Annotated in this window: 49 protein-coding genes and 1 tRNA gene (1 of these 50 running past the window's edge); 41 read left to right on the plus strand and 9 right to left on the minus strand. The window is 66.3% G+C overall.

What is annotated here, in order from left to right; all coding sequences use genetic code 11:
* The first annotated feature begins 92 nt into the window (after positions 1-92).
* The 4 genes from IE243_RS12880 to IE243_RS12895 all read left to right on the plus strand — a co-directional run bounded on the left by IE243_RS12880 (position 93) and on the right by IE243_RS12895 (position 3957).
* The gene (locus IE243_RS12880) at positions 93-1247 is read left to right on the plus strand and encodes a sensor histidine kinase (protein ID WP_191319805.1); all 1155 of its coding nucleotides are present in this window, start codon (positions 93-95) and stop codon (positions 1245-1247) included.
* A 303-nt stretch (positions 1248-1550) separates the two neighbouring features.
* Entirely contained in the window at positions 1551-1820 is a 270-nt protein-coding gene (locus IE243_RS12885) for a hypothetical protein (protein ID WP_191319806.1), read from the plus strand.
* Between the two features lie 10 nt (positions 1821-1830).
* A complete protein-coding gene (locus IE243_RS12890; protein ID WP_191319807.1) occupies positions 1831-3153 on the plus strand; it encodes an acetamidase/formamidase family protein in 1323 nt (440 codons plus the stop codon).
* A gap of 108 nt (positions 3154-3261) precedes the next feature.
* Positions 3262-3957: a VIT1/CCC1 transporter family protein gene (locus tag IE243_RS12895; protein ID WP_191319808.1), complete on the plus strand. Its 696-nt coding sequence runs from the start codon at positions 3262-3264 to the stop codon at positions 3955-3957.
* Between the two features lie 232 nt (positions 3958-4189).
* Here IE243_RS12895 and IE243_RS12900 read toward each other — a convergent pair.
* Positions 4190-4276 (minus strand) — tRNA-Leu (locus IE243_RS12900).
* A 311-nt stretch (positions 4277-4587) separates the two neighbouring features.
* Positions 4588-4911 carry a DUF1476 domain-containing protein gene (locus tag IE243_RS12905; RefSeq protein WP_191319809.1) on the minus strand — a complete coding sequence of 108 codons (324 nt, stop codon included), beginning with the start codon at positions 4909-4911 and terminating at the stop codon, positions 4588-4590.
* A 422-nt stretch (positions 4912-5333) separates the two neighbouring features.
* Between IE243_RS12905 and purC the strand changes: the two genes are divergently transcribed.
* The 10 genes from purC to grxD all read left to right on the plus strand — a co-directional run bounded on the left by purC (position 5334) and on the right by grxD (position 14527).
* A complete protein-coding gene (purC, locus tag IE243_RS12910; RefSeq protein ID WP_191319810.1) occupies positions 5334-6131 on the plus strand; it encodes a phosphoribosylaminoimidazolesuccinocarboxamide synthase in 798 nt (265 codons plus the stop codon).
* A 285-nt stretch (positions 6132-6416) separates the two neighbouring features.
* Complete coding sequence (locus IE243_RS12915) at positions 6417-6998, plus strand: YqaA family protein (protein WP_191319811.1); 582 nt, start codon at positions 6417-6419, stop codon at positions 6996-6998.
* A 10-nt stretch (positions 6999-7008) separates the two neighbouring features.
* On the plus strand, positions 7009-7542 hold the full coding sequence (locus IE243_RS12920; RefSeq protein WP_191319812.1) for a disulfide bond formation protein B: 534 nt from the start codon (positions 7009-7011) through the stop codon (positions 7540-7542).
* The gene (locus IE243_RS12925) at positions 7539-8903 is read left to right on the plus strand and encodes a multidrug effflux MFS transporter (RefSeq protein WP_244643142.1); all 1365 of its coding nucleotides are present in this window, start codon (positions 7539-7541) and stop codon (positions 8901-8903) included. The genes IE243_RS12920 and IE243_RS12925 overlap by 4 nt, the downstream gene beginning before the upstream one ends.
* Before the next feature lie 479 nt (positions 8904-9382).
* Positions 9383-9625, plus strand: a complete 243-nt coding sequence (gene purS / locus IE243_RS12930; RefSeq protein WP_132001518.1) for a phosphoribosylformylglycinamidine synthase subunit PurS — start codon at positions 9383-9385, stop codon at positions 9623-9625.
* A gap of 15 nt (positions 9626-9640) precedes the next feature.
* A complete protein-coding gene (lipP1, locus tag IE243_RS12935; protein WP_191319813.1) occupies positions 9641-10603 on the plus strand; it encodes a LipP1 family hormone-sensitive lipase in 963 nt (320 codons plus the stop codon).
* Positions 10600-11295, plus strand: a complete 696-nt coding sequence (purQ, locus tag IE243_RS12940; protein WP_191319814.1) for a phosphoribosylformylglycinamidine synthase subunit PurQ — start codon at positions 10600-10602, stop codon at positions 11293-11295. Before lipP1 ends, purQ begins: the two co-directional genes overlap by 4 nt.
* 53 nt (positions 11296-11348) lie before the next feature.
* Positions 11349-13568: a phosphoribosylformylglycinamidine synthase subunit PurL gene (gene purL / locus IE243_RS12945; RefSeq protein WP_191319815.1), complete on the plus strand. Its 2220-nt coding sequence runs from the start codon at positions 11349-11351 to the stop codon at positions 13566-13568.
* Positions 13569-13715: 147 nt separating this feature from the next.
* Positions 13716-13955 carry a BolA family protein gene (locus IE243_RS12950; RefSeq protein ID WP_191319816.1) on the plus strand — a complete coding sequence of 80 codons (240 nt, stop codon included), beginning with the start codon at positions 13716-13718 and terminating at the stop codon, positions 13953-13955.
* 236 nt (positions 13956-14191) lie between these two features.
* The gene (gene grxD, locus IE243_RS12955) at positions 14192-14527 is read left to right on the plus strand and encodes a Grx4 family monothiol glutaredoxin (RefSeq protein ID WP_191319817.1); all 336 of its coding nucleotides are present in this window, start codon (positions 14192-14194) and stop codon (positions 14525-14527) included.
* Between the two features lie 137 nt (positions 14528-14664).
* Here the strand turns inward: grxD and IE243_RS12960 are convergent, their stop codons facing one another.
* Together IE243_RS12960 and tlpA are read right to left on the minus strand one after the other, a co-directional pair.
* Positions 14665-15639 carry an MBL fold metallo-hydrolase gene (locus IE243_RS12960; protein ID WP_191319818.1) on the minus strand — a complete coding sequence of 325 codons (975 nt, stop codon included), beginning with the start codon at positions 15637-15639 and terminating at the stop codon, positions 14665-14667.
* A gap of 176 nt (positions 15640-15815) precedes the next feature.
* A complete protein-coding gene (gene tlpA, locus IE243_RS12965) occupies positions 15816-16454 on the minus strand; it encodes a thiol:disulfide interchange protein TlpA (protein WP_244643143.1) in 639 nt (212 codons plus the stop codon).
* 27 nt (positions 16455-16481) lie between these two features.
* Between tlpA and argH the strand changes: the two genes are divergently transcribed.
* From argH to IE243_RS13030, 13 genes are all read left to right on the plus strand, one after another.
* Positions 16482-17882: an argininosuccinate lyase gene (argH, locus tag IE243_RS12970; RefSeq protein ID WP_191319820.1), complete on the plus strand. Its 1401-nt coding sequence runs from the start codon at positions 16482-16484 to the stop codon at positions 17880-17882.
* Positions 17883-18213: 331 nt separating this feature from the next.
* Positions 18214-18513 (plus strand): LPS translocon maturation chaperone LptM, encoded by a 300-nt coding sequence (lptM, locus tag IE243_RS12975; protein ID WP_244643144.1) that lies wholly within the window; start codon positions 18214-18216, stop codon positions 18511-18513.
* A gap of 211 nt (positions 18514-18724) precedes the next feature.
* Positions 18725-19993, plus strand: a complete 1269-nt coding sequence (gene lysA, locus IE243_RS12980; RefSeq protein WP_191319821.1) for a diaminopimelate decarboxylase — start codon at positions 18725-18727, stop codon at positions 19991-19993.
* Positions 19994-20156: 163 nt separating this feature from the next.
* Positions 20157-22904, plus strand: coding sequence for a TIGR02302 family protein (locus IE243_RS12985; RefSeq protein WP_191319822.1), 2748 nt, complete (start codon positions 20157-20159; stop codon positions 22902-22904).
* Between the two features lie 140 nt (positions 22905-23044).
* Positions 23045-23233, plus strand: coding sequence for a twin transmembrane helix small protein (locus tag IE243_RS12990; RefSeq protein WP_191319823.1), 189 nt, complete (start codon positions 23045-23047; stop codon positions 23231-23233).
* Between the two features lie 314 nt (positions 23234-23547).
* Positions 23548-24129, plus strand: coding sequence for a cob(I)yrinic acid a,c-diamide adenosyltransferase (locus tag IE243_RS12995; protein ID WP_191319824.1), 582 nt, complete (start codon positions 23548-23550; stop codon positions 24127-24129).
* A 338-nt stretch (positions 24130-24467) separates the two neighbouring features.
* Positions 24468-25217, plus strand: a complete 750-nt coding sequence (locus tag IE243_RS13000) for an electron transfer flavoprotein subunit beta/FixA family protein (RefSeq protein ID WP_191319825.1) — start codon at positions 24468-24470, stop codon at positions 25215-25217.
* Position 25218: 1 nt separating this feature from the next.
* Positions 25219-26154, plus strand: coding sequence for an electron transfer flavoprotein subunit alpha/FixB family protein (locus tag IE243_RS13005; RefSeq protein ID WP_191319826.1), 936 nt, complete (start codon positions 25219-25221; stop codon positions 26152-26154).
* A gap of 452 nt (positions 26155-26606) precedes the next feature.
* Complete coding sequence (locus IE243_RS13010) at positions 26607-27488, plus strand: 3-hydroxybutyryl-CoA dehydrogenase (protein WP_191319827.1); 882 nt, start codon at positions 26607-26609, stop codon at positions 27486-27488.
* A gap of 621 nt (positions 27489-28109) precedes the next feature.
* Complete coding sequence (locus IE243_RS13015) at positions 28110-28691, plus strand: HNH endonuclease (RefSeq protein WP_191319828.1); 582 nt, start codon at positions 28110-28112, stop codon at positions 28689-28691.
* A 142-nt stretch (positions 28692-28833) separates the two neighbouring features.
* Complete coding sequence (locus IE243_RS13020) at positions 28834-29778, plus strand: ring-cleaving dioxygenase (RefSeq protein ID WP_191319829.1); 945 nt, start codon at positions 28834-28836, stop codon at positions 29776-29778.
* Between the two features lie 472 nt (positions 29779-30250).
* Entirely contained in the window at positions 30251-33046 is a 2796-nt protein-coding gene (secA, locus tag IE243_RS13025) for a preprotein translocase subunit SecA (protein ID WP_191319830.1), read from the plus strand.
* 128 nt (positions 33047-33174) lie between these two features.
* Positions 33175-33606, plus strand: coding sequence for a MaoC family dehydratase (locus IE243_RS13030; RefSeq protein ID WP_191319831.1), 432 nt, complete (start codon positions 33175-33177; stop codon positions 33604-33606).
* A 261-nt stretch (positions 33607-33867) separates the two neighbouring features.
* On the opposite strand, the gene gloB is transcribed toward IE243_RS13030, so the two are convergent.
* Entirely contained in the window at positions 33868-34635 is a 768-nt protein-coding gene (gloB, locus tag IE243_RS13035) for a hydroxyacylglutathione hydrolase (protein ID WP_191319832.1), read from the minus strand.
* Positions 34636-34972: 337 nt separating this feature from the next.
* Between gloB and IE243_RS13040 the strand changes: the two genes are divergently transcribed.
* On the plus strand, positions 34973-35731 hold the full coding sequence (locus IE243_RS13040; RefSeq protein ID WP_191319833.1) for a class I SAM-dependent methyltransferase: 759 nt from the start codon (positions 34973-34975) through the stop codon (positions 35729-35731).
* A gap of 139 nt (positions 35732-35870) precedes the next feature.
* On the opposite strand, the gene IE243_RS13045 is transcribed toward IE243_RS13040, so the two are convergent.
* Positions 35871-37430, minus strand: coding sequence for an acyltransferase family protein (locus IE243_RS13045; RefSeq protein ID WP_191319834.1), 1560 nt, complete (start codon positions 37428-37430; stop codon positions 35871-35873).
* A gap of 447 nt (positions 37431-37877) precedes the next feature.
* On the opposite strand from IE243_RS13045, the gene IE243_RS13050 reads away from it, so the two are divergent.
* The 4 genes from IE243_RS13050 (at position 37878) to IE243_RS13065 (ending at position 42876) form a co-directional block, all read left to right on the plus strand.
* The gene (locus IE243_RS13050) at positions 37878-38828 is read left to right on the plus strand and encodes an acetyl-CoA carboxylase carboxyltransferase subunit alpha (RefSeq protein WP_191319920.1); all 951 of its coding nucleotides are present in this window, start codon (positions 37878-37880) and stop codon (positions 38826-38828) included.
* Between the two features lie 346 nt (positions 38829-39174).
* Positions 39175-40407, plus strand: a complete 1233-nt coding sequence (locus IE243_RS13055) for a L,D-transpeptidase family protein (protein ID WP_191319835.1) — start codon at positions 39175-39177, stop codon at positions 40405-40407.
* A 622-nt stretch (positions 40408-41029) separates the two neighbouring features.
* Positions 41030-41566 (plus strand): lytic transglycosylase domain-containing protein, encoded by a 537-nt coding sequence (locus tag IE243_RS13060; protein WP_191319836.1) that lies wholly within the window; start codon positions 41030-41032, stop codon positions 41564-41566.
* A 356-nt stretch (positions 41567-41922) separates the two neighbouring features.
* Positions 41923-42876, plus strand: a complete 954-nt coding sequence (locus tag IE243_RS13065; RefSeq protein WP_191319837.1) for a TorF family putative porin — start codon at positions 41923-41925, stop codon at positions 42874-42876.
* 123 nt (positions 42877-42999) lie between these two features.
* Here the strand turns inward: IE243_RS13065 and phbB are convergent, their stop codons facing one another.
* A complete protein-coding gene (gene phbB, locus IE243_RS13070) occupies positions 43000-43728 on the minus strand; it encodes an acetoacetyl-CoA reductase (protein ID WP_191319838.1) in 729 nt (242 codons plus the stop codon).
* A gap of 821 nt (positions 43729-44549) precedes the next feature.
* Here phbB and IE243_RS13075 point away from each other — a divergent pair.
* Positions 44550-48065: an autotransporter outer membrane beta-barrel domain-containing protein gene (locus IE243_RS13075; protein ID WP_191319839.1), complete on the plus strand. Its 3516-nt coding sequence runs from the start codon at positions 44550-44552 to the stop codon at positions 48063-48065.
* A gap of 139 nt (positions 48066-48204) precedes the next feature.
* Here the strand turns inward: IE243_RS13075 and IE243_RS13080 are convergent, their stop codons facing one another.
* A complete protein-coding gene (locus IE243_RS13080) occupies positions 48205-49383 on the minus strand; it encodes an acetyl-CoA C-acetyltransferase (RefSeq protein WP_191319840.1) in 1179 nt (392 codons plus the stop codon).
* A gap of 377 nt (positions 49384-49760) precedes the next feature.
* Here IE243_RS13080 and rplU point away from each other — a divergent pair, with 377 nt between their 5' ends.
* The 3 genes from rplU to IE243_RS13095 all read left to right on the plus strand — a co-directional run bounded on the left by rplU (position 49761) and on the right by IE243_RS13095 (position 51318).
* On the plus strand, positions 49761-50066 hold the full coding sequence (gene rplU, locus IE243_RS13085) for a 50S ribosomal protein L21 (protein ID WP_191319841.1): 306 nt from the start codon (positions 49761-49763) through the stop codon (positions 50064-50066).
* A 33-nt stretch (positions 50067-50099) separates the two neighbouring features.
* Positions 50100-50384, plus strand: coding sequence for a 50S ribosomal protein L27 (rpmA, locus tag IE243_RS13090; RefSeq protein ID WP_191319842.1), 285 nt, complete (start codon positions 50100-50102; stop codon positions 50382-50384).
* Positions 50385-50664: 280 nt separating this feature from the next.
* Positions 50665-51318: a GNAT family N-acetyltransferase gene (locus tag IE243_RS13095; protein ID WP_191319843.1), complete on the plus strand. Its 654-nt coding sequence runs from the start codon at positions 50665-50667 to the stop codon at positions 51316-51318.
* A gap of 126 nt (positions 51319-51444) precedes the next feature.
* Here IE243_RS13095 and IE243_RS13100 read toward each other — a convergent pair whose 3' ends face one another.
* On the minus strand, positions 51445-52356 hold the full coding sequence (locus tag IE243_RS13100; RefSeq protein ID WP_191319844.1) for a DMT family transporter: 912 nt from the start codon (positions 52354-52356) through the stop codon (positions 51445-51447).
* Between the two features lie 251 nt (positions 52357-52607).
* Between IE243_RS13100 and obgE the strand changes: the two genes are divergently transcribed.
* The 5 genes from obgE to IE243_RS13125 form a co-directional block, all read left to right on the plus strand.
* Entirely contained in the window at positions 52608-53642 is a 1035-nt protein-coding gene (obgE, locus tag IE243_RS13105) for a GTPase ObgE (RefSeq protein WP_191319845.1), read from the plus strand.
* 130 nt (positions 53643-53772) lie between these two features.
* Positions 53773-54894, plus strand: a complete 1122-nt coding sequence (locus tag IE243_RS13110; RefSeq protein WP_244643145.1) for a peptidylprolyl isomerase — start codon at positions 53773-53775, stop codon at positions 54892-54894.
* Between the two features lie 576 nt (positions 54895-55470).
* Positions 55471-56712 (plus strand): bifunctional glutamate N-acetyltransferase/amino-acid acetyltransferase ArgJ, encoded by a 1242-nt coding sequence (argJ, locus tag IE243_RS13115; RefSeq protein ID WP_191319846.1) that lies wholly within the window; start codon positions 55471-55473, stop codon positions 56710-56712.
* Positions 56709-57470 (plus strand): SIMPL domain-containing protein, encoded by a 762-nt coding sequence (locus tag IE243_RS13120; RefSeq protein WP_191319847.1) that lies wholly within the window; start codon positions 56709-56711, stop codon positions 57468-57470. Before argJ ends, IE243_RS13120 begins: the two co-directional genes overlap by 4 nt.
* A 78-nt stretch (positions 57471-57548) precedes the next feature.
* A protein-coding gene (locus IE243_RS13125) for a (deoxy)nucleoside triphosphate pyrophosphohydrolase (protein ID WP_191319922.1) crosses the window boundary here: on the plus strand, positions 57549-57671 show its 5' portion. Its footprint extends 279 nt past the window's final position; 123 of the gene's 402 nt are visible here — the first part of the coding sequence; the start codon lies at positions 57549-57551; its stop codon lies beyond the right edge, outside the window.

Raw genomic sequence — 57671 nt, forward strand, 5'->3', positions numbered from 1 at the left:
ACATCGACAGCCTCCTGCCGTGGAGCCATCAACGCAAGGTGTGAGCGGCACAGCGCTTACTGTTAACTCACACGGCTGATGGTCATGTCGCTTTGACGCAGCGACTCAGCGATCCACGCTTCGCGCAGCCTGGTGCCGGCTATTATTGGCAGGTGAGCGGTCGCGATGGCGTCGTGCTGCAATCGGCGTCCCTCGAACCGCAACAGCATTTTCCGCCCCCGGCGCCAGGTGCGGATCGGGAGCTTATCCGCTCGATCGAAGCCGGCCCGACCGGGGGGCCGATGATCGCATACGAGCGACCATGGGACACCGCTGCAAGCGGCTACGTGCTTCAGATCGGAGCCGACCAACGTATCGTCGATGATGTGCTGACGCATTTCAATCGGGCGCTGATCCTGTCGCTCGGCACGCTGGCGTTCGCCCTGATCGGGGCCGGTGCATTACAGGCTTGGTTTGGCCTGCGTCCCATGCGCCGCCTGCGCGATGCATTGAGCGACATTCGCGTGGGCAAGGCAGAAACCCTGCCCGGCGACTTTCCGTCCGAGGTTCGGCCGCTGGTCGACGATCTCAACGCTCTGATCGATGCCAATACCCAAATGGTCCGCCGCGCGCGTACGCAGGCGGGCAACCTTGCGCATGGCCTCAAGACGCCCCTTGCGGTGCTCACAGACGAAGTGCGCCGGCTGCTCGCGAGAGGCGATACGGAGAGCGCCGCGGTCCTGACCCAGCAGACAGGGCTAATGCAACGTCAGATCGATTTCCAGCTTGCCCGCGCCCGCGCCGCCGCCAATGCCGGTCTGCCCGGCGTCATCACACCGGTCGAACCCGCCTTTGCCTCGATCGTTGCGGCGATGCGGCGGCTATATGCGGATCGTGCGCTTACAATCACTCATTCGGCTGAGTCGGGCCTCGTGACCGCCGTCGATCCCAACGACCTCGATGAGGTGGTCGCCAATCTGGTCGACAATGCCTGCAAGTGGGCACTTAGCACTGTCACGATCACGGCCACACGCGAGGCGTCAGCGGGACAACTTCTTGTCACAATCGTCGATGACGGACCCGGCATCCCCCCCGACGCACTTAGCCGCGCTTTCGCGCCCGGAGAGCGCCTCGACGAAGCCAAGCCGGGCAGCGGGCTCGGCCTTGCGATCGTCCGTGATCTCGCCACGCTACATGGTGGCGCCATTGAGCTGTCCAATGGCAGCAACGGTGGCCTCCACGCGACATTGCGTCTTCCCGCCGCCTGACAAATGGACAAGAACATCGAACATGCGCCGAAGCACTCCGTTCCGAAGGGCGAACTGATGCCACGGGGTCGTCAACGCATGCGGGCCTGCGAGAATGTCTTTCAGTGTCTGAAAGACAGTCGCCACGCATCGGCCTGCTGGGTGCGGCGCTTATTCTCGCCGCTATGTCAGGAACGGTCCAGTTCAGCTCGGCGGTGAGATATGATTGCTGCGAGCCACCACATTGATCCAGAGCAATGTGTAAATACAAAGATCGATCAGGTTGGAGCTGAAATCTGATAGTATCGGAGTCCCGTCCTGACGATGCGCAGTCTGGAATTCGCAGTTCGTCCCAGATTGCTTGCCGTCTTCGGCGCATCGGCGAGCGAAGGCACTGTCGGCCCGATGATGCCACCGGCAAAACTCAACACGGGCTTTGCGCATATGGTGGCCGCACCGCTTCTGTTGCAATCCGGCGCGATTGCGACCGCACTGATCGCAGGAAAACAGATGGTGGCTATTTTAAATGAAGCAAACGTTGTCGATGCGCCTACGATCCGACTTCTCGGAGCTGGCATAAAAGAAGGCAAATGAGGAGAATATCATGACTGATAATTCCGGCCTGTCGAATGCACCGATGCGCAGTGTGGTTGTCGATGGCTTCACCAACAGCGTGCTGGACCCTGCCGCACCAATGCTTGGCCCCGTGGAGAACGGTGGAACGATTATCGCCAACACTGCACCGGGCTGCTGGGGTCCAATGATCACGCCTCGTTTGCGTGGCGGTCACGAAGTAACCCAGCCGGTTTACGTCGCTGGCGCCGAACCCGGTGATGGGATTGCAATTCGAATCCGCGATATTACCGTCACGTCTACAGCGACGGCGTCGGGCCACGATTCCTCGCCCGCCGGTTTCTGTCTCGGCGATCCCTACGTCGCTGCGCGGTGTCCGGTCTGCGACGAGATCTGGCCGGAAACACATATTGAAGGCATTGGGCAGGATGCGGTGAAGTGCAATCGCTGCGGCAAGGCGGTGAAGCCGTTCGAGATCGTCCATGGCTACACGGTCGTCTTCGATGACACCCGCCACGTCGGCGTGACCGTGTCACGGGATGCCGCCGAGAAAATCGCACGAAACGCCAAGCACTTTGCAGCGCTGCCCGACAAATCCGTGCAGCATTCGATTTTGACCTTCGCCCCTTCGGATATGGTCGGCGTCATGGTACGAATGCGACCGTTCCTCGGTCAGCTCGGAACGACCCCCTCTCATGCCATCCCGGATTCCCACAATGCCGGTGATTTCGGCGCATTCCTGGTCGGGGCGCCGCATGCCTACGCCATGACGGCCGAGCAGCTTGCCGAGCACAAGACCGACGGCCACATGGACATTGACGCCGTGCGCCCTGGTGCCATCCTGATCGCGCCCGTCAAGGTCAAGGGGGCGGGCGTCTATATGGGGGACATGCACGCCGCCCAGGGTGATGGCGAGATCGCCGGGCACACCATGGACGTGGCCGGCAGCGTGACGCTGCAAGTCGAGGTGGTGAAGAACTATCCGATCGATGGACCGGTCCTGTTTCCTCTGCTGGAAGACTTGCCGCTCCTGGCGCGTCCCTTCGATGCGCAGGAGCGGGCGCGGGCGGAGCGCCTGGCAAGGACGTGGGGCATGGATGAAGTCGAGGCGCTCGCGCCGATCTCGGTGGTCGGGACAGCCGCCAACATGAACGCCGCCATCGACAACGGCCTGGAGCGAGCCGCCAAATTGCTTGGGATGACGGTTCCGGAGGTCCGCAACAGGGCCACAGTGAACGGCGCGATCGAAATCGGTCGTGCACCAGGCGTCATCCAGGTGACGTTCCTTGCGCCGCTGAGCAAGCTCGACGCTGTTGGACTTGGTGACTACGCGCGGGAGCAGTATAATTTATAGATCGCTCCATCGGTCCTGCGCCGGCTGACGCATCATCAAATGAAATCGCGGGTTCGTTGGGACAGGCTCTGATTCAGAGCCTGTCGTTCGCTTTCTGGAGCATTGTCGATGCGCGCCTTACACAAGGAAAATCATCTTATCGAGCGTATTGGCTGGCTTCGCGCTGCGGTGCTAGGGGCCAATGACGGTCTAATCTCGACGTCGAGCCTTATCGTCGGCGTAGCGGCCGCATCCACGACCTCTCACGAGATTCTCGTGGCAGGTGTTGCAGGGCTGGTAGCCGGAGCAATGTCGATGGCGGCTGGCGAATATGTGTCGGTCAGCTCCCAGGCCGACACGGAAGAAGCCGATATGGCCCGGGAAAAGCATGAGTTGGCCACCCAGCCGGAAGCAGAGTTGGCCGAACTCGCCGCGATCTATGAGCAGCGCGGTGTGGCGCCGGATCTTGCACGCCAGGTCGCCGAGCAGATGATGGCGAAGGATGCGTTCGAAGCGCACGCCCGCGACGAACTCGGATTGGCCAGCCATGTGATGGCAAGGCCTGTCCAGGCGGCCTTCACATCGGCGGTGACCTTCGCCACGGGTGCTGCCTTGCCGCTGATCGTTGCGCTGATCGCGCCGGCTGGAACGGCCGCCTGGGCGGTATCTGTCGCTTGTCTGATTGGGCTCGCAGCGCTGGGATCGGTCGGCGCGCTCGCCGGCGGTGCGAGTGTCTGGAAGCCGACGATCCGGGTGGTGTTCTGGGGCGCCGTCGCCATGGCATCGACGGCTGTCATCGGCTCTCTTATTGGTCGGGCGATTTGATCGTGAATCGCCTGCCGCTCGACACGCCGATGCTGTAGGATGGCCTTCATCTGGAACCAGGCTTTCCGTTCGATAAACGATAGGCGCCTGCTTGAGTTCATTGCGACCCAATTTTTGCTTCTGAGCATGTCCGCTTACGAAGGCGGGACGACGAGTGTTCGCATGTCCATTCTGAATAGTGGATGTTTTGGCGCACCCGACACGATCGCTCAGTGAGTCATCGGGAAAAGATTGGTGCGGGCGGTCGGACTCGAACCGACATATCCGTGAAGATGGTGGATTTTGAATCCACTGCGTCTACCAGTTCCGCCACGCCCGCACATTGCCGCCGATTCTAGCCTAGGCTCTCAGCTCCTATGCTGCACCTAGCGCCAATTCGACGGTTTGACCACTCTTCGCTCCTGCCTCGCCAGCCCCTTGAAAATACGACACTTTCAACTCGCCGCGATTTTCTGTGGATTGATAGACAAACCCCTTTTTGAGTCGAGCGCGTCTACCAATTCCACCACAGGGGCGTTGGGCGCGGATCATACCGACGCGCCATCTCAGGTCAACGCCCTGGTGGGGCGGTCTCCCGGCTCTGTCCACTGCCAAGCGTCGTGCGCCGTCGCCTGGCGGGGCGCCAGCGCGTCAGGAACCGGCCTGCACCTCTTCCACAGCCGCCGCCAGCAGGCGCTCCATGGTCTCACGGATCTCCGTCTCGCTGGTGGTCACGCCGCCAGCAGCAAGGTCGCCGCTCACCTTGCGGAACACGTCCTCCTCGCCGGCCTCCTCAAAGTCCGCCAGAATCACCGACCTGGCGTAATCGGCCGCCTCCTGGCCTGATTTGCCCAGCTTGCCGGCGGCCCATTCGCCCAACAGGCGGTTCCGACGCGCCATCGCCTTGAAACGCAGATCTTCATCAAGAACAAATTTGCGCTCAAAGGCTTCTTCGCGCTTGCTAAAGGACGTCATGTAGAGAGCCCCGATTGGTGTTTCACACAAATTGAGCCTTTTATGTAGGAAGCGCGCCCAACGTTTGCCAGTGCCGCCCGGCGAAAGGCCGGCCTGCCCTCCCGGGGCCGCCTCCCATGACCTGCTTTCCGGCTCCGCCTCCCAGGGCGACGCCTCAGCCGCCATCCTTGATATTCCGCAACGGCGCCCCAAATAGGTGATCGTAAAAACTGTATGCAAACCAGATATTTCTGGACAATGCCTTGAAATAGCCGGAAGTGTCTGCCTTGAGCTCACCGGCAGGACAATGCGCCCGGCCAGCGCGTTAACTCACTCATTGTGCTTCCGCCCCCAATCGGCTAGGTTGCCCCGGCGGGTCGGATACCCAGAAAGCCCGCTGGCCGCGGACTTCATCCCTTCTCAAGGAGCGACGGCGGTCCCCTATGGATTTTCTTAAGACACGGTATACGCCGATGAATCGTCGCCGTCGTATTTACGAAGGCAAGGCGAAGGTCCTCTATGAGGGTCCTGAACCTGGAACGCTTATCCAGCATTTCAAGGATGACGCCACAGCCTTCAACGCCAAAAAACATGAGGTGATTGACGGCAAGGGCGTGCTGAACAATCGCATCTCGGAATATATATTCCAGAACCTCAACGACATCGGCGTCCCGACCCACTTCATCAGGCGGCTCAACATGCGTGAGCAGCTGATCCGTGAGGTCGAGATCATTCCGCTCGAAGTCGTGGTGCGTAATGTTGCGGCAGGCTCCCTTGCCAAGCGCCTTGGCCTTGAGGAAGGCACCCAGCTGCCACGCTCGATCATCGAGTTCTATTACAAGAACGATGCGCTCGATGATCCGATGGTCTCCGAGGAGCACATCACGGCGTTCGGCTGGGCCAATCCTCAGGAAATCGACGACATCATGGCCCTGGCCATCCGCGTCAACGACTTCCTGTCCGGCCTGTTCCTCGGCGCCGGCATCCGCCTGATCGACTTCAAGATGGAGACGGGCCGGATCTGGGAAGGCGACATGATGCGCATCGTCGTCGCTGACGAGATCTCGCCGGACTCCTGCCGTCTGTGGGACGTCAAGTCCGCCGACAAGCTCGACAAGGACCGGTTCCGCCGCGATATGGGCGGGCTGGTTGAGGCCTATCAGGAAGTGGCGCGTCGCCTTGGCATCCTCGGCGAGTCCGAGAACGCCCTGGCTGGCGGCCCGCGCCTGGTCCAGCCCTGAAGCTTTCGTGAGGATTGGGGGGACTTCGCCCCAATCTGAACAGAAATAGCGTTGAAACGGGTCCGGTTCGCCGGGCCCGTTTTGCGTTTGGGGACGGAAAACGCCGGACGTGGCGCCGCGCCGGACCATGGCCGTCATTCATCATCCGGAAACCACGCGCTGGCACAGTGGATGGGCCGGGAATCGCAGTAAAAACCGGGGCCATGCAAAAAACGCCGGGCCAGATATCCGCGATCTCCAACAGGGCATTAGACCTCCGGCCAGCTGCTCAATAAGAAGGGCTCCATGTTCAAACGGCTCTATGACTGGACCCTGAGCCTGGCCAACCGGCCAGGGGCAACCTGGGCGCTGGCCCTCGTGGCTTTCGCCGAGAGCTCGTTCTTTCCGATTCCGCCCGACGTCATGCTGGCCCCCATGGCCCTAGCGCGTCCGCGCAAGGCCTGGTTCTACGCCTTTGTCTGCACCGTCGCCTCGGTGTCCGGCGCCCTCCTCGGCTATGCAATCGGCTACCTGCTGTTCGATTCCCTTGGTCAGTGGGTCATCAATTTCTACGGCATGCAGGACGGCGTGGCGAAGTTCCGCGAATCCTACGCCGAGTATGGCCACTGGATCATCCTGCTGAAGGGCCTGACGCCGATCCCCTTCAAGCTTGTGACCATCATGTCCGGCTTCGCCGAATACAATCTGCTGTGGTTCGTGGTCCTGTGCATCATCACCCGCGGCCTGCGCTTCGCGCTGGTCGCAGGCGCCATGCGGCTTTTCGCCGAGCCGATCCGCCGCCTCATGGACCGCCACGCCGGCGTCATCGGCTTCGCCATCGTTTTCTTCATCATCGCCGGCTTCGCCGCCGCCAAGTTCCTGGTCTGAGGAGGCCGTCATGCTGGCCCGCATGTCCATATCCCGATGCGCGGCCCTCATCGTCATGGCGGTCGCCCTGGCGGTCATCGCCACCTTCCTCTTCTTCGAGCACATCCTCGGCTACCTGCCTTGCCCGCTTTGCCTGCAGCAACGCCTGCCCTGGTATTTCGGCGCGCCGCTGGCGGCGCTGATCGCCGCTACGCCGGAGCCGCAGAAACGGCTTCGCGGCGTCGGCCTGCTGCTGCTCGCGCTCGTGTTCCTCATCAGCGCCGGGCTCGGGGCCTATCACGCCGGCGTGGAGTGGAAATTCTGGCCCGGCCCTCCGGGTTGCAGCGGCCAGGGCTCGCCGACGGACGCCGCCAACCTGTTGAACCAGTTGCAGTCAATCCGGATTGTCAGCTGCACCGACGCGGCCTGGCGCCTGTTCGGCCTGTCGATGGCTGGCTGGAACGTCCTGGTCTCGCTGGCTCTGACAGCAGTCGCCGGCGCCGGCGCCATGCGCGTCGCCCAGAGCCCTGGCGGGCGCCGCCATGCGCCGGAGACCGCGCCGTGAAGCTGCGCCTGCGGGCCCCCGTCTCCCAGGATCCGGACGCCCGGATGAGCGAGATGCGCACGGCCGTGATCGGCGCGCTCGTCGTCATGCTCGGCCCGATCAGCATGTCGCTGTACACGCCGGCCATGCCGGCGATGGTGCACGCCTTCGACACCACGCCGGCGGCAATCAAGCTCACCCTCACCGTCTATTTCGTCGGCTTCGCCCTGGCCCAGCTGGTTTGCGGCCCCATGTCCGACGCCTATGGCCGCCGGCCGGTCGGCATCAGCTTTTTCACCATTTATCTCGCTGGCAGCGTGATCGCGGCGGCGGCGCCTTCCCTGTCCTGGCTGCTGGCCGGCCGCATTCTTCAGGGCATTGGCGCGGCGGCGGGCATTTCCATGTCCCGCGCCATGGTGCGCGACCAGTACAGCGGCCAGCAGGCGGCCCGCATCCTCAACCTCATCGGGGTGATGCTGGCCATCGGCCCGGCGGTGTCGCCGACGCTTGGCGGCGTCATCCTGTCGACCATCGGCTGGCAGGCGATCTTCTTCGTCATGGTGCTCTATGGCTCGATCGCCATCTGGCTGATCGCTTTCGTCGCGCCCGAAACCAACCGCAACCGCGACCGGGCGCTGGCAAAGCCCGCCGCCGTGCTCGCCAGCTACCGCACCCTGTTCGCCAACCGCACCTTCGTCGCCACGTCGCTGCTCATCGCCATGTCGCCAGGCGGCCTCTACACCCTGGCGGCGATTCTGCCCTTCGTCATGATCGAGAAGGTGGGGTTGACGCCGACGCAGTTCGGCATGGGCATGCTGGCCCAGACCGGATCATTCATGACCGGCGCGGCTCTGGCCGGCGTGCTGCTCCGCCGCATGGACGCCACCCGCCTCGTGCCGATCGGCCTGTCGCTGGTGGCGCTGTCCGGCCTCGGCTTCTGCATCGGCCTGCGCATCTGGCCGCCCTCGTTCATCTCGGTGATGGCCCCCACCGCGCTCTGGGCCTTTGGCAACGCCTTCATCATGCCAGGGGCGACCACGGCCGCGCTCGCGCCGTTCCCGCGCATCGCCGGCGCCGCCTCGGCCGTCACCGGCTTCATGCAGATCGGCGGCGGCCTTGCCGGCACGGCGGTGGCGGCGCTGCTGTTCCACGAGCCATTCAATTCGCTGCGGGTCATCATGCCCGTGATGTCGGTGATCGCCATCTGCAGCTACGCTTGGCTGGTCTGGCGCGGCGGCGGCCTCGTCACCACGACGCCGACCGGCGAACCGCCGCGCAAGACGGAAATCGCGCCCGCCCGCACCGCCAGCGCGCGCCCGGACGACGCTGGCGATAATCACGGCGACGCCAACGACGGCCATGCCCGCAAGACGCTGCGTTGACGTCTGGCGCGCCACGTCGCGCCGGCGAACGTCTTGCGCCAGGAAGCAGGGCAAAGCTCTGGCCCGCCTGAACGGATATGGTTCCGGGGCGCCAGGAGCGCTGACCGGGAAGGTTGGCCCGGAACGCTGATTCTGGAGCGGTCCGTACAACCAGACGCGTTTTGTCTGGCCGGAAACTGGTCGGAGGGCGCCCTGGCGCGGCTTCGGCCCCCAATCCAGCGCCCTGCGGCGATCGGACAAGCCTGTGTTTCCGCTGTGCGATTGCCTGAACGGGCAAGAACGGCTAAGCCCCCCTTGAGCCATTTGGAAATTCGTCGGCCGTGAGCCAGCGCGGTTTTTCGGGCCCGGGACAAAGATCGCCGCCGGCATTTGTGACGCCAGGCAACGTCTTCGACCTGGCGGACGCGAAAACAACCGCTGGATTCAACCGCCCGACATTTCCAGACGGGCTCCCATACACCAGAGAGTGCGGAGCATCCATGAAGGCCCGAGTCACCGTAACCCTCAAAACCGGCGTGCTCGACCCGCAAGGGAAAGCAATCGAAGGCGCGCTTTCGTCGCTCGGCGTTGAAGGCGTCACTGGCGTCCGCCAGGGCAAGGTCTTTGACATTGAACTCGCCCACACCCAACCTGAAGCGGCGCAAGCGGCCCTGAAGGATGCGTGCGAGCGTCTTCTCGCGAACACCGTCATCGAGAACTACAGGGTCGAGATTCTCTCCTGACGCTGGAGCAAGGCGATGCTGGACCCTGACGCCCGGACCGTCCTCGACCTGATGAAGGCCGCCGGACGGCCCGCCATGACGGCGCTGTCGCCCCTTGAGGCGCGCGAGGCCTACCGCAGCTCGCGGCGGGCCCTGGGTCCTGACGCGCCTGACGTGGCGCTGGTCGAGAACTTTTCCGCGCCAGGTCCTAGCGGCGTTGTTCCGCTGCGTTACTATCGCCCGGCCGGCCCGGACGAGCTCGCCCCCCTGCCCTGTCTCATCTATTTCCACGGCGGCGGCTGGGTCATCGGCGATCTGGAAACCCATGACTATGTCTGCCGCCGGTTGGCCAACGCCGCCGGCTGCGCCGTGGTCGCGGTGGACTACCGGCTGGCGCCGGAGCATGTCTTCCCCGCCGCGGTGGACGATTGCGCCGCCGCCGTGCGCTTCGTCGTCGACAACGCCCGCCGCCTGCATGTCGACCCTGCGCGCATCGCTGTGGGCGGCGACAGCGCCGGCGGCAACCTGGCGGCGGTGATGGCGTTGATGGCCCGCGACGGCGACCTGCCGCCGCTGGTCTACCAGTTGCTGATCTATCCGGCGGTGGACATGCGCGACGCCTGGCCGTCGTATGCGATGAACCTGGACGGCTTTCCCCTCACCGGCGAAACCATGCGCTGGTTCATCGACCACTACGGCGTGTCCCGGCAGGACCGCGCCGACTGGCGCGCCTCGCCGCTGCACGCGCCCTCCCACGCCGGCCTCGCTCCGGCCTTCATTCTCACCGCTGGCCACGATCCGCTGGCGGATGAGGGCGCCGCCTACGCCCGCGCCCTTGAGAAAGCCGGCGTAAGGGCCACCTATCTGCATATGAGCGACCAGATGCATGGCTTCATCACCATGTCGAAGGTCGTGAGGGTGGCGGAAGCCGCCCTCGACATCATGGGCGGCGCGCTCAGCCGGGCCCTCGCCCCCCAACCGTCACGGGACGCATCATGAAAGCCGCCGTCGTCACTTTCCCTGGCTCCAACCGTGAGCGCGACATCGCCCGGGCGCTGAAGCACGCCTCCGGCGTCGCGCCCGCCATGGTCTGGCACGCTGAAACCGACCTGCCCGCCGGCACGGATCTGGTGGTCCTGCCCGGCGGCTTCAGCTACGGCGACTATCTGCGCTGCGGCGCCATCGCCGCCCGCTCCAACATCATGGCCGCGGTGCAGGCGCACGCGGCGCGCGGCGGCCTCGTGCTCGGCGTCTGCAACGGCTTCCAGATCCTGTGCGAGGCGCAGTTGCTGCCGGGCGTGCTGATGCGCAACGATCGCCTGCGCTTCATGTGCAAGCGCCAGAACCTTCGCGTCGAACGCACCGACACCGCCTTCACCCACCGTTATGCGCAAGGCCAGGTCATCGACGTCTGCATCGCCCACGGCGAGGGCAACTGGACTGCGGACGCCGACGCGGTGGCGCGCATCGAGGACAAAGGCCTGGTGGCCTTCCGCTACTGCGACGCCAACGGCGTGGTCTCGCCGGAAACCAATTGCAACGGCTCGGTCAATTCGATCGCCGGCATCTATTCGGAGAAGCGCAACGTGCTCGGCATGATGCCGCATCCGGAAAACCTGATCGACGCGCTGGTGGGCGGAACCGACGGGCGCGGCCTGTTCGAGAGCCTCGCCTCCCGCATGGCTGCGTGAACGCGCCACCGAACCCGGCCCGCCGCCCCCACTGACAGAGCACTGACCGACCGATGACCGCCACTGCCCCCAGGATCACCCCGGAACTCGTCGCCGAACACGGCCTGAAGCCCGATGAATACGCGCGCTTCCTTGAGCTGATCGGCCGCGAGCCGACCATCACCGAGCTTGGCATCGTCTCGGCCATGTGGAACGAGCACTGCTCGTACAAATCCTCGCGCCTGCACCTGAAGGGCCTGCCGACCAGCGCCCCCTGGGTGATCCAGGGGCCGGGCGAGAACGCCGGCGTCATCGACATCGGCGACGGCGACGCCATCGCCTTCAAGATGGAGAGCCACAACCACCCGTCCTACATCGAGCCCTACCAGGGCGCGACCACGGGCGTCGGCGGCATCCTGCGCGACGTGTTCACCATGGGCGCCCGGCCGATCGCGGCCCTGAACGCCCTGCGCTTCGGTTCGCCGGATCATCCGAAGACCCGCCACCTGGTCTCCGGCGTCGTCGCCGGCATCGGCGGCTACGGCAATTCGTTCGGCGTGCCGACGGTCGGCGGCTCGGTCGGCTTCCACACCCGCTATGACGGCAACATCCTCGTCAACGCCATGGCTGTCGGCCTGGCCAAGACCGACGGCATTTTCTATGCGGCCGCCGCCGGCGTCGGCAATCCGATCGTCTATCTCGGCTCCAAGACCGGCCGCGACGGCATCCACGGCGCCACCATGGCCTCGGCCGAGTTCGACGCCAATTCGGACGAGAAGCGCCCCACGGTGCAGGTCGGCGACCCCTTCGCCGAGAAGCTGCTGCTGGAAGCCTGCCTGGAGCTGATGCAGACCGATTCGGTCATCGCCATCCAGGACATGGGCGCCGCCGGCCTCACCTGCTCCGCCGTGGAAATGGGCGCCAAGGGCAATCTTGGCGTCGAGTTGATCCTCGACAACGTGCCGTGCCGCGAAGAGGGCATGAGCGCCTATGAGATGATGCTCTCGGAGAGCCAGGAGCGCATGCTCATGGTGCTGAAGCCCGAGAAGCGCGAAGAGGCCGAGGCGATCTTCCGCAAATGGGGCCTCGACTTCGCCGTCGTCGGCTACACCACCGACACCCTGCGCTTCGTGGTCAAGCATCACGGCGAGACCGTCGCCGACCTGCCGATCAAGGAACTGGGCGACGAGGCGCCGCTGTACGACCGCCCGCACATCTCCAACGCCTTCCAGCCGACCATCGACCCCGCCTCCGTGGCCGCTCCGGTGGACAACGCCACGGCGCTCGCCCGCCTGCTGGCGACGCCGGACATGTGCTCGAAGCGCTGGGTGTGGGAGCAGTACGACCACCTGATCCTCGGCAACACGGTGCAGAAGCCCGGCGGTGACGCCGCCATCGTCCGCATTGAGGACGGCCCCAAGGGCGTCGCTCTCACGACAGACGTGACGCCGCGCTATTGCGAGGCCGACCCGGTGCAGGGCGGCCGCCAGGCCGTGGCCGAAGCATGGCGCAACATCACCGCAGTCGGCGGCCTGCCGCTGGCCATCACCGATAACCTGAACTTCGGCAACCCGGAAAAGCCCGACGTCATGGGCCAGTTCGTCGGCTGCCTGAAGGGCATTGGCGAGGCCTGCCTGGCGCTGGATTTCCCGGTCGTCTCCGGCAACGTCTCGCTCTACAACGAAACCCAGGGCCGCTCGATCCTGCCGACCCCGACCATCGGCGGCGTTGGCCTGCTCGACGACGTCACCCTGCACGCCACCGTGGCGCTGCGCCAGGCCGGCGACGTGCTGGCGGTGATCGGCGACACCACCGGGTGGATCGGCCAGTCCGTTTATCTGCGCGACATCTGCGGTCGTGAGGAAGGCGCGCCGCCGCCGGTCGATCTGGCGGTCGAGCGCCGCAACGGCGACTTCGTGCGCGGCCTGATCCGTTCCGGCAAGGTGACGACGGTGCACGACTGCTCCGACGGCGGCCTCGCCGTGGCGGTGGCGGAAATGGCCATGGCCGGCGACATCGGCGTCTCGTTTGATACGCTGCCCGCCGACATTCCGGCCCACGCCTTCCTGTTCGGCGAGGACCAGGCCCGTTACGTCATCGCCGCCGACGCCGCGACCATCGACGCTGTGGCGGCCGAGGCGAAAGCGGCCGGCGTTCCGTTCCGCAAGCTCGGCGTGGCCGGCGGCGACGCCGTCAACATCCCGGGCGAGACGCCGGCAAAGGTCGCCGACCTGCGCAACGGTCACGACAACTGGCTGCCAAATTACATGGCCGGCGAAATCGATCATCCCTGATATCCGGAACCTGCGCCCCTCCCCGGCCGGGCGCAGCGTTGCCGGAAATCATTCCGCATTCTGGATTCACGCGTTTTGGGTTCACGCGTTTTCTTGACGCAAAGTGGGGTTCACTTTGCTGGAAAACGCTTCCAGGAGACATGCGCCATGGCCATGCAGGCCCGTGAAATTGAAGAGATGATCCGCAAGGCGCTGCCGGACGCCATCGTCCGCATCCAGGATCTGGCCGGCGACGGCGACCACTACGCCGCCACGGTGATTTCGGAGGCGTTTCGCGGCAAGAGCCGCGTCGCCCAGCATCAGATGGTCTACGCCGCCCTGCAGGGCAACATGGGCGGCGTGCTACACGCCCTGGCCCTGACCACGGTGACGCCGACGCAGGACTGAGGCGCAGGACTGATGTTGCCGGGGCCGGCGAAATGCACGCCCCGCGCTTGTCTTCCTGGCCCGCGTCCCACACATGAGGGGAGAGCCCGCCGGCGATGTTCCGTCGGGGACAAACGCCCTATAATGCGGACGAAACGGGCCGTGACAGCATAGCTGGCGCCGTCCGGCATGGATCACACGGACCAGGACGCGGCGGCGGGCAACCCGCCCGGCCAGGCCATACCAGGAAACGTGAGATGACCGACATCAACGCCCAGATCGACAACACCGTGAAGTCCAACGACGTCGTGCTGTTCATGAAAGGCACGCCGGATTTCCCGCAGTGCGGCTTCTCCGGCCAAGTCGCCCAGATCCTCGGCTACCTCGGCGTGGCCTACAAGGGCGTCAACGTGCTGGCCGACGACGCCGTGCGCGAGGGCATCAAGGTTTACAGCAACTGGCCGACCATTCCGCAGCTCTACGTCAAGGGTGAGTTCATCGGCGGCTGCGACATCGTCCGCGAGATGTTCCAGGCCGGCGAGTTGCAGGAACTGTTCAACGGCAAGGGCATCGCGGTGAAGCAGGAGGCGTGAGGCCTGCCTGACGCGAACAGGCGGACGGCGGCGAAGCCGCCCGCCCACCGCCGACATGACGCAAACTGCATGCGACGCCCGCGCCCTGCGCGGGCGTTTTGCTTTGCGCGCCTCATCCGCGGGACGCGGCGGGCGTCTCAGAACCTGAAGACATCGCCTGGCTTCGCCGCCACGAAGCGCTCCGCGTCGACTCCCTCGCGCCGCAGCGCCTCCTCCAGCGCCTCGCGCGGCCGCTCGCGCCCCTCGTCGGTCAGCTGGAACGTGCCCCAGTGCATGCCCAGCGCCCGCCGTGCGCCGATATCCCGGAACACCTGCACGGCCTCGTCCGGGTTCACATGCTGCGGAGCCATGAACCAGCGCGGTTCATAGGCGCCGATCGGGATCAGCGCCACGTCGGGCGCGCCGAACGCCGCGCGGATGTCGCGAAAGACGCCGCCATCGCCATAGCCGGTATCGCCGGCGAACCAGATGCGCCCCGCCGGCGTATCGATCATGAAGCCGCTCCACAGCGCCTTGCGCGTGTCGCGCAAGGCCCGCCGCGACCAGTGATTGGCGGGCGTGAAGCGGGTCGCGACGCCTCGCGGCAACGCCACCGCATCGCCCCAGTCGCCAGTCAGCACCCGTGCGCCGGGCGCAACCTTCTGCAACAGGCGCTCGTTGCCAACGGGCGTGACAAACGTTGGCTGATGGCGCTCCTGCAGGCGGCGCAACGTCTGTGCATCGAAATGATCGTAATGATTGTGACTGACCAGCACGGCGTCGATGCGCGGCAGATCATCAAAGCAAACCGCCGGGACGGTGACGCGCCTTGGCCCCAGCAGCGACAGCGGTCCGGCGCGCGCGCCCCAAACCGGATCGGTGAGAATGTTGCTGCCGCCCGCCTGGATCAGCAGCGTGGCGTGGCCGACCATGGTGATGCAGACGCCATCCGCATCGGGCTCCGGCGCAACCTGGGTCACGGCCACCTGTCGCGGCCATTTCTCCCGCTGACCGGAGCGCCACCAGCGCCACAGATCGGCAAACTTCCTGTCCGTCGACGGATGCCCCGGATTGGAGAACCGCCGGCCGTCGAAATGGTCTGTGACCGGGCCGTGGTGGTAATTTCTGGGCATCAGCCTGTGTTCCCGCACCCGGCGCGACCGTGACAGGCGCGACGGTCGCCAGCCGCAGCTCCCAACAGCGAATTTTCCATGCGAAACAAAAATAACCCGTTGAAAACCCTGTCGATATCCAACACCTGTTCGCCTGACGGGACCCTGGAGAACCACATTACCGGGCACGGCTCGCCCTATCCGCCAACCGCCCCCTTCACCAACGCCTTCGCATCGTCCGAGTGCCACTCGGCCGCACCGTCGAGCTGGCCGACCAGGCAGCCGTCGCGGTTGACCAGCAGCGTCACCGGCAGGCCGGAGGCGCGGCCGGCGCCGCGCAGGGCCTGAAAAATCTTGCCGGGCGTATCGGCGTAATAGGCCAGATGGTCGATCTTGTTGTCCTTCAGCCATTCGCGCGGCTTGCCGGCGTCGCGGCTGTCCATGTTGATGGCCAGCACCTCGAAGTCCTTGCCGCCCATCGCGCCTTGCAGGGCGTTGAGGGCCGGCATTTCCAGCTTGCACGGCGCGCACCAGGTGGCCCACAGGTTGAGCAGCGTCACCTTGCCCTTGAAGTCGGCCATGGTCTTCACCGCGCCGGCGCCGTCCACGAATGTGAATTCCGGCAGCTTCTCCGGCCGTGACAGAATGCGCATGCCGGCCATGTCGCCCTTCGCGAGGCCCGCCAGCGGCGCCATGTCCCGGGCCGGGCATTGCCCGCCAGGGCCACCAGAAACATTGCGATCTTGCGCAAGCCAATATACCCCTGCGCCCAGGAGCGCGACGGCGAGAACGGCGACAGCCGCGATACGCGGGGCGCGCGATTTGTTATCTGACACGTTCATGAATCCAGGATCGGGCGGACAATGAGCAACAAGATGTGGGGCGGCCGGTTCTCTTCCGCGCCAGCCGCTATCATGGAAGAGATCAACGCCTCGATCGAGTTCGACAAGAGGCTCGGCCCCCAGGACGTGCGCGGCTCGTTGGCGCATGTGGCCATGCTGGCCGAGGCCGGCATCGTCGAAAAGCCTGACGCGGCAAAGATCGCCGAGGGCCTGCGCCAGATCGCCGGCGAGATCGAAAACGGCGCATTCCAGTTCTCCCGCGCGCTGGAAGACATCCACATGAACGTGGAGTCGCGCCTCGCCGACCTGATCGGCCCCACCGCCGGTCGCCTGCACACCGCCCGCTCGCGCAACGACCAGGTCGCCACCGACATGCGCCTGTGGGTGCGCGACGCGGTTGACGATCTCGATGGCCAGCTCGCCGCCCTGCAACACGCCCTGGCGACCCGGGCGCTGGAGTTCGCCGGCGCGGTGATGCCCGGCTTCACCCATCTGCAATCGGCCCAGCCGGTCACCTTCGGCCACCATCTGCTGGCCTATGTGGAGATGTTCGGTCGCGACCGCAGCCGCTTCGTCGACGCCCGCCGCCGCATGAACGAGTGCCCGCTGGGCGCAGCTGCGCTGGCCGGCACCTCCTTCCCCATCGACCGTCACCAGACGGCGGCGGCGCTGGGCTTCGACCGGCCCACCGCCAATTCGCTGGATTCGGTGTCTGACCGCGATTTCGTGCTGGAGACCCTGTCAGGCGCCGCCATCTGCGCCGTGCACCTGTCGCGCTTCGCTGAGGAGATCGTGCTGTGGGCGACGCCGCAGTTCGGTTTCGTGCGCCTGTCGGACGCCTTCTCCACCGGCTCATCGATCATGCCGCAGAAGCGCAATCCGGACGCGGCCGAGCTGGTGCGCGGCAAGGCCGGGCGCGTCATCGGCGCGCTGAACGGCCTGCTGATCGTCATGAAGGGCCTGCCGCTGACCTATTCCAAGGACATGCAGGAAGACAAGGAAGGCGCCTTCGACGCCATCCAGACCCTGTCCCTGTGCCTCGCCGCCATGACCGGGATGGTGCAGGACCTGACGCCGAACCTGCCGGCGATGCGCAAGGCCGCCGGCAGCGGCTACGCCACCGCCACCGATCTGGCCGACTGGCTGGTGCGGGTGCTCGGCCTGCCGTTCCGCGAGGCGCACCATGTCACTGGCCGCATCGTCGGCCTCGCCTCGGAGAGGGGCGTGGGGCTGGAGAAGCTGTCGCTGGAAGCGATGCAATCGGTCGAGCCGCGCATCACCCAGGAAATCTTCACCGTTCTGGGCGTGGAAAAATCCGTGCGCAGCCGCGTCAGCTTCGGCGGCACGGCGCCGGCCAATGTGCGCCGCGAGGCGCGCCGCTGGCTGCGCAAGCTGGAGCGCAACGACAGGGCTGGCGCCTGAACGCGCCGCCCCTGAGGGGTTTCCGGTAAGCCCGGTTTGCTGGAAACGCGCTATTTTTCTGATGTGGCGCATTTTCTTTACGAAGCGTGCGTCCACTCTTCTCAAAAATTCGCGCGTGTCAAAATTCGCGCGCGGCGGCGCCCATCAGGCCCTCTGACGCGTCGTTTTCGCAAATGCAAGATTTCGTGGCATAGAGCATTTGCCGATCCGCATGGGTCGACGCATGCTCCTGTTTCCTTTGTTTTGGGCGACCCCGATCAGGCGATTCCGCCTGACCGGAAAGCGCTCCAGACTGAGCCGCCATCAGTCAATACCTGTGGGGACCCAGCCCTTGGCTCGCAATACGGCAATCCCTGGCCTGTCGGCCTCCGGCGCCACGCGCTCCGCCCTCATCGTCCTGGCCATGGCCCTGGCGCTGGCCGGCTGTGGCCGCCGCGGCGCGCTCCAGGCGCCGCCCAACGCCGCGCAGCAGACCCAGACTGACGGCCAGCGCACCGGCGCGGTGGTTGGCGATGACGAGGACGACGGCAATGATTCGGTCGTGGCCTCGCCGATCCCCGGCGGCCAGAAGAAAAGCCCGAAGGGAATCACCATTCCCAAGCGGCCGTTCATACTCGATCCGCTGCTGTGACGCCGGCCTCCGCCGCCGCGATGCCAGTCGATTGAATTGATGTGTGCTGGCGCAAGGACGCCAGCTGGTTGAATGAACGCGGTTCCAGCCGGAAAGCGCCGCGCGCCGGAATTGCCCTGGAGCCGATGCTCCGCCCCTTCGGCCGGTTACCCACGATCTTGCGTCGCCGGGAGCTGGCGTCGCCGGGAACTTGCCAACGCCTGGACCTGTCATGCGTCACTTTGAATACCGCGATGGCGTGCTGCACGCCGAGGACGTCGATCTCCGCCATGTAGCCCAGGAGGTTGGCACGCCCTTCTACTGCTACGCCTCCGCCACCATCGAACGGCACTACCGCGTCTTCGCGGAAGCCTTCAGCGACGGGCCGGCGCTGGTCTGCTACGCGGTCAAGGCCAACTCCAACCAGGCTGTGCTGAGGACGCTGGCGCGCCTCGGGGCCGGCGTCGACATCGTCTCCGGCGGCGAACTGCGCCGCGCCCTGGCGGCGGGCATACCGGGCGAGCGCATTGTTTTCTCCGGCGTCGGCAAGACCCGGGCCGAAATGGCGATGGCGCTGGAAGCCGGCATCCTCTGCTTCAACGTCGAGTCCGAGCCGGAGCTGCAGACCCTGTCGGAGGTGGCGGTGAGCATGGGCCGCAAGGCCCCGGTGTCGATCCGCGTCAACCCGGACGTCGACGCGAAGACCCACGCCAAGATCTCCACCGGCAAGTTCGACAACAAGTTCGGCATTCCGATTTCGCTGGCGCGTGAGGTTTACGCCCGCGCCGCCGGGCTGCCTGGCGTGGCGATCCGCGGCGTCGACATGCACATCGGCAGCCAGATCACCGATCTCACCCCCTTCGCCAACGCCGCGAAGCTGATCGCCGGCCTTGCCCGCGACCTGCTGGCCGACGGCCACCAGCTGCACCACGTCGATCTCGGCGGCGGGCTCGGCGTTCCCTACCGCACCGACAACGAACCGCCGCCCCTGCCCTCGGAATACGCCCGCATCATCCGCGAGGAGACCCGCGATCTCGGCCTGACCCTGGTGTTCGAGCCAGGTCGTCTCATCGTCGGCAACGCCGGCGTGCTGGTGACCGAGGTGCTGTACGTGAAGCACGGCGAGGGCAAGACCTTCGTCATCGTCGACGCGGCGATGAACGACCTGATCCGCCCCACCCTGTATGAGGCGTATCACGACATCATCCCGGTGGCCGCCTCGCCGGCGGACGCGCCGCACATGGTGGCCGATATTGTCGGCCCGGTGTGCGAGACCGGCGATTATCTCGCCCTCGCCCGTTCGCTGCCACAGCTGAAGGCCGGCGACCTGCTGGCGGTGATGACCGCCGGCGCCTACGGCGCGGTGCAGTCGTCCACCTACAACACCCGGCCGCTGGTTCCCGAGGTGCTGGCGAAGGGCGACGCCTGGGCCGTGGTGCGGCCGCGCGTCACCGTCGACGAGATCATCGCCATGGATCGCCTGCCAGCCTGGCTGGAATAATCCGGCGGGCCGGCGCGGACGATGCGGACATTGCAACAATGGCTTTCGTCGCTGATTGTTGCGCTTCCGCCAGCGGTCATGGCCTCGCCCTGTTCGTCACCGACAGTGGGGTTCTGATCCGGACCAGACAGAGCGCGGCGTCGGGCGTCGCGCGGAGACATGGATGACAGCAACGCCGCCATCCGGGCCGCGCGCTGACGCGCCCGGCGCGACAGCAACGTCCAGACGCAGCGATCTGCGGCTGAAGCGCCTGACGCGCCTCAGCCAGGCGGCGCTGTTCTGGGAGCGGCTGTGGCCGGCGTTGTGGCCGCTTGCCGGCGTTGTCCTGCTGTATCTCGCCGCCAGCCTCGCCGGTTTGTGGGAGGCAGCGCCGCCGGCGCTGACGCACGTCCTGCGCTCGGGCTTCCTGGTCGCCGCCGTCGCGGCGCTGTGGCCCCTGACCCGCCTGCGCTGGCCCGGTCGCGACGAGGCCCTGGCGCGGCTCGACCGGTCCGCCCCGGCTCTGGCCCGCGCCCGCATCGCCTCCGCTTATGCCGACGCCCAGGCGACCGGTCTTGCCGACCCCACCTCCCAGGCGTTGTGGCGCCGTCACCAGGCCATGCTGGAGCGGCAGCTGGCGGCCCTGCGCCTGCGCGCGCCCGTGGTGCGCATGGCCGACCGCGACCGGCGGGCCCTGCGCGCCATCCCGGTGCTCGCCCTGGTCACCGCCGCCTTCGTCGCCGGACCGGACTGGCGCAACCGCCTGGCGTCCGGCTTCACCTGGACATGGAGCATGGATCTGGCGGCGGAGAACGCCCGCCGTCTCGACGGCTGGATCGATCCGCCGCGTTACACCCGCCGTCCGCCGGTCATGCTCGACCTGACCTCCGGCTCCGCGCAAGCGGCCCCCGCGCGGGTTCCCGTCAACAGCATCCTGGTGGTGCAGGCGGCCGGCGGCGACGGCCTCACGGTCAGCGCCGGCTCCGGGCTCACGCCAGTGGCCAGCGAAGCCGGCGATGCGGCGCCCGCCGGCCTGCAGCGCGTGCGCTACAGGATCACCGGCGATGGCGAGGCCTCCATCCGCGCCGGCGGCGGATCGCATGTGGTCCAGTTCCAGGCCATTGCCGACCAGCCGCCGAAAGTGGCGCTGAAAGGCAAGCCTTCCGGCGGCGCCCGCGGCTCGCTCACCATCGCCTATACGGCGACCGACGACTACGGCCTCGCCTCCGGCCGCGCCGAGATCAAGCGCACCGGCGGCGGCGAAGGCCGCAGCCTGGCGGAACCGCCGGACATTCCCCTCAACCTGCCCGCCAACCCCGGCGACGGCGCCGAACTGCGCACTGTAGCCGAACTGGCGTCCCACCCCTGGGCCGGCGCCCAGGTGTCCCTGACCCTGACCGTCAGGGATGACGCCGGTCAGGAGGGGCGCAGCGAGACGGTGACGCTCACCCTGCCGGAGCGCACCTTCGCCGATCCGCTGGCCCGCGCCCTGGTCGAACAGCGCCGCGACCTGATTCTCACCCCGGACGTCCGGGCGCGGGTGCAGACGGCGCTGGACGCCCTGCTGATCGCGCCGGAGCTGTTCACGCCGCAATCGGGAATCTATCTCGGCCTGCGCCGGGTGGCGGAGCAATTGCGCCACGCCGAGGGCGATCCGGCCCTGGTCGATGTGGCCGAACAGTTGTGGCAGCTGGCCCTGGTGATCGAGGACGGCGACCTGTCGGACGCGGAGAAGCAGTTGCGCCAGGCCCAGCAGGCGCTGCGCGACGCCATCGAGCGCGGCGCCGGAGAGGAAGAGATTCGCCGCCTGTCGCAGGAGCTGCGCCGGGCCATGGACCGCTATGTCGCAGAGATGGGCCGGCAGGCGCGCTCCCGGCCACAGCAACCGGGCGACGCCAACGCCCAGACAATCACCCAGGATGACCTGCAGAAGCTGCTCGACCGGATTGAGGAGCTGACGCGCCTCGGCCAGCGGGAGGAAGCCGCGCGGCTGCTCGACCGCCTGCGCCAGCTCATGGAGAACCTGCGCACCGCCAGCCCGTCGCAGGGCGGCGGCCAGGGTGGGCGGCAGGGCGGCGATCAGGGTGCCCAGGGTGAGGCCGGACGCCGGCTCGGCAAGGCGCTCGGCGATCTCGACGAACTGATGCGCCAGCAGCAGGCGCTGCGCGACGAAACCTTCCGCCAGGGCCAGCAGGGGCAAGACGGCGAGAATGGACAGACCCAGGACGACGAAGGGCAGGACGGAAGCCGGAGCCAGCAGGGCCGGCCTGGCGGACGCAATGAGGGGGCGCGGCCGGGAGAGCGCCCCGGTGAACGGCAAGGCCAGGGCCCGCACGACGGCCGCGGCAGGCAAGGCCAGCACGGCCAGAAGGGCGGCGGCCAGGGTGAGAAGCCGGGCCAGCCGGACGCCACCCCCGGCGACCTGCGCCAGCGTCAGGAGGCCTTGCGCCGCCAGCTTGAGGAGTTGCAGCAGCAGCTGAAACGTGACGGCGCGGAAACTGGCAAGGGCTTTGGCGACGCCGATCGGGAAATGCGTGGCGCCGGCGATGCGCTGGGGCGCGAGAGCCCCGGCGAGGCGGTCGATTCCCAGGGACGCGCCCTCGACGAGATGCGGCGCGGCGCTCAGGATCTTGCCCGGCAGATGGCGGAGGCGGACGGCAAAGGACGCGGCCAGGACAGGGACGGACAGGACCGGAACGGCGAGCAACCCGGCGCGCGCGGGACCAATGGCGGCGGGCCGGAAACTGATCCGTTGGGCCGTCCGCTGCGCGGCCAGGATCGCGGCGCCGGACAGATGGAAAGCGGCGAGCCTGGCGAGGCCGCCGGCGCCCGGGCGCGACGCATTCTCGACGAACTGCGACGCCGGCTCGGCGACAGCGAGCGCTCACGAGAAGAACTGGACTATCTGGAGAGATTGCTCGGCCCCCGCTAATACGACGGCGGGCGGGGCCAGCCATGACAGGCTGGCCTGGAGCACTGTTGGGCGGCGCCGGGCGCGGCGCGCGCGTTTCGAGTATCTGGCAAAATTCCACGTCGCTGTGGATTTGCCCTGACGTCAGGCGGGAGAAGAGGATGGACGCGTCAAACTGGATCGTCGGCGTCGCTGTGGCCGCGGTCGCGCTGGTGCTGGCCATGGGCCTCTATAACATGATGCGCGGCGGTAACCCGGAGCGGTCCCAGAAGCTGATGCGCATGCGCGTGCTGCTGCAATTCGTCGCCATCCTCATCGCCATGGCCGTGTTGTGGTGGCGGGCGCTCTGAACCGGCGGACTGGGAGTTTGCGGCGACATGGCCCCGCAGCCGAGGCGTCGCATCCGGAATGTCGCATCTCGCGCCGCAACCTCGCAGGCGCGGCTCGCGGAAGGGACGCATAAAGCCGGAAACATTTTTGGCGAAAACCGGAGCACATTTTTCGGGAAGAGGCGCGTGAGCAATGCGCCAGGCCAGAAGACAGGGCGCTTCCGCGAACCGGATTTCATCGGTAGCGCTCCGGCGGCGCGCGAGCTTCGCCGGGCCATGGGCGGCGTCCGCGTGGCCCACACACCCCATTTCGCATCAGACTGGACAGGACGATCATGGTCGCGCTGAACCGCATCTACACCCGCACTGGCGACAAGGGCGCCACCGGCCTCGTCACCGGCGAACGCCGCCCCAAGCATGATCTGCGCATCGAGGCCTATGGCACGGTGGACGAAACCAACGCCACGGTCGGCGTGGCGCGGCTGTCGACGGCGGCGCTGGATGGGCCGGTCGACGCCATGCTGGCGCGCATCCAGAACGATCTGTTCGACCTGGGAGCTGATCTGGCCACGCCGGAAACCGGCAAACCGATGAAATACGAACCGCTCCGCATCGCCGATTCCCAGGTGACGCGGCTGGAAAACGAGATCGATCTGCTGAACGCCGACCTGTCGCCCCTGCGTTCTTTCGTCCTGCCCGGCGGTTCGCCCGCCGCCGCCGCGCTGCATGTGTCGCGCACTGTCTGCCGCCGGGCCGAGCGTCTGGTGGTGGCCCTTGACGCCCGCGAGGACGAGATCGTCACCCCCGCCGCCATCAAATACCTCAACCGGCTTTCGGATTTCTTTTTCGTCGCCGCCCGCTGGCTCAATGACCGGGGCGCCGCCGACGTCCTCTGGACTCCCGGCCAGAACCGCTGACATTCGACCATTTGCCGAGATTTGCGGAATGGCCGGGCACCAGGCCCGACAGGTCCCGCGACGCGACGGCAAATACAGCTGAATCCGGTGCGGAACTGGCGCTCGGGGCCAGACAAAATAACCTGGAGTGTTTCCAGGTCCCCCCGCCAACCTCCGGCTCCAGCGGCAAATGCGGCTCCCAGCGGCGAAACGCGCGCGAAAAGGGCTGCATGGATACGTTGACAACAGACGGCGGCGCCGTCAGGTTCCGCCCCCATCGGGAGACGACTGTCGGCAATGCGCACGCGCGCGGGGACTGGCCGATCTCCTGCCCCGTTCGTGCTTGAAGGGAAGCCGGTATGAAGATTCTCGTGCCCGTCAAGCGGGTCGTCGACTACAACGTCAAGATCCGCGTCAAACAGGACGGCTCCGGCGTGGAACTCGCCAACGTCAAGATGTCGATGAACCCCTTCGACGAGATCGCCGTCGAAGAGGCGATCCGCCTGAAGGAAAAGGGCGTCGCCACCGAGATCGTCGTCGTCTCCATCGGCCCCCAGCAGGCCAGCGAGACCATCCGCACCGCGCTCGCCATGGGCGCGGACCGCGGCGTGCTGGTGAAGACCGACGCCAGCGTTGAGCCGCTCGGCGTCGCCAAGCTGCTGAAGAAGGTGATCGAGACCGAGAACCCGGGCCTCGTCATCCTCGGCAAGCAGGCCATCGACGACGACAGCAACCAGACCGGCCAGATGCTCGCCGCCCTGCTCGGCTGGGCCCAGGGCACCTTCGCCTCGAAGATCGAAGTGGCTGGCGAACAGCTCTCGGTCACCCGTGAGATCGACGGCGGTCTGCAGACCATCGAGCTGAAGCTCCCCGCCATCGTGACGACCGACCTGCGTCTGAACGAGCCGCGCTACGCGTCTCTGCCGAACATCATGAAGGCGAAGAAGAAGCCGCTGGACGAGACCTCCCCGGAGACGCTCGGCGTCGACGTGGCTCCGCGCCTGAAGGTGCTCTCGACCGTCGAGCCGGCGAAGCGCTCGGCTGGCGTCAAGGTCGCCTCGGTTGAGGAACTCGTGTCGAAACTCAAGAACGAGGCTGGAGTTCTCTGATATGACCACCCTGCTTCTGGCTGAACACAACAACTCCACCCTTAACGACGCCACCGCCAAGGCCGTGGCCGCCGCCCGGGGTCTCGGCGGTCCGGTGCACGTGCTGGTCGCCGGTTCGGGCGCCCGCGCCGTGGCCGAACAGGCTGCGAAGCTGGCTGGCGTCGACAAGGTGCTCGTGGCCGACAACGCCGCCTACGCCAACGCCCTGGCCGAGCCGGTCGCCGCGCTGATCGTGTCGCTGGCTGGCGCCTATGACGCGATCGTGGCTCCGGCCACCGCCAACGGCAAGAACATCCTGCCGCGCGTCGCCGCACAGCTCGACGTCATGCAGATTTCGGAAGTGACCAAGGTCGTCTCCGCCGACACCTTCGAGCGTCCGATCTACGCCGGCAACGCCATCCAGACCGTGCAGTCGACCGACGGCAAGAAGGTCATCACCGTCCGCACCGCCGCGTTCCAGAGCGCTGGCGAAGGCGGTTCGGCCGCCATTGAAGACGTCGCCGCCGCCGCTGATCCGGCCGTGTCGTCGTTCAAGGGCGAAGAGCTGTCGAAGTCCGACCGTCCGGAGCTGGCCTCGGCCAAGATCATCATCTCCGGTGGTCGCGCGCTCGGTTCGGCCGAGAACTTCACCAAGTACATCGAGCCGGTCGCCGACGCGCTCGGCGCCGCCATGGGCGCTTCGCGCGCCGCTGTCGACGCCGGCTACGCGCCGAACGACCTGCAGGTCGGCCAGACCGGCAAGGTCGTCGCCCCGCAGCTGTACATCGCCGTCGGCATCTCCGGCGCCATCCAGCACCTTGCTGGCATGAAGGACAGCCGCGTGATCGTCGCCATCAACAAGGACGAGGAAGCGCCAATCTTCCAGGTGGCGGACTACGGCCTCGTCGGCGACCTGTTCACGCTGCTGCCGGAGCTGCAGGCAGCGCTCGGCAAGTAAGCCGTCCGGTTTACGCATGAACAAGAAAGGCGGCGCGATCTCGCGCCGCCTTTTTTCATGGCGGCGTCAACATGCCGGGGGCATGCCGTCGCGGCAGCGACCCAAGGATTTATTCCGCAATTATTCCGTCACCCCGAAGCTTACATCAACGCGTTGCGACAATTTGCCGGGGCGCGTGGCTCCCGCAACACGTCGTTGCAGGCCGGAACGGCGCCGCGCACCGGGCGGAGACGCCACTATAAAATCATGAAATGACGGGCGTTTACGGGCAGTTTATGGCCTTCGCAACAGCCTCCGGCGGCTCTGGAAAACCCTTCCGCGGCGCCATGCGTTATACCCTGTCCAAACCAGGGCAACCTCGTTAGAGTACGCCCCGGGTTTTGGCGCCGGCGGCAATCCGGCCATTGTGGCGTCGCGCGCCGCGCGCATCAAACACTCCAGGTGGCAAAGACATGGCGATCGCAATCAGGAAAGTCGGCGTTATTGGCGCGGGTCAGATGGGCAACGGCATCGCCCATGTATGCGCTGCTTCCGGTTTCGACGTCCGGCTGAATGATCTGAGCGAGGACCGGCTCAATTCCGCCCTCGCCACCATCAACGGCAACCTTGCCCGTCAGGTGGCGCGCGGCCAGCTTGACGAGGCGGATCGCCAGGCCTCGATCGCCCGCATCATCCCGGCGACCTCCTTCAACGACCTGTCCGACTGCGACCTGGTCATTGAGGCGGCGACGGAACATGAGGAAACCAAGCGCAAGATTTTCAGCGACATTTGCCCGGTGCTGCGTCCTGACGCCCTGCTGGCCTCCAACACCTCCTCGATCTCCATCACCCGCCTCGCCGCCTCCACGGACCGGCCCGAGCGTTTCATCGGCATGCACTTCATGAATCCGGTGCCGATGATGCAGCTGGTGGAGTTGATCCGCGGCATCGCCACCGAAGACACGACGTTCGAGCAGGCCAAGGATTTTATCCGCGCCCTCAACAAGACCATCACCATCGCCGAGGATTTCCCGGCCTTTATCGTCAACCGCATCCTGCTGCCGATGGTGAACGAGGCGATCTACACGCTTTACGAGGGCGTTGGTTCGGTCGATTCGATCGACACCGCCATGCGACTGGGCGCAAACCATCCCATGGGTCCGCTGCAACTGGCCGATTTCATCGGTCTCGACGTCTGCCTCTCGGTGATGCAGGTGCTGCACGAAGGACTCGCGGATTCGAAATATCGCCCCTGCCCGCTGCTGGTGAAATACGTTGAGGCCGGCTGGCTGGGCCGCAAGACCCAGCGCGGCTTCTATGACTACCGTGGCGAAAAGCCGCTGCCCACGCGCTGAGCCGGCGGGCGGGAGCCCGCCTGCATGATGTCCCGGCGTCTCGCCCCTGCCCCCGCTTCGCGGGGGTTTTTGTTATTCCCGCTTTGCGGGGAGACATTTGTCATCATGACGCCGCGAAGCTTCACAAACCGGCGTCGCCGCGTGTAGGCTACGCGCGGCCTTGCAATCCGCCATGGCTTTCCGCGCCCGCCTGGCGCGGGCTGGCGCCGGTTCGTAAGTCTGCTGCTCCGCGCGCCGCGCCGCGTGCATTCCGCATCCGGCATCACGCGATTGTCGTGGAACAGCGTCATCCTGCAGCGAAGGGTCGAGGGAATCACCTGTCGCCGGCTGGCGCCCCCTGTTTCGGGTCAGCAGCCAGACGCAGGCTCCCAGGCGCTCCACGTCGGGCGGAGCGCGCGGCCGGTTGATGTGGCCCTCGGGCTGTTGACGCGTTTTCCTGTTAACGGCTCCGCACCCGCACGCCGGTCATCGTGACGGCGAAACAGCGCCTCCCGGCAATGGCGGGGCGTGACGGCGACGTGACGATCCGGGCCCGTCTGGACCGAGAACGGGTCGCCACCCGGAACCTGATGCCGACTGGCGCCTGCTCTTCTGCGGGAGATCGCGCCAGTGACATTTCACATGCGAGTTCGGACGCCGTTTCGCGCCAACCCAGGTCGCAGCCCCGAGAGCTGCCCGGCGCTGGTGCTGAACGCCGACTTCAAGCCGCTCAGTTACTATCCCCTGTCGCTCTGGTCGTGGCAGGACGCCATCCGGGCGGTGTTTCTTGACCGGGTCAACATCATCTCGACCTATGACGTCGTCGCCCGCAGCCCGGGGTTCGAGATGCAGCTGCCCTCGGTGGTGTCGCTGAAGAGCTATGTGCGGCCAAGCCGCGAGCCGGCTTTCACCCGCTTCAACGTGTTCCTCCGCGACCGCTTCACCTGCCAGTATTGCGGCTCGCGCTCGGACCTGACCTTTGATCACCTGATCCCCCGCTCGCGCGGCGGCCAGACCACCTGGGACAATGTCGTCACCGCCTGCGCGCCCTGCAACCTGCGCAAGGCCGACCACATGCCCAAGGCGATTGGCATGATCCCGGCCCGGGCGCCGGCGCGACCTGGCGTTTTCGACCTGCACGAGGCCGGCCGCAACTTCCCGCCCAACTATCTGCACGAAAGCTGGCTGGACTACCTTTACTGGGACACCGAACTGGAGCCGTGACGGCGGCGCGGGGGGCCGGGCGACCAGATTGCATTTTTGCAATCTGGCGCGTGCGGTTGCGGATCTGGATTTGCGCGATGCGACGCATCAGCTTGTGGTCACGCAATCACCACAGCCGGCCGCGCCGGAGAAGGAGGACGCCATGCAGCTCACTGGCATCCATCACGTCACCGCTATCACCGCACAGGCGCGCGACAACCATCATTTTTACACCCGCACCTTGGGCATGCGCCTGGTCAAGCGCACCGTGAACCAGGACGACGTCAGCGCCTGGCATCTGTTTTACGCTGACGGCGAAGCCGCGCCTGGCACGGATCTCACCTTCTTCGACTGGCCGGCCGCGCCTGAACAGCGCGGCGCCGACAGCGTCGTCCGCACGGGCCTGCGCGTCGCCGGAGCCGGAACCCTGGCCTGGTGGAAGCAGCGGTTCACGGATCTCGGCGTCCATCACGGCGAGATCATCACGCGCGACGGCCGCCTGACCCTGGACTTTCAGGACGCGGAAGGGCAACGCCTCGCGCTCATCGATGACGGCGGCGAAGGAGACGTTCATGTCTGGGATCGCAGCCCCGTGCCGGCGGAGCGGCAGATTCGCGGCCTTGGCCCCATCACCCTTGCGGTGCGCGACGTCGCCATGCTGGAGATGGTGCTGGAGCGGGTGATGAACATGCGGTTCGACCGCGACTACGCCGACGCCGTCAACGGCGCCGTGCGGGTCTGGACCATGGGCGCAGGCGGCGCGGGCGCCGAAGTACATGTGGTCGACGCGTCCGGTCAACCCCGGGCGCGACAGGGCGCGGGCGCCGTGCATCATGTCGCCTTCCGCACGCCGGACCCGGAGCAGTATCACGCCTGGGCGGCGCGTCTGAAGGATCTGCGCATTCCCAACAGCGGCGAGGTCGAGCGCTATTACTTCCAGAGTCTCTACTTCCGCGAGCCCAATGGCATCCTGTTCGAGATCGCCACGGACGGCCCCGGCTTCGCGGTGGACGAACCCCTGGCGACCCTGGGCGAAAGCGTTTCCCTGCCGCCGTTCCTCGAACCGCGCCGGGCGGAGATCGAAGCAGGTCTGAAGCCGGTCGACTGACGCCGCCGACAGGTTTCGGGCGCCGGCCGTTTTGCCGGAAAGCCCGAACCTGCTATAGATGAGCCGCTCACAAAGCATTGCGCCGTCGGTTGAATACTGGCGGCGCAATACTTATGTGGGCGCTGGAAAAACATGCGCCATGCCGCGGCGAACGCCGCGATCCGGAGCGCGGTCGCCGGTATGGTCCGGTAGCCCCGTCCCCTCTGGAAAAATGCAGCGCGCGCAATGGTTTGAGGCGCATGCCGCCGACAGGTGGCTCCACGTCAGGGACATGCGCCAGTTCCGGATTGCGCCAAACACCGTGTGACGCAATCCGGGCCGCCCTCCCCCCCGGAGAGCGGTTTGATATGTTTCAGGACGCCGGCGCCGCATGGCTCCCGGCGGACGTTTCCGGTGGACTTGTTCGCGACGCCCTGATTTACAGGGCGGCGCACGCCTGTCTGTGGCGGTCCGCCAGTCCGAAAGGTCTTCGATGTTCGGCGCACTCGCGAAGAAACTGTTTGGTTCGGTCAACGACCGTCGGGTCAAGGGTTATCAGGCCAGGGTCAAGCGCATCAACGCGCTGGAACCCGACATGGAGAAGCTGACGGACGAGCAGCTCCGCCAGAAGACCGACGATTTCCGCGCCCGTCTGGCGGCTGGCGAGACCCTGGACGACCTGCTGGAAGAGGCCTTCGCCGTGGTGCGCGAGGCCGGCAAGCGCGTGCTTGGCCAGCGCCACTTCGACGTGCAGCTGGTTGGCGGCATGGTGCTGCACGACGGATCCATCGCCGAGATGAAGACCGGCGAAGGCAAGACCCTGGTGGCGACGCTCGCCACCTATCTCAACGCCCTGCCGGGCAACGGCGTTCACAATGTCACCGTGAACGACTACCTGGCCAGTCGTGACTCCGCCTGGATGGGCCGGCTGTACAATTTCCTCGGCCTCAGCGTCGGCGTCATTGTCCATGGCCTGGACGACGATGAGCGTCGCGCCGCTTACGCCTGCGACATCACTTACGGCACCAACAACGAATTCGGCTTCGACTATCTGCGCGACAACATGAAATATGACATCGCGCAGATGACCCAGCGCGGTCATGCCTTCGCGGTGGTCGACGAGGTCGACTCCATCCTGATTGACGAAGCCCGCACGCCGCTGATCATTTCCGGCCCGCTGGAAGACCGCTCGGATCTCTACCAGCAGATTGACAAACTGATCCCGCATCTGACCAAGGAACACTACGACCTCGACGAGAAGCAGCGCTCCGTGTCGCTGACCGAAGAGGGCAACGAGCGCATCGAGGAATTGCTGCGCGAAGCTGGCCTGATGCAGGAAGGCAGCCTCTACGACGCCGCCAACGCCACCCTGGTGCACCATGTGAACCAGGCCCTGCGCGCCCATACCCTGTTCACGCGCGACAAGGACTACATCGTCAAGGACGGCGAAGTCGTCATCATCGACGAGTTCACTGGCCGCATGATGCAGGGGCGGCGCTATTCGGAAGGCCTGCACCAGGCTCTGGAGGCCCGCGAGGGCGTGCAGGTGCAGCCCGAGAACCAGACGCTGGCCTCGATCACCTTCCAGAACTATTTCCGCCTGTACAAGAAGCTCTCGGGCATGACCGGCACCGCCGGCACCGAGGCTGACGAGTTCCTCGACATCTACAACCTGCAGGTCGTGGAGATCCCCACCAACCTGCCGGTGCAGCGTGTTGACGAGGACGACGCCGTTTACCGCACCGAACGCGAGAAGTTCCAGGCCATCGCCGCGGAGATCGCCGAGGCGCAGGAGCGCGGCCAGCCGGTTCTGGTCGGCACCACCTCCATCGAGAAGTCCGAGCTGCTGGCCGCCTTCCTCGAGGAGCAGGGCCTGCGCATGATGGATTTCAGCAATCCGCGCGTGCTTGATCCGCTGTTCGAGGGCGCCCGTTCCGGCAAGCCGTCGAAGCAGTTCGCGGTGCTGAACGCCCGCTTCCACGAGCAGGAGGCGTTCATCGTCGCCCAGGCCGGCGTGCCGGGGGCCATCACGCTCGCCACCAACATGGCCGGCCGCGGCACCGACATCCAGCTTGGCGGCAACGCCGACATGCGCATCGCCTATGAGCTGGGCGACATGGAGGAAGGCCCGGAGCGGTCGGCGCGCGAGGAAGAAATCCGCGCGGAAGTCGCCCGGCTGAAGCAGAAGGCGCTGGAAGCCGGCGGCCTCTACGTGCTCGGCACCGAACGTCACGAAAGTCGCCGCATCGACAACCAGTTGCGCGGCCGTTCCGGCCGTCAGGGCGACCCGGGCCTGTCGCGCTTCTTCCTGTCGCTGCAGGACGAACTGATGCGCATCTTCGGCTCCGACCGCATGGACGGCATGCTGCAGCGCCTCGGCCTGAAGGAAGGCGAGGCCATCTTCCACCCCTGGATCAACAAGGCCATCGCCAAGGCCCAGGGCAAGGTGGAGGCGCGCAACTACGACACGCGCAAGAACATCCTCAAATACGACAACGTCATGAACGACCAGCGCAAGGTCGTATTCGAACAGCGCCGCGAGTTCATGGGCGCCGAAAGCGTGCGCGAAACCATCGACGAGATGCGCGAATCGACCGTCGAGGACGTGGTCGCCAGCAACATCCCGGCCGACGCCTATCCGGAGCAGTGGAACGTCGCCGGCCTGAAGGAAGGCGTCGAGCGCTGGCTCAATCTTGACCTGCCGGTCGAGGACTGGGCCAGGGAAGAAGGCATCGCCGACGAGGAAATTCGCGAGCGCCTGCACAAGGCCGCCGACGAGGCCTATGCGGCGCGGATCGAGAAGAACTCGCCCGAACTGATGACCTACATCGAGAAGCAGGTGCTGCTGCAGTCGCTCGACCATCTGTGGCGCGAACATCTGGTGACCCTCGATCACCTGCGTCAGGTCATCGGCTGGCGCGGCCTCGCCCAGCGCGATCCGCTCAACGAATACAAGGCGGAAGCCTTCCAGCTGTTCGACCAGTTGATCGTGAGCCTGCGCGAACAGGTCACAGCCCAGCTGATGCGCGTGGAAGTGATGTTCGAGGCGCCGCCGGAGCCGTCGCTGCCGCCGATGGAGGGGCATCATCTCGACCCGCTCACTGGCCAGGACGACTTCAACGTCAGCCAGGACTTCATCACCGCAGGTTACCTGCCGCAACCGGCCCAGGAGAACGGCGGCGTCCGCGACCCGAACGACCCGGCCACCTGGGGCCGCGTCGGTCGCAACGACCCCTGCCCGTGTGGTTCAGGCAAGAAATACAAGCACTGCCACGGCCAGCTTTCCTGAAGCGACCCAACGGCAACCTGAATACGAGGCGGCCCCGCAAAACGGGCCGCCTTTTCCATGAGCGGCGCGCCGGTCAGCTTGTCCGGCTCCAGCGCGGCGCCTGAAAAATCAACAACAGGGAGACAGGAATGGTCACGTTTCATGTAGGGGCGCGCACGCAGAGCTGGTTGACGCTGGACGCCGACGCCATCCGCGCGGGCGCCACGCTCGTGGGCGATTTCAATCCCCTGCACCATGACGAGGCCTTCGCCGCCCGCACCCGCTTCGGCGGCCTGTTCGCCAGCGGCGCCCACACCTCGGCCCTGCTCGCCGGCGCGGTCAGCCAGGGCTGGCCATCGGCGGAGCCGGATTCGGCGCGCGGCCATGTGGGGGTGGATTACGCCGTGCAGTTCAAGGCGCCCTGCCCGGCCAATCACCGGCTGCGCCTTGAATGGGAGGTGACCGCCATCGAGCCGAAAAGCCGGGGGCATATCGTGCGGCTCGATGGCCAGATCGTCGATGAGGATACCGGCGTGGTGGTGCTGACAGGCCGCATGGCCATGCTCAGCTACGGCGACTGACCCTCGCCCGGCCGGGCGGCGGGCGCTCCCGGAGGCGATGCTCCGGCCACGCCTCCCGTCGCATTGCGTGACGCCCCCGGCAAGCCTGGCGCATTTGAGGGGGCGCTCAGGCCCAGGCGGCGCGTGACGTCTCCCAAGAGATACGTCACGCTGTTTTGAGACTGGCAGATCGTGAGCGCATCCACATCTTCACGATCCGCATCAACGATTTTCCCGCGAACCGCATCCGCCGCAGGCGCGAGCGCCAGCGGGCGGCGCGCCTCAGAAGTTGTTCTTCCACTCGCGCAGGGCGGCGAACACCGCGACCGGATCGGAGCCGTCGAGATCGACCGAGGCGGCCAGAGCCGGCTGATCGGCGCGCAGGAAGGGGTTGGTCGCCTTTTCGTCGCGCAGCAGCGACGGCACCGTCAGCTGGCCATCGGCGCGCTGGCCTTCCACCACGGCGGCGCGCAGTTTCAGCGCGGCGTTGTCCGGATCGGCGGCCAGGGCGAAACGGGCGTTCGACAATGTGTACTCATGGCCACAGAACACCTGGGTGTCGTCGGGCAGCGCCGCCAGCTTCTGCAGCGAGCGCCACATGTCCTCGGGCGTTCCCTCCAGCAGACGGCCGCAGCCCAGGGCGAACAGGGTGTCGCCGGCGAACAGGGCGCGGGCGCCAGCAAAATAGTATGAAATATGTCCCGAGGTATGGCCCGGCGTGAACAGCACCGTTCCCGACAGCGAGCCAACCATCACCGTGTCGCCCTGGTTCACGAACAGGTCGGCCTCAGGCACAAACTCCGCCTCACGCACCGGCGCGACAACGCGGGCGCCGAAGCGTTCCTTCAGCTCCGCAACGCCTGCAACGTGATCCGGATGCTTGTGCGTGACCAGAATATCGGTGAGCGTCCAGCCGGTCTGCTCCAGCGCCGCGCGGATCGGCTCCGCTTCCGGCGCATCGATGGACGCGCAGGCGCCGGTCTCCCTGTCGCGCATCAGAACGCCGATATTATCGGACAGGCAGGGGAAAACGTGGAATTCGGCTGGCATGCAGATCTCTCGCTTGTCAGTTGCGCCCTGCAACAGCAGGCAAACTTCCGGTATGGTTAACAGGTGACCGCGAAGGCGCGCGCCGTCAACGCCTGTGGCCTCATAATGGCGCGATATCACCACCCGGGAGCGTGAAACTCAGCCTGATGGGCCTGCTTCCGACATCGGCGTTCCTCGCTCCGGAGCGGCGGGGCGAATGCCGGAGACAAAAAGACCACCAGCAGCCTATTGATTGTATAGCGAAATTTGCAAAATTTACATTTGCTCGCCGCATGATGTGAAGGTGGACGCCAATGCTAAAATCGTTCCATCGGGCGCTGTACGGAACGGAGGCGATATGCCGATAGACGTGGTTGACCTGCGCGCCTTTTACGCCACCGCGACCGGTCGCGCCGCCAGCCAGATTATCGGTCGCTCGGCGGCGTCGCTGTGGCCTTCGGCCCGCGGCTTGCGCGTGCTGGGCGTCGGCTACGCCACGCCATACCTGACCCTTGTCAGCGGCGACGCCGAGCGGGTGGCCGCTTTCATGCCAGCGGCGCAGGGCGTGGTGAACTGGCCGGCGACGGGCCTCAGCGCCTCGGCTCTCGTGGACGCCGCCATGCTGCCCCTGCCGGACGCCGCCTATGACCGGGTGCTGCTGGTCCATGCTCTGGAGCACGCCGATTCTCCCACGGAAGTGCTGTCGGAAGTGTGGCGGGTGCTCAGCCCCGGCGGCCGGCTGATGCTGGTGGCGCCCAACCGGCGCGGCGCCTGGGCCCGCAGCGACAGCACCCCGTTTGGCCATGGCCAGCCCTGGAGCCGCACCCAGTTGCGCAACCTGCTCCGGCAAGCGCTGTTCTCGCCCGAGCACTGGCTGGACACACTGTACATGCCGCCATTTCGCGACCGCCTGATGCTGCGCTCGGCGGCAGGCTGGGAAAAGGTCTGCGGTAGCCTCGGCCTGCCATTCGCCGGGGTGCATGTAGTGGAAGCCAGCAAGCAGTTGCACCGGCCGATCCGGGTGACGCGCCAGCAAAGGGTGGTGCGCTTCCAGCCGGTGCTGGCGCCGGGGGCCGGCGGGGCGCTGTCTCACGACGGCCCGCCGCATCACCGGTGACCCGGGCTCTTGCAAAATCCGTTCACGCTGAACCCGGTTTTCCCTTATCCATTTGAAATAATATGCTTTATTATCGGGTTACAGCGTCCAGGCCGCTGCCCCCACGCTTTCTTTCCCGCCCCCATGATCAGATGCCGTTCTATGGAGCCGTGGCGGGCGGCAGCGCGAAGCCCCGGCCGCGCGCATCGGCCGCGACCACTGTCAGGCGCGCCCCGGCGGGGCAGGCGCTGGCGTCCGTGCCCAGGGTGAAGCCGAAGCGCAGCTTTGCCAGCTCCCGCGCGTTTGCCCCGGTTTCCGTCGCCAGTTGCGCCGCCTCGGCGCGGCGCAGGCGGGTGCGCTCGGCCCAGCCCACCTGACGACCATCGCAATAGACAGCGATCCAGGTCCGGACATCGGGACTGGCCAGATCGATGGCCCAGCCCTGCGCCGCGATCTTGTTGTCCGGCAGACGCTGGACCTGGTCAATGACGCCGCGCGGCGTCGTGAAGCCCCTGTCCGCGGCGGCGAGCCGCGCGTTCAGCGCCTCTGGCGCGGCCGGGCCGGTCAGCATGCGGTTGCTGGCGATCGCTTCCAGCGCCGCCGCAGCCTGATGCGACTGATGCCGGTCGATGAGGCTGGTTGCCGCACCCCAGCCGGCGATGATCACGAAAAACCCGACATAAAGCCAGGACAGGCGCAGCCCCCGCATTTCGCTCAGGGCGTCAATGCGGCGCTTCAGCAACTGATACATGCGGAGGTCGATGACGCCGAAAAACTGGCCGACGAGGACGGCGGCGACGAAGGCGACGCACCACGCGACCGCGAGCGGAACAGCGTCAGGCAACCAGCGGAACACGGCGACCAGCACCGGCACATGCACCAGATAGATGGCGTAGCTGGCGTCGCCAAGGCGGAGACCGACGCGGCTGATGAACCCGTCGCCCGAAGTCCGCGTCCCGATAACCGCGGCGATGACCAGCGCGCTCATCGCGCCGGCGATGGTGCGGTCGGCCGGGATCGTCCCCGCAATGTCAAGCAGCAGGACGCCGAGCCCCACGAGCATCCAGACCGGACCAATCCGCAGGCGACTGGTCACGGCGGGAACAAGCATGCCGCAGGCAAAGGCGATATTGGCCGACGATACCGGCAACTGGTAAATCGTCGGCATTTCCAGCCCCCCCTCCTCACCGAAGGCCAGCCGCCAGCCGATAACCAGCGCGATCCAGCCAATGGCGACGCCCGGGATCGCCCGGACCCAGCCCGCCGTCATCAGCAGAAAGATCAGGACGTAAAAGGTCAGCTCATAGAGCAGCGTCCACTCGACGCCCAGGGTGTAGCCGGCGGGGCCGATGGGAACCAGCGTGCTCGGCAGGAAGCGCGGCGTGAACAGATGGCCGACGATGAGCGGCGACAACGCAAAAAACACCGCGATGGCGATGAAATACACCGGATAGATGCGCGCCACCCGGTGCAGCAGAAAGCGGCCTGACGGGGTCACCGGCGCCAGCCGCGCCATCAGATATCCGGACAGGGCGAAAAATAGCGCCACGCCCCACATGCCCAGGGAGCTTTCCCAGAGATTGATGGGACCGGCCGGCTTGCGAAAATAGGCGAGGTAATGGGAGGCGTGGTAGCCAACGACCATCAACGCGGCGATGGCGCGCAAATATTGCAGCGCGGCGATGCGGCCAGTGGCTGGGCGCGTCGCGGACGGACGCAAGGAAATCCCAAGTGTTGGCGCTGGTTGCGCTATAGATCCGCGCAACAAGGCGACGTCTGGCCTGCTCATCCTGAAAACTTCAATTCCCTAACGGCATTGACGGAGTTTCGTCCGACAATCATTCACATACGTATAATTCTCCTTCTGCAAGCGTTTAGTGACCGCGATCTCGCGCAGGAACAGAATTCCGCCCCATTTGACGCCTTTCCATGCGCCACGCCCGGCGACGCCCCTGCAATGGACGCGGCCCGACGTCGGGCGCGCACATTCGCGTGGGACGGGAACGACAGTTCGTGCTATGTCGCCCCGTCCGCGTGCGTCATCGGGCGCTGGCCCGGTTACGGACCGCCTGCGGTGGCGCAGGCCACGGACCGGAGAGTTTCCACCGCTCCGCGCGGCCCTGACGCCAGCGCGGAAGCCAGATGAATGGATGCGGCTGTCTCAACCATGCGAAGCTATCTCGATTTTGAAAAACCCGTCGCCGAGATCGAGGCCAAGATCGATGAGCTCCGCCTCGTGGCGGAAGGCGACGTCAATGTCGCTCTGGATGAGGAAATCAGCCGCCTCCAGGCCCGCGCCAACAAGACGCTGTCGGATCTCTATGCGGCGCTGACGCCGTGGCAGAAGACCATGGTGGCGCGTCACCCCAACCGTCCGCATTTCCGCGATTATTGCGACGCCCTGATCACCGACATGACGCCCCTGGCCGGTGACCGCGCCTTCGGCGAAGACGAGGCGCTCATCGCCGGCTTTGGCCGGTTCCGCGGCGAGCCGGTATGCGTGCTGGGCCAGGAAAAGGGCTGGAATACCGAAACGCGCCTGCGGCACAATTTCGGCATGGCCCGCCCGGAAGGTTACCGCAAGGCGGTGCGCCTGATGGAGATGGCGGACCGTTTCGGCCTGCCAGTCCTGTCCTTCGTTGACACGGCGGGCGCCTACCCCGGCATCGGCGCGGAAGAACGCGGCCAGGCTGAGGCCATCGCCCGCTCCACCGAGGAAACCCTCGGCCTTGGCGTCGCCAACGTGGCCCTGGTGGTGGGTGAAGGCGGCTCCGGCGGCGCGGTGGCGATCGCCGCCGCCAATCGCGTGCTGATGATGGAGCACGCGATCTACACGGTGGCCTCCCCCGAGGCCTCGGCCTCGATCCTGTGGCGCAACGCCGCCCGGGCGCAGGACGCCGCCACCAACATGAAGATCACCGCCCAGGACCTGCTGAAGTTCGGCATCATCGACAGCATTGTGCCTGAACCCGTCGGCGGCGCGCACCGTGACCCCGCGGCGGCCATCCGTTCCGCCGGGAACGCCGTCGCGGCGGCCCTGCAGGAGTTCGCCGGCATGGCGCCGGAAGCCATTCGCAAGGCGCGCGAGGACAAGTTCCTCGCGATTGGCCGCAAGTAAACGCCGCCGTCGCGGGCCGCGCGCGGGAAAAAGTCATTGCTCACAGGCGCCTGATGGTGTCTCATCCCGCGGAGCGGGGTCAGCGCGCCCGGGAGCCGCGGAGAATTTTCCCGCGATGGCGTCCCGATCTGGGGCAGATCGCAAGGCGTGACGGCGCCGGGCGGGCGTCGCGCGGCGCCTTGCGTAAGGAGCTGGTAAGGTTCCTGGAGGTACAAATACCGGGTTGGGGACGACCATGGGCCGTCCCTGCTGCCCGCAGGCTGCGGGGCATGGCGCGAAGATATTTCCAGTCGGACACTTTGCCAGGCCGGCTGATTGGAAATCGCTTGAGAGTGGATCTGGGAAGATGTTGAAGCTTGTCATCCGCACCACCCTGTTCGCAGCCGCGGCGCTGGCGCTGGCGGCGTGCCAGGACGGCGGTGGGCCGGGCAGCGCCCGGGCCCGGGCTCCGATTCCCCAAAAAACCGTCGCGCTCATGCAGGAAAAGGGCATGAGCCAGGCCGCGCCGATCCTGATCCGCTCCTACAAGAAAGAAGCGGAGCTGGAGATCTGGAAGCGCGACGGCAAGGGTGAATACGCGCTGCTGAAGACCTACCCGATCTGCCGCTGGTCCGGCCAACTGGGGCCAAAGATCCGCGAGGGCGACCGCCAGGCGCCGGAGGGATTCTACACGATCACCCCCACGCAGATGAACCCGAACTCCAGCTTCTACCTGTCGTTCGACACCGGCTTCCCCAACGCCTATGACCGGGCCTACGGTCGCACCGGCCGCTACCTGATGGTGCATGGCGCCTGCTCGTCGGCTGGCTGCTTCTCGATGACCGATGAACAGATCGCCGAGATTTACGCCATCGGCCGCGAAGCGTTCGCCGGCGGCCAGCGCTCGTTCCAGTTCCAGTCCTATCCGTTCCGGATGACGCCGCAGAACCTGGCGCGGTATCGCAACGACCCGAATATCGAGTTCTGGCGCAACCTGAAGGAAGGTTCGGATTACTTCGAGGTGACGAAGCAGATCCCGACCGTCGGCGTGTGCAACAAGCGCTATGTGTTCGGCTCGCAGTCGGCGAGCTGTGGGGCGACGGAGCAGCCGGCCATCGCCCAGGCGCTGGCGCAGAAGCGCGCCAATGATGACCACAAGATCGCCGAGCTCGTCTCGACGGGCGCGAAGGCGGTGCGACTGGTTTATCAGGATGGCGGCCAGCATCCGTCATTCCGTGGCGAAGGCGGCTCGGTGCTGTCATTCACCCGTTCGACCCGCTTCTCCGGCGACATCAGCCGCCCGGAAGCCCTGGCCGGCGCGCCGCAGGAAATCGAAATGCCGGATAGCGCGTCGGCGCGCACCGCCGTGGCGATGACCCCACGCCCGGCGACGGCCCCGGGCGCGGCCGACCCCGTCGCCACTGGCTCTGTCACCGCCGCGGCTCCGGCCGCCCAGCCGCTGAACGCCGCAGCCGAAGCGCCATCCGCTGGCGTCTTCAGCAAGGCCCTGTCGCTCGGCGGCATCCTGTCAGGCGACAAGCCCGCGCAGGCTGCGGACCCGGTGAAGGCGGCCGAGGCGCCGTCGCCTTCGGGCGGCTGAGCCAGCCTTCGCGGAGCCGGAACGGACGCTACGGAGATCAACCGACGAACGGGCTTTGGTCATGGACGCGTCGCCCCCCGGAGCATGCACTGATCTGACGGCGGCGCTCCCGGAATCGCGGAGCGGATCCCGCCCCGACCGGCTCTGGCAAGCGCCAGCCCGCGACGCAGCAGCCGCCATTGGCAAGGCGCCAGGCTGGGGCAAGGCGCCAGGCTGGAAACCTGTCCCCCGCATCCTCACATCAGCAGGCATGACCCCTGTGCCGCGCGCGCCCTCCGCATTCGATGGCGTGCTTCGTTTGCTGAGACTGCCCTTCGCGCGATGGTCGCCACGGCCCGGAACTGCGCGGGCTCAGGTCAATCCGGCGGAACCAGGCGGCGGGGCCAGGCTGCGACGGCGCGTTTTTGCAGGCCTGTGCGCGCTGGGTTTTGTGAGCGGACCGGTTTACGCCAGCCAGTCAGCCACTGACGCCGGACCCGGAAGCGCCGCGCCGAATGGCGCCGCAACCATTTACGGCCCCCCCGTTCCACCAGCGGCGCAGAAACCTGACGATGCTCCGGCGCCCGCCAGCGCCGTCCGCAGGAAGTCGCGACCTGGTCGCGAGACCCTGCGAAGCCAGGTGATGGACGCAGCCCGCGCCGCCGGCATGCCGCCAGAACTGGCCGACGCCGTCGCCACCGTGGAAAGCAATTACAACACCGCCGCCATTGGCGGGGTCGGCGAAGTCGGCCTGATGCAGGTTTTGCCGTCCACAGCGCGGATGCTTGGCTTTGATGGAACCATGAGCGAACTGGCGACGCCGGAAACCAATATCCGTTATGGCGTCACCTATCTCTCGCGGGCGTGGCGCATCTCCGGCGGCGACATTTGCACCACCGTGATGAAATATCGCGCGGGCCATGGAGAAAGCCGGTTTTCACATCGTTCCGTGGACTATTGCGTCCGGGTCCGCGCTCATCTCGCCGCCAACGGCTACAAGGTGACTGGCGAGGTTCCCAAAGCCACCTTTGGCGATCCCGCCAGCGTGCGGGTCGCCAGCAGGGGCGGCGTCCGCGTCGCGGGCGGGCGGCGCAGCCGCTACAACTGGCGCGCCGCCGACGCGCGCATGAAGTCCATCGCCAGCAAGGTGTCATTTAACGCGCTGATCATCGCGCGCTGACGGGGCGGCGTTTTCCGGCGGGACCAGGACGGGGCCCGTTTGCGGTGGCGGACCTGCCTTGCCTGTCGTGATTTTGGCCAGGCCGACGACGCATTCCCCCAATTCCCCCAACACCCGGCAAGCACCACGACGCCCGGCGATCATCGGCGCGCAGCGTCGCGCCGGCCGTGTCCGGGCTTGTGTCTATCTGGACACATCCAGCCGTCTTTCGGCAATTATGACTCAAAAATGACTGCAAGCAGGCAGTCATTGCACAACTGTAAGGCAACCTGCACCAAGCTTGACGTTGCGCCAGAGCCTGTCTGCGCCTGAAGTTGCGCAAGACCTTTCTTGCTGCGTTCAGGGGATGCACCATCATGCGCCAGTTTTCCGTACTTTCCGCCGCTGCGGCTCTGTCCATGGCCATTGCGGCGCCGGCGCTGGCCGCTGACGTTCCGGCCCCGCCTCCGGCCGCCCCGGCCGCGCCCGCCGCCAAGTCCACGCCGTTTGATCTGGCGTTCGGCGTCAAGTTCACCACGAACTACATGTTCCGCGGCATCTCGCAGTCCAACCGCAATCCGGCGCCCCAGGCGTATGTCGAAGCCCAGTTTCTCGATAACCTGATCTATGTGAACGCGTTCTATTCGAAGGTCGACCTGGTGACGCGGCCTGCTGCCGAGACTGACATCGCCGTCGGCATCCGCCCGAAGCTCGGTCCGCTCAATTTCGATATCGGCTGGATGATGTACGGCTATCCGAAGGAGCGCCGTCTGTTCAATCCCTATTCGCCGGTCGAATACACCGGCTACACGGGTGTGTTTGAGGCTCCGGCGATCCTGTCGCCAAAGAACACGGACTTCCAGGAAATCCACGCCGCGGTGTCCGGCGACATCGGCGATTTCACACTCGGCGCGGGCGTCTATTACGCCTGGAACTGGCTCGGAACCGGCGCGCCGGCCACCTATGTCAACGGTACGCTGAAGTACACGATTCCGGAATCGGTGACCGCCGCGGCCTTTCCGGGCAAGATCTCGTTCTCGGGAGAGCTCGGCTATTATGACCTTGGCCGCACCGCATGGAACTATGGCGCGGTCAAGCTGAAGAGCTACACCACCTGGAACGTCGGCGCCTCCTACAACTACAAGAACCTGACGGTTGACCTGCGCTATTCGGACACCAACCTCAGCAAGCAGAACTGCTTCCTGAACACCAGCGATCCGCGCGGCTTCGCCACCGGCAGCGGTCGTTCCTCATGGTGCGGCGCCACCTTCCTCGCCACGGTCTCGGTCGACTTCACCCTGTCGGGCCTGCAGGAGGCTCTTGCTCGCTGAGGAGAACCGGCGCGTTGAGGAGAGCCGCGCGCCGGGAAGCACCGGCGCGTTGGCAGGCAGACACGAAAAAGGGGCGGCCTCCCCCGGATGCCGCCCCCATTTGAACCCGACGACCGGAACGGCTCAGCCGTTGCCGATGTACTGGCCGCCGTTGACCGTGTGCACCGCGCCGGTGAAGAAAGCGGCCTTGTCCGAAGCGAGGAAGGCCACCAGGTCGCCCACTTCCTCCGCCTTGCCGAGACGGCCCGTCGGAATGGTGGCGATGATCTTCTTCAGCGCCTCTTCCGGAACCGCCGCCACCATGTCGGTGTCGATGTAGCCCGGGCAGATGCAGTTGACCGTGACGCCCTTGGCGGCGTTTTCCTGCGCCAGCGCCTTGGTGAAGCCGATGACGCCGGCCTTGGCCGCCGAATAGTTGGCCTGGCCCATCTGACCCTTCTGGCCATTGATCGACGAGATATTGATGACGCGGCCAAAGCCGCGCTCACGCATGCCGTCGATCAGCGGGCGCGTCATGGTGAACATCGAATCCAGATTGGTGCGCATCACTTCGCGCCACTGGTCGAACTTCATGCGATGGAACATGCCGTCGCGGGTGATGCCGGCGTTGTTGACAAGAATATCGACCGGACCGAGATCGGCGGCGACGCGCGCCAGACCCTCGGCGCAGGCGTCGGCGTCGCCCACGTCCCACTTGTAAACGCTGACGCCCGTCTCCGCGCGAAACGCCTCTGCGGCCGCGTCGTTTCCTGCATATACGGCGGCGACCTTGTAGCCATCCGCTGCAAGGGCCTTCGAGATAGCGGCGCCAATACCGCGCGTACCGCCAGTAACAACAGCAACCCGGGACATCGATTTTCTCCAGACCGGCCAGCGCCACGCGAACGCTGGCCAGGGCGCCCACGTCATGACGGACGCGGGGCGCTGTTCCAAACACCATGGGTGGGGCCAGCTCTCCCGGGAACCGCCATGCCAGTGAACGTCCCCGGGACGTCGCCGCCCCTGGCCCCGTGATACGATGACCGGCCTCGCGGGAGTACTGTCAGAAAGTCGAAAACCGCCAGGGAATACGTCTTAGGAAGAAAGTATCATTACGATCCGCGCCGTTCTGACCCCAGGTCATGAAGGCGCCGACGAACCCCCGGCTGGCGCCTCCCGCCGCGGTCGGACCCGGGCCTGCTACTGGCCCGATGTGGCGAAAGGCGTAGATCAGCGCCCGGCCATATGGTGGAAGGCCTGCCGCCGGTCGCCTTTTTAGGTAGGCGAAGTTCAGCTCATTTGCCGAATTTGTGATTTTGTCCGGCTGGCTAGACTTCAACACAAGCCTGTTCCGGTAAGAATATCAGTATTTCCGGTGTCTTTCAGGCGATTCACTGGAGCCGGGCCGGCTCATACCGGGCGTTTACACGATCCGGCATGGGCGGCGAATCCGTCTCTATCCAATCGTTAGCGGGCGGTTGCCCCGTCAGTGGAGCCACTCGCGCGGCCCCACAACGCGGGAGCGCGCCCTGGCGCTCAGACGCAACTTCTTTGCACGACCGGTGAAATGTCGCGACGCATGGCTCCGCTGCGAGAGCAGCGGGCAAGTCGCGCACACCGTCGCGCATGTGCGTCAGAGCCAGGAATCTGCCCCGCCTGGCCTCGCCCGGACGGGACAGGCCGGGAGGGGGCTCATGGCCAGGCTGAAACGTATCCTGACATCCACAACTGCAATGCGCCTGCTGTCAGGCGCCCTCGCCGCGCCGGCGATCCTTGCCGGCTCCGGCCAGGCGCTGGCGGATTGCACAACCAGCGGCAGCGTCACCACCTGCACCTCAGCCGCCGCCCCGAATCCCTACACGACCATGATCGGGACCGGCCCGGGCGACGACGGCCACACCGTCACGATTGAAAGCGGCGCGACTGTCGGAGTCACCAATACGCCCGCCATTTCGCTGGGCAATAACGCCATGATCACCATCCGCACCGGCGGCAAGGTGACCGACTACGCGGACAATAACGGCGACGGCCCGTGGGGCACTGGCAACAACGCCATCGAATTCGGCAGCAACGGCCGGCTGCTGATCGAGGCCGGCGCATCGGTCGTCAAGACTGGCGACCAGGGAAACGCCGAAGCCATCAATGTGCACGGCTTCGGCAATGTCATCACCAATTACGGCCTGGTCCAGACGGTGGACAGCGCCCCCCTGTGGTTCCAGGATCGGCCTGATCTGCAAACCGGCGTGCGCAATGTCGTCGACAATTACGGCGAGATCACACGCGTCAACGGCGGCAACCTGTTCGGCTCCACCAACCCGGGGCCGGACACCGGCATCGTCCTGATCAACCACACCGGCGCGACGATCAACGGCGATCTCATTTTTACCGATGGCAACGACGACCTGCACATCTATGCCGGCTCGACCATCAATGGCGCCATTGATGGCGGCGGCGGCATCAACAGCCTGTTCCTCAACGGCGCAGCGGGAACCCAGGACCAGATCGCCAGCCATGTCCCCAACTTCCAGACCCTGATCAAGGAAGGCGCCGGCCAGTGGACTGTGACCGGCAGCCTTGACGGCTACCAGACAACCACGGTGCGCGAAGGCGTGCTGACGCTCACCGGCGACAACTCCAACTATCTGGGCGGCGTATTCGTCGAGAACGCCGGCGTGCTCGAAGCCCGCGCCCAGAGCATGCCGGTGCGCACGGCCCCCGCCGCCAACGTCAACAATATCCAGAACGACGGCGTAGTGCGCTTCACCCAACCGGCCGGCGACGACGCGGCTTACAGGGGCCAGATCACTGGCGCGGGCGTGGTCGAAAAAACTGGCGGCGGCGTGCTGACGCTGGCCCCTGACGCACCGGCGGGCAACACCTACGCCGGCGGCACGGTTATTCGCGGCGGCGTTGTCGCGGCGGCGGCGGACAGCGCCATCGGCGCCGCGACCGGCCCGCTGACGCTTGACGGCGGCGCGTTCCGCTTCACCAGCAGCTACGATCTGGCGACCACGCGCGTCGTCACCGTCACCGCCAGCAATGGCGGCATCGATGTGGTCGCCGGGGCCACCGGCGGCGTCAGCCAGGCCATCACCGGCCCTGGCGCCCTTACCAAGTCCGGTGACGGAACGCTCATCCTGACGGGCGACAACACATGGGCCGGCGGCACGACCGTCGCCGCCGGCACGCTGCAACTGGGCAACGGCGGCGCCACCGGCTCGCTGGTCGGCGACATCAACAACCAGGCCCAGCTCACGTTCAATCGCTCCGACGCCTGGACCTACGCCGGCATCATTTCCGGCGCCGGCGCCGTCACCCAGGCTGGTCCGGGAACCACCATTCTCACCGGCGCCAACACCTGGACCGGCGGCACGACCATCGCCGCCGGCACGCTGCAACTGGGCAACGGCGGCGCCACCGGTTCGCTGGTCGGCAACGTGCTCAACAATGGCCAGCTCACCTTCAACCGGTCGAACGCTTATGCCTTCGACGGGGTGATTTCCGGCGCCGGCGCCGTCACCCAGGCGGGCGCGGGCATGACGCTGCTCAGCAACGTCAACACCTGGACCGGCCCAACCCATGTGCTGGCCGGAACCCTGGCGGTGGGCGGTCCCGACAGCACGGGCGCGGCCATCAGCGGCGCCGGCGCCATCAACGTGGCGGCGGGCGCGACGCTCGGCGGTTATGGCTCCGTGGCCGGCGACACGCGCAATGATGGCGTCATCGCCGTCGCCAACGCCATGTCAGCATTCTCCGGCGGCCAGGCCGGCAACTTCACCATCGGCGGCCAGTTGACCAACGCCGGCCTCGTCCGCCTTGGCGGCTCCGGCGTCGGCAACACGCTGACGGTGGGCAGCTATGCCGGCCTTGGCGGCGTCATCGCCCTCAACACCTACCTTGGCGGCGACGGCTCGCCGTCCGACCGGCTGATCATCAACGGCGGCGCGGGTACGGGCGCCACCACCCTGGCCATCACCAATGTGGGCGGCCCAGGCGCGGCCACCCCTGGCAACGGCATTCTGGTTGTCAGCGCCATCAACGGCGCCACGACAACGACCAACGCTTTCTCCACCGGCAATCTTGTCGCCGGCCCCTATCAGTACACGCTGTATCGCGGCTCCCGCGACGCCTCTGACCCGGATTCCTGGTATCTGCGCTCGCAGGCGCAAAACTCCGGCGGCGGCGGCAATGGCGGTGGCGGCGGTCCTGTCGTTCCGGACTTCCGGAAAGAAACCTCGCTCTACGCCGCCCTGCCCTCCATGGCCCTGCTCTACGGCCAGACCATGCTCGGCACCCTGCATGAGCGCGTCGGCGAGCAGGAACTGCAGCGCGGCCTTACCGGCGCCAATGGCTCGCCCCTGTCGAAAGCGGTCTGGGGCCGGGTGATCGGCAGCCATGGCAACAACGATGGCGATGGTCGCGGCATTTATGGCTCAGGCCCGGCCTTCACCTGGGACTTCTACGCCTTCCAGATCGGCATGGACCTGTATCGCAAGGAGCATGCGGACGGCAGCCGCGATCACGCCGGCATCTACATCGGCGCTGGTCATGCCGACGGCTCGGCCCGCCACTACACCGGCATCCGCGCTGGCGACATGCGCTTCGACGGTTACACCGTCGGCGCCTACTGGACCCACTACGGGGCCACCGGCTGGTATGTGGACGCTGTCGCCCAGGGAACCTGGTACAGCGACGTGAAGACCAACTCAGGGCGCCTGACGCCGCTGTCGACCAGCGGATTTGGCGTCGCCCTGTCGCTGGAAGCCGGCTACCCGTTCGCCCTCGGCGATGGCTGGGTGCTGGAGCCGCAGGCGCAGATCGTGCTGCAGAAGATCAACTTCGACGGTGGTTATGACGGTGCGTCTTACGTGCGGTTCAGCGACGTGCAATCCGTCGCCGCCCGCATCGGCGCCCGCCTGTCGAAGACCTGGGTGATGGAAACAGCCAACGGCCCGGTGCGGATCAACGCCTGGCTGCGCGGCAATGTGTGGAACGAGTTCGCCGGCGTCCCGAAGGCCAATTTCACTAGTCAGCTGGGCTATGCGCCGTTCCGCTCCGACATGAAGGGCGCCTGGGCCGACATCAGCGCCGGCGTCACCGCCCAGTTCAACCCCTCGACCGCGCTCTACGCCGCCGTCAGCTACCAGACCAGCTTCGACGGCCGTCGCGACGGCTGGAGCGGCAAGGCCGGCGTCCGCTTCACCTGGTAAGCGCAAGGCCCGACAGGCTCAAAACCTGGCAAGTGCAAAACCTCGCAATGTCAGAGGTGCGCAGGCAGGTCGCAAAAACAAAAGCGCCGCGGTGGGAGCCGCGGCGCTTTCCGTTGTTCCGTTTGTCAGGCCGCTTCGGTTAGCGCTCGACAGTCATGGCCACGCCCATGCCGCCGCCGATGCACAGGGTGGCGAGACCCTTGCGGGCGTCGCGACGGGCCATCTCATGCAAAAGCGTGGTCAGCACGCGGGCGCCTGAAGCGCCGATCGGGTGGCCGATGGCGATGGCGCCGCCATTGACGTTGACGATCGCCGGATCCCAGCCCATGTCGCGATTGACGGCGATGGCCTGGGCGGCGAACGCCTCATTGGCCTCGACGAGGTCGAGGTCCTGGACCTTCCAGCCCGCCTTTTCCAGCGCCTTGCGCGAGGCCGGGATCGGGCCTGTGCCCATGATTTCCGGGGCGACGCCAGCGGTGGCCCACGAGGCGACGCGGGCCAGCGGCGTCAGGCCCCGGCGTTGCGCCTCGGCGGCGGTCATCAGCACGATGGCCGCAGCGCCGTCATTGATGCCCGAGGCGTTGCCAGCGGTGACGGTGCCGTCCTTGACGAAGGCCGGCCGCAGCTTGGCCATGGCGTCGAGCGTCGCGCCCTCGCGAATGTACTCGTCGCCGTCGACCACCACGTCGCCCTTGCGGCCCTTCACCGTCACCGGCGCGATCTCGCCGGCGAAACGCCCCGCTTTTTTCGCCGCCTCGGCCTTGTTCTGCGAGGCGACGGCGAAAGCGTCCTGCTCATCGCGCGAGATCTGCCACTGACGGGCGACGTTCTCGGCGGTGTTGCCCATGTGATAGCCGTGGAAGGCGTCCCACAGGCCGTCGCGGATCATGGTGTCGATAAAGCTGGCGTCGCCCATTTTGGTGGCGGAACGCAGGTGATGGGCGTGCGGAGAAAGGGACATGGACTCCTGACCGCCGGCGACAATGACGTTCGCGTCGCCATTGGCGATCTGCTGCATGCCAAGCGCCACGGCGCGCAGGCCGGAGCCGCAGACCTGGTTGAGGCCCCAGGCGCTGGCTTCCGCCGGCACGCCGGCCTTCATGGCCGCCTGGCGGGCCGGATTCTGCCCCTGGGCGGCGGTCAGCACCTGGCCGAGAATCACCTCGTCCACGTCGGCGGCGGCGACGCCGGCGCGCGTGAGAGCCGCCTGGATGGCGGTCGCGCCCAGTTCATGGGCGGGAACCGCCGCGAAGGAGCCGCTGAAGGAGCCGACCGGCGTGCGCGCGGCGCTGACAATGACGACATCGTTTGCAGACATAGTTCCGTATCCTCATGCCCCGCGCAGCGGCGGAAGAACCAGGGAGAAATTGACGGGCGCACCCTACGCCGGGAGCGGGCGCGGTTGAAATTGGCCAAAAGGCCAGCATGCGGTCCGCCCCGTTGGGAGAGAGTGTCCCGCCAGCATCACTGAAACGCCGCTCATCTCCAACCAATCATTGACATTCCGCCGCCATGGGCATTAAGAGAACGGCTTCCGCGCGGGTTTCCCGCCTGCGGAGCAATTGTGTCTGCGCTGTCAACAACAGGCGACAATCGCGACACAGCCATCCATCGCACCGGAAACGGGCTGTCAAAAAGCCGGTCTGAACAATGCCGAAGGCATGGGCGGAGCCGGGATGAACACGGGAATGAACGATGTTCGCAGTCATTAAAGCCGGCGGCAAGCAGTATCGCGTCGCCGCTGAAGACACCATTTCGATCGCGCTCCAGGCTGGTGAGCCGGGCGACGCCCTGAAGTTTGACGTGCTGCTGGTCGGCGAAGGCGAAGCCTTCAAGATCGGCGCCGACGCCGCCAAGGCATCGGTCGACGCCGTCATCGTCAGCCACGGTCGCGGCGACAAGGTTATCGCTTTCAAGAAGCGCCGTCGCCAGAACTCGAAGCGCAAGCGCGGTCACCGCCAGGACTTCACCCTGGTTCGCATCACCGGCATCAACGGCTGAAGACAGGCCCCCGGCATATAACGGAGACATAAAATGGCTCATAAAAAAGCAGGCGGCTCGTCCCGTAACGGTCGCGATTCTGACGGTCGCCGTCTTGGCGTGAAGAAGTTCGGCGGCGAAGCCGTCGTCGCCGGCAACATCATCGTGCGTCAGCGCGGCACCAGGGTTCACCCCGGCGCCAACGTCGGCATGGGCAAGGATCACACCCTGTTCGCCCTCACCGAAGGCGCGGTGCGCTTTGGCATCAAACTTGGCCGCTCGATCGTATCGGTCGTACCGGCGAACGACGCCGCTGCAGGCAAAGCGGCGGCTGAATAACGGCGCAAGCTGAAGACAAGCTTCCGCCGGCGTCCCTGACCCTGGCGGATCCACAGGTTGCAGCTTTTTTTGCAAGATTCCGCGAAGGGGAGATGGGGCGCCATCTCCCCTTCGTGTTTTTCCGGCATGGGAATTGCACGAGCGTTGAAACTGTCCCCGGGGCTTCCGCGTTGTCATCTCGCAACGCTGTGAATCCCCCTCACCTTTTCATCACCGGCATTTGCGGGCCACTGTTCGGAGACCCGCGGAAGCGATTCGCCAGTTCCACCGGAGCGGAACCATGTTTACGCGCGAGACCATCGACGACGGCTTCACCCTGACCACGGAACGGCTTGCCCTGCGCTGGCCGCGCCTCGCGGACGCAGCGGCGATCGAACGTCTGGCAGGCAGCAAAATCGTAGCGGAAACGACGGCGCTCATTCCCCATCCCTATCCGGAAGGCGCCGCCGGCCAATTCATCTTTGCCTCCCGCCTGGCCAATGCGCGCGGCGATGGCCTGACCCTGGCGATCACCGAGAAGAAGCGCCCGCGTGATCTGATCGGCGTCGTCGCCCTGCAGCCGCCGGGTTTTTCTGGCCGCAATGACTGCCAGCACCCGTTCATTGGCTACTGGCTGGGCGTGGCGTTCTGGGGCCGCGGCTACGCCACCGAGGCCGTCGGCGCCTTGCTGGCGCTCGGCTTCAGGGAAACGGACGCGGAACTGGTCAGCGCCGAAGTGCTGTCCCGCAATGTCGCCTCGCTGCGCGTGCTGGAAAAGCTGGGCTTCACCCCCGGCGGTTCGGGCATGGCTCCGTTCCCGGCGCGCGGCGGCATGCTGCCGGTGGTCCGCATGGAGCGGCGGCGGGAAGCGGCGACAGCCGCGCCGGGGCGCGACGCGCAACAGCTCGTGGCGCTGGCGGACAACGAACTGCTGCTGCCCGTAGCGGCTGAGTAGACCAGCCGCACAACGCCAGAACCACAAGGGCGCGTCCATCCACGGATGAACGCGCCCTTGTGTTTTGTTTCAGCCGCAGCTCTGCAATCCAGAACCCGGTCCAGGGCCCGGAGCCCACGACCACCGTCAGGGCAGCGGCGGCGTTTCGGCGTTGGCGTCGATGCGGCCGTTCAGCCGCCGCTCACGCAGGAACACCACGATGCCGGCGGCGACGATGATCGCGGAGCCCACCATGGCGGTGACCCGCGGCTGCTCGCCGAACGCCAGCCAGGCCAGGGCCATGGCGAAAACGATCAGCAGATACTGGTAGGGAACCACCACTGTCGCCGGCGCCAGCTTCAGCGAGCGGTTGACGCAGACATGGGCGATGAGCGCCACCACGCCCAGCCACGCCATGAGAGCCAGATCAACGGCGGGCGCCGCCTTCCAGCCGCCGAACGGCAGCATGATGAAGCCGATGACCAGCGCGCCAAGCATGGTGCCGGTCACCAGCACCACATCGGGCGTGCCGCGCAGGTAACGGGTGATGATCATCGAACAGGCGAACAGCATGCTGCCGGCCAGGGCGATCAGCGCTGGCCAGGTAAAGCTGGCCCCGCCGGGCTCCAGCGCCACGATCACGCCGATGAAGCCGGCGCTGATCGCCAGCCAGCCAGTCGTATCGGTGCGCTCACGCAACAGCACTGCGGCCAGCGCCGCCACATAAATCGGCCCGGCCATGTAGAAGGTCACGGCGTCGCCCAGCGGCAGCCAGATCACCGCCGTGTAGAACAGCGCCACCTCCATGGCGGAGAACAGGCCGCGCAGGATTTGCAGGCCAGGACGCGGGGCGCGCAGCAGCGGCGTCAGCCCGGTCCGCCAGTAAAACGGCGCGAGGATGAGCAGGCAGGTGATGCTGCGGACAATCAGGATTTGCCCGACGCCATAGGAGCCGACCAGCCATTTGCCGAGCACGTCGTTGAGCGCGAACAGGAAGACGCCGGTCACCATCAGGCCAACGCCGAGCCGGGTCGACGGCGCGACGGTCGACGTCCCCATGGGGGCCGGGTTCGCCGACGCTGATGTGGTTTGTGTGGACATCCTGCCCCCGGACAACTCTCATGCAAGGCGTTTGGGCGGATTGCCCGGATTTTGACCTTATCCGGCCAAAGCGCGAGCGCAATGCCCTTGCAGATGACCTGATATGCGAAAAGGCCTGACCAGGGTATGAAGGGGGCGCTGCCGCCCGGCCGTCGCAATGTTCCGGCGCAGCCGTTTGCAGTCCGGCCGATACTCAACTACGGGAAGCCATGAAGTTTCTGGATCAGGCGAAAGTCTATATTCGCTCGGGCGATGGCGGCGCGGGATGCGTCTCCTTCCGCCGTGAGAAATTCATTGAATTCGGCGGCCCCGACGGCGGCGACGGCGGCCGTGGCGGCGACGTGTGGGTGGAGTGCGTCGACAATCTCAACACCCTCATCGACTATCGCTACCAACAGCACTTCAAGGCGCGCGCCGGCATGCACGGCATGGGCCGCAACCGCGCCGGGGCCAAGGGCGACGACGTGCTGCTGAAAGTACCCGCCGGCACACAGATTTTCGCCGAGGACGGCGAGACCATGCTGGCCGACCTTACCGAAACCGGCCAGAAGATCTGTCTGGCGCGCGGCGGCAACGGCGGCTTCGGCAACGCCCATTTCAAAACCTCCACGAACCAGGCGCCGCGGCGCGCCAATCCTGGCCTTGAGGGCCAGGAGGCATGGATCTGGCTGCGGCTGAAACTGATTGCCGACGCCGGCCTGGTCGGCCTGCCCAACGCCGGCAAATCGACCTTCCTCGCCGCCGTGTCGGCCGCGCGGCCGAAAATTGCCGACTACCCGTTCACCACCCTGCATCCGGGCCTTGGCGTCGTCGGGCTTGACGGTCGCGAATTTGTGCTCGCCGACATTCCCGGTCTGATCGAAGGCGCCCACGAGGGCCTCGGCCTTGGCGACCGTTTTCTGGGCCATGTGGAGCGCTGCCGGGTGCTGCTGCACCTGGTGGACGGCACCCAGGACGACGTCGCCAGCGCCTATCAGGTGGTGCGCGACGAACTGGCGGCCTACAGCAACGCCCTGGCCGAGAAGCCGCAGGTCGTTGCCTTGTCGAAGATCGACGCGCTCGACGACGACGCCCGGGCGGAGCGGCTGGCTGATCTGGCCGCGGCGAGCCGGCAACGGCCACTGATGCTGTCCGCCGCCTCTGGCGAAGGCGTGGAACTGGTGCTGCGCGCCCTGCGCGATGTCATCGATTCCTCACGCCGGGCAGAGGAAGAGGCTGCGCCCCGTCCCGCCTGGACGCCCTGAAACGCTGCTGCGCGGGCGGTTGCCGCGAATGCCGGCCGGGGCTACGGCCCCGCCTCCGCTTGCAAAATCTGACACGATCAGACACTCATGCCGGCAGCCCGCGCCGCCGGCTCTTGCAACAGGACCTGTCATGTTCCGCAGCCTGTACGGAACGGTTTCAGCCGCCGTGCAGACGCGACAGGCCAGGCAGGACACGCCATTGATGCAGATGCAGGACCAGCCGTTAATGAAAGTCCGCTTCCGCCGCCACGCCCGCGCCACGCTGGCGACGCTTGTCGCAGCCTCCATGCTGGGGGGATCGCTGCTGGCGGGACCGCTGCTGGCGAAAGACCCGGCGCGCGGCGATCTCTCCGGCGTCATCCGCAATACACCGCCGCGCCGCGCCGCGCCGGCGCCGCTCGCCGCCCCGGGAGCTGCAGGAACCACCGCTGCCCCAGCCGCCGCTGCAATACCCGACGACACGGTGCTGGCCCGCGTTGATGGCGCGCCGATCACCCAGCGCGACGTGCGCCTAGCCATGGAAGACCTGGCGGACCGGCTGCCGCGCGTCTCGGAGGAAAACCGGCAGGACTATGTGCTGAGCTATCTGATTGATCTCCAGCTCGGCAGCCGGGCCGCCGTGGCGGAGAAGCTCGACACCACGCCGGAATTCGAGCGCAAGGCCGCGTATAACCGCAACAAGCTGCTGCTGGACGAATTGCTGGCGCATGAAGCCCACAAGGCGGTGACCGCGGAAGCCGCGCAAAAGACCTATCAGCAGACCCTGCGCGACCTGAAGCCGGAAGAAGAAGTCCGCGCCCGTCACATCCTTGTCGACAGCGAGGCCAACGCCAAAGCCGCCATCGCCCGCTTGAAAGCCGGCGAAGATTTCGCCAGGGTCGCCGCCGAGCTGTCCACTGATCCGGGCGCCGCGAAAAGCGGCGGCGAGTTGGGCTGGTTCACCCGCGACCGCATGGCCCCCGAATTCTCGGAAGCAGCGTTTCGCCTGAAACCGGGCGAAATCTCGGCGCCTGTCAAAACCCAGTTTGGCTGGCATGTTATCCAGCTGGAGGAGCGTCGCACCCGCCCGGCCCCGTCATTCGACGAGGTGAAGCCGGAGGTCGAGGCCTATCTTGCCCGCAAGGCCCAGCAGGATCTGGTGCTCAATCTGCGATCGAAGGCCAAAATCGAACGCTTCGCGCCACCGGCCGCCGGCAAGGAAGACGCCAGGGCCGCGCCGAAGCCGCCAGCGAACGGCGACGCCAAACGCTAGAGCGCTTTCCGACCGGACGGAATCGTCTGTTCGATCAGAATTCGCTCAAAACAAGGAAAACTGGAGCAATCCCCGATCCAGATAGATCGGGAATTGCTCTGGCGGCCTGATTCCGGCATTGGCGCCTCCGTCCAGAACAGCGGAGCGAACGCCGGAATCAGAAGCCGACTGGCAGCTTGTTGATTTTCTGATGGAATTTATGATTTTGGCGTGCGCCGCCCCGGGATGTGAAGGTGGTGGCGAACGTCCGGTTCGCTCCACCAGCGCATTCCCGGAACCAGTGGACGCCACTTTTCGTGAAGATCAGCGCGTGAGCAACGGGCAAACGGCGTCAGGTTGAAGAGCCAGCGCCCCCTGCGGAGCTGCGGACCGGCTTCAGGACGCAGGGCCATCGCCCGCTGACATACGGGATGGAGCCTCATCCGCCCGGCAGCAGCGGCGGCGGCTCGCGCTGACAGGCGCCCCGTCAGCGGGCGCGGTTATCTCGCCGGCGGCCAGCGTCGCCAGCAAGTAATGTTTCAGTTCCACCGGCGTTCCGGCTTCCGGGACGCTGTTCGCAACCCTCAGGAGCGACCGATGTCGTCTGCCATTTCCCCTCTCGCACCGAAGTCCAGCCCCGAATTGCCGCCAATCGACGGCGTGCGGTTCGCCACCGCCGAGGCCGGAATTCGCTACAAGGGGCGAACCGACGTCATGCTGGCGCTGTTTGACGCCCCCGCCGCGGTCGCCGGCGTGCTGACCCGGTCGAAGTGTCCTTCCGCCGCTGTGGACTGGTGCCGCGACCGGCTGCCGGGCGGCGAGGCCCGCGTGCTGGTGGTCAACTCTGGCAACGCCAACGCCTTCACCGGCCTGAAGGGCCGCAAGGCTGTTGAACTCACCGCAAAGCTGGCGGCGAAGGCGGCGGGCTGCCGCGCTTCGCAGGTGTTTCTGGCCTCCACCGGCGTCATTGGCGAACCGCTGGACGCGGAGAAGTTCGAGGGCGTGCTGGATGATTGCGCCGGCCGCGCCGCGCCTGACCAGTGGCGAGAGGCGGCGAAGGCCATCATGACCACCGACACCTTTCCCAAGGTGGCGACGGTCACAACCACGCTTGGCGGCGTCAAGGTCACCATCAACGGCATGGCCAAGGGCGCGGGCATGATCGCCCCGGACATGGCCACCATGCTGTCGTTCGTGGCGACGGACGCGCCGATCGCCGCGCCGGTGCTGCAGGCGTTGCTGCGCAAGGCCACGGACCGCACCTTCAATTGCGTCACCATCGATGGCGACACCTCCACCTCCGACACCCTGCTGCTGTTCGCCACCGGCGCGGCGGCCGGGCGGGGCGCGCCGCAGATCACCGCCTCCGGCGACCGGCGCCTGGCGCCGTTTCGCAAGGCGCTGACGGCGCTCCTGCGCGACCTCGCCCAGCAGGTGGCGCGCGACGGCGAAGGCGCCCGCAAGCTGATCACCGTCAACGTCCAGGGCGCCAGAAGTGAGCGTTCGGCCCACCGCATCGCCATGTCGATCGCCAATTCGCCTTTGGTGAAAACCGCTGTCGCCGGCGAGGACGCCAACTGGGGCCGGGTGGTCATGGCGGTGGGCAAGGCTGGCGAGCCGGCCGACCGTGACCGGCTGTCGATTTCGTTTGGCGACATCCGCGTCGCCCATCAGGGCGCCCGCGATCCGGCCTATGACGAAGAGCAAACTTCCGCCTACATGCGCGGGGATGAAATAGCGATCACGGTCGACATCGGCCTTGGCCGGGCTTCGGCCACCGTCTGGACCTGCGACCTCACCAAGGAATACGTCGCAATTAACGGAGATTATCGCTCATGACCTTCAGCGTTCGCCGTTCCGTGGTCTCCCGCCTGCTTCTCGCAGCGCCGCTCGCCGGCGCCTCCCTGCTGCTGGCCATGGCCGCGCCCGCCAGCGCCGAAAGCGACGGCCCGCGCAAGCCGCCGCGTATCGTCAGCGTCAGTGGAACGGCAACGCGCGACGTGACGCCGGACATGGCGACGATTGTCATCGGCGTCACCACCCGCGCGCCCAAGGCGGCGGATGCGCTCAATGGCAACTCCCAGGCGGCGGCGAAGGTCATCGCCGCCGTGCGTCAGGCCGGCGTCGAGAGCCGCGACGTCCAGACCAACACGGTGTCGATCTCACAGAACTTCCGCAACCGGCGCGACGCATCGGGATACGCCCAGGAGCCGGATGGCTTCACCGCCGCCAACAGCGTCAGCGTGCGCGTGCGTGATCTGGGCAAGCTCGGTCCGCTGCTGACGGCGGCGGCGGGCGAAGGCGCCAACAACATCAACAGCCTGACTTTTGACTACTCCGGCCGCAAGAAAGTGACGGAGGAGTTGCAAACCGAAGCGGTGCGCAACGCCCGGGATACGGCGCAGCGCCTTGTCGAGGCCGCCGGCAGCAAGCTTGGCCAGTTGCAGATGATCAGCGCAGGCCAGCTTCCCGCGCCGCGCCCATACGGCGCCATGAAAATGATGCGCGCTGACGCGCCGGCGCCGGAGGCCGCGCCCGTGGAAGCCGGCGAGATGACCATCACCTCGTCGGTGCAAACCACATGGACCATCGAATAGGATTGGCCATTGAATGAACGGGACCGCTGAATGAGCGACGCCGCCCCTCACGCCACGCTGGACGCCGCCCCAAAACCGATGCGGATGGTGCTCGTTGTCGCCTGCGCCCTGCTGGACGCGGACGGCCGCGTGCTGATCGCCAAACGCCCGGAGGGCAAGGCCCTGGCGGGACTGTGGGAGTTTCCCGGCGGCAAGCTGGAG

This window comes from Camelimonas fluminis, from assembly GCF_014656355.1.
GTDB lineage: Bacteria > Pseudomonadota > Alphaproteobacteria > Rhizobiales > Beijerinckiaceae > Camelimonas > Camelimonas fluminis.

What these genes read in the sequence shown, in the direction of transcription:
- IE243_RS12885 (WP_191319806.1), top strand. Translation starts at nt 1,551, where the DNA reads ATGCGCAGTCTGGAATTCGCAGTTCGTCCCAGATTGCTTGCCGTCTTC.
- IE243_RS12890 (WP_191319807.1), top strand. Translation starts at nt 1,831, where the DNA reads ATGACTGATAATTCCGGCCTGTCGAATGCACCGATGCGCAGTGTGGTT.
- IE243_RS12895 (WP_191319808.1), top strand. Translation starts at nt 3,262, where the DNA reads ATGCGCGCCTTACACAAGGAAAATCATCTTATCGAGCGTATTGGCTGG.
- IE243_RS12905 (WP_191319809.1), bottom strand. Translation starts at nt 4,911, where the DNA reads ATGACGTCCTTTAGCAAGCGCGAAGAAGCCTTTGAGCGCAAATTTGTT.
- purC (WP_191319810.1), top strand. Translation starts at nt 5,334, where the DNA reads ATGGATTTTCTTAAGACACGGTATACGCCGATGAATCGTCGCCGTCGT.
- IE243_RS12915 (WP_191319811.1), top strand. Translation starts at nt 6,417, where the DNA reads ATGTTCAAACGGCTCTATGACTGGACCCTGAGCCTGGCCAACCGGCCA.
- IE243_RS12920 (WP_191319812.1), top strand. Translation starts at nt 7,009, where the DNA reads ATGCTGGCCCGCATGTCCATATCCCGATGCGCGGCCCTCATCGTCATG.
- purS (WP_132001518.1), top strand. Translation starts at nt 9,383, where the DNA reads ATGAAGGCCCGAGTCACCGTAACCCTCAAAACCGGCGTGCTCGACCCG.
- lipP1 (WP_191319813.1), top strand. Translation starts at nt 9,641, where the DNA reads ATGCTGGACCCTGACGCCCGGACCGTCCTCGACCTGATGAAGGCCGCC.
- purQ (WP_191319814.1), top strand. Translation starts at nt 10,600, where the DNA reads ATGAAAGCCGCCGTCGTCACTTTCCCTGGCTCCAACCGTGAGCGCGAC.
- purL (WP_191319815.1), top strand. Translation starts at nt 11,349, where the DNA reads ATGACCGCCACTGCCCCCAGGATCACCCCGGAACTCGTCGCCGAACAC.
- IE243_RS12950 (WP_191319816.1), top strand. Translation starts at nt 13,716, where the DNA reads ATGGCCATGCAGGCCCGTGAAATTGAAGAGATGATCCGCAAGGCGCTG.
- grxD (WP_191319817.1), top strand. Translation starts at nt 14,192, where the DNA reads ATGACCGACATCAACGCCCAGATCGACAACACCGTGAAGTCCAACGAC.
- IE243_RS12960 (WP_191319818.1), bottom strand. Translation starts at nt 15,639, where the DNA reads ATGCCCAGAAATTACCACCACGGCCCGGTCACAGACCATTTCGACGGC.
- argH (WP_191319820.1), top strand. Translation starts at nt 16,482, where the DNA reads ATGAGCAACAAGATGTGGGGCGGCCGGTTCTCTTCCGCGCCAGCCGCT.
- lysA (WP_191319821.1), top strand. Translation starts at nt 18,725, where the DNA reads ATGCGTCACTTTGAATACCGCGATGGCGTGCTGCACGCCGAGGACGTC.
- IE243_RS12985 (WP_191319822.1), top strand. Translation starts at nt 20,157, where the DNA reads ATGACAGCAACGCCGCCATCCGGGCCGCGCGCTGACGCGCCCGGCGCG.
- IE243_RS12990 (WP_191319823.1), top strand. Translation starts at nt 23,045, where the DNA reads ATGGACGCGTCAAACTGGATCGTCGGCGTCGCTGTGGCCGCGGTCGCG.
- IE243_RS12995 (WP_191319824.1), top strand. Translation starts at nt 23,548, where the DNA reads ATGGTCGCGCTGAACCGCATCTACACCCGCACTGGCGACAAGGGCGCC.
- IE243_RS13000 (WP_191319825.1), top strand. Translation starts at nt 24,468, where the DNA reads ATGAAGATTCTCGTGCCCGTCAAGCGGGTCGTCGACTACAACGTCAAG.
- IE243_RS13005 (WP_191319826.1), top strand. Translation starts at nt 25,219, where the DNA reads ATGACCACCCTGCTTCTGGCTGAACACAACAACTCCACCCTTAACGAC.
- IE243_RS13010 (WP_191319827.1), top strand. Translation starts at nt 26,607, where the DNA reads ATGGCGATCGCAATCAGGAAAGTCGGCGTTATTGGCGCGGGTCAGATG.
- IE243_RS13015 (WP_191319828.1), top strand. Translation starts at nt 28,110, where the DNA reads ATGCGAGTTCGGACGCCGTTTCGCGCCAACCCAGGTCGCAGCCCCGAG.
- IE243_RS13020 (WP_191319829.1), top strand. Translation starts at nt 28,834, where the DNA reads ATGCAGCTCACTGGCATCCATCACGTCACCGCTATCACCGCACAGGCG.
- secA (WP_191319830.1), top strand. Translation starts at nt 30,251, where the DNA reads ATGTTCGGCGCACTCGCGAAGAAACTGTTTGGTTCGGTCAACGACCGT.
- IE243_RS13030 (WP_191319831.1), top strand. Translation starts at nt 33,175, where the DNA reads ATGGTCACGTTTCATGTAGGGGCGCGCACGCAGAGCTGGTTGACGCTG.
- gloB (WP_191319832.1), bottom strand. Translation starts at nt 34,635, where the DNA reads ATGCCAGCCGAATTCCACGTTTTCCCCTGCCTGTCCGATAATATCGGC.
- IE243_RS13040 (WP_191319833.1), top strand. Translation starts at nt 34,973, where the DNA reads ATGCCGATAGACGTGGTTGACCTGCGCGCCTTTTACGCCACCGCGACC.
- IE243_RS13050 (WP_191319920.1), top strand. Translation starts at nt 37,878, where the DNA reads ATGCGAAGCTATCTCGATTTTGAAAAACCCGTCGCCGAGATCGAGGCC.
- IE243_RS13055 (WP_191319835.1), top strand. Translation starts at nt 39,175, where the DNA reads ATGTTGAAGCTTGTCATCCGCACCACCCTGTTCGCAGCCGCGGCGCTG.
- IE243_RS13060 (WP_191319836.1), top strand. Translation starts at nt 41,030, where the DNA reads ATGGACGCAGCCCGCGCCGCCGGCATGCCGCCAGAACTGGCCGACGCC.
- IE243_RS13065 (WP_191319837.1), top strand. Translation starts at nt 41,923, where the DNA reads ATGCGCCAGTTTTCCGTACTTTCCGCCGCTGCGGCTCTGTCCATGGCC.
- phbB (WP_191319838.1), bottom strand. Translation starts at nt 43,728, where the DNA reads ATGTCCCGGGTTGCTGTTGTTACTGGCGGTACGCGCGGTATTGGCGCC.
- IE243_RS13075 (WP_191319839.1), top strand. Translation starts at nt 44,550, where the DNA reads ATGGCCAGGCTGAAACGTATCCTGACATCCACAACTGCAATGCGCCTG.
- IE243_RS13080 (WP_191319840.1), bottom strand. Translation starts at nt 49,383, where the DNA reads ATGTCTGCAAACGATGTCGTCATTGTCAGCGCCGCGCGCACGCCGGTC.
- rplU (WP_191319841.1), top strand. Translation starts at nt 49,761, where the DNA reads ATGTTCGCAGTCATTAAAGCCGGCGGCAAGCAGTATCGCGTCGCCGCT.
- rpmA (WP_191319842.1), top strand. Translation starts at nt 50,100, where the DNA reads ATGGCTCATAAAAAAGCAGGCGGCTCGTCCCGTAACGGTCGCGATTCT.
- IE243_RS13095 (WP_191319843.1), top strand. Translation starts at nt 50,665, where the DNA reads ATGTTTACGCGCGAGACCATCGACGACGGCTTCACCCTGACCACGGAA.
- IE243_RS13100 (WP_191319844.1), bottom strand. Translation starts at nt 52,356, where the DNA reads ATGGGGACGTCGACCGTCGCGCCGTCGACCCGGCTCGGCGTTGGCCTG.
- obgE (WP_191319845.1), top strand. Translation starts at nt 52,608, where the DNA reads ATGAAGTTTCTGGATCAGGCGAAAGTCTATATTCGCTCGGGCGATGGC.
- IE243_RS13110 (WP_244643145.1), top strand. Translation starts at nt 53,773, where the DNA reads ATGTTCCGCAGCCTGTACGGAACGGTTTCAGCCGCCGTGCAGACGCGA.
- argJ (WP_191319846.1), top strand. Translation starts at nt 55,471, where the DNA reads ATGTCGTCTGCCATTTCCCCTCTCGCACCGAAGTCCAGCCCCGAATTG.
- IE243_RS13120 (WP_191319847.1), top strand. Translation starts at nt 56,709, where the DNA reads ATGACCTTCAGCGTTCGCCGTTCCGTGGTCTCCCGCCTGCTTCTCGCA.